The sequence below is a fragment of the Acinetobacter sp. YH12105 genome, from assembly GCF_013419095.1.
GTDB classification, from domain to species: Bacteria; Pseudomonadota; Gammaproteobacteria; order Pseudomonadales; family Moraxellaceae; genus Acinetobacter; species Acinetobacter pseudolwoffii.
This window is the reverse complement of the sequence record NZ_VPAU01000001.1, coordinates 1-57130: the sequence shown is the minus strand read 5'-3', so window position 1 is coordinate 57130 and position 57130 is coordinate 1. Positions and strand designations below refer to the sequence as shown.

The following is a 57130-nucleotide window of genomic DNA, read 5'->3' as shown; positions in this document are numbered from 1 at the left end:
GTTGGACTTTCTTCAGATGTACGTGTGGTGCGTGAAGGTGATGACCAGCTGGCTATTCTCAAATCGGCCCGTCCTTGGGATATTCGGGCTGATGTGGCGGTTTCTCTGGGTAATCAAGTGATATTCCAGGGCTTTGATAGCCGTATTCCGCTATTGGGCCGGGTCAATCTGTCACAGCGGGGTCTGGAAACTGCGATGCGTGCCAATGGTGCGATCGGGGTATCACAGCGGGTGAAAATCGAAGCTTATGGTCAGAGTCTGGATCTGAACCGTGCCATTGCCCGTTTTAATGGTGAGTTGACCAATCCGACGCTGGATGTTGATGCCAATAAGTCGGTTCAGGGAAGTACGGTCGGGGTACGGGTGACGGGCACTGCTTCAAGTCCAAATATTCAGATTTATAATGATGCTGGCTTGTCAGAGCAGGAAGCTTTAAATGCCTTGATTACTGGTCGTATCAACGAAGGTGCATCCGGTTTAAGTCAGGCTGAAGGATTCAGATCTGATGTGAATAATACCATTGCCGCAGCAGGTATCAGTCTGGGCCTGGGTGGAACCCGCGCGCTCACCAACCAGATTGGACGGACTTTTGGCTTGAGTGGTTTGGCACTAGATGCACAAGGGACAGGGGATGATACCCAGGTGTCGGTGACCGGCTATATTACCCCTGATTTATATCTTCGTTATGGTGTTGGGGTGTTTACCCCGGTGAACAAGCTGACTTTACGTTATCAGGTGAATCAGCGTCTTTACTTGGAAGCGAGTCAGTCCTTAGAACGTGCAATTGACTTGTTCTATAACTGGCGTTTCTAATCATAAGGACAGATAAATATTTTTAAATGATTGCTAGATTTCATTAGATATCTTTAATTGATCAAAAAATGTTCAATTTATTCATATTTAAATAGATGCTGAAAATACCCTCATCCTTCTGGGATGAGAAGCACTGCTTCGCAAGAGGATGAGGGTATTTTATTTATAATGATTAAAAAATGACTTATCAAAGAACGCTAGTATCTATTGATATGTATCTGGCTTGAAAACCGCAATATAGACCCGGTTACACAAATGATCATGCTTGACCCTTGAATGAAACGATCAAATGTTTGAGCATGATATTTTCTGGGTTATAGAAGTGATGGATCGCCATGATAGATGAAGAAAAGCCGTTAAACTTCGATGATGACAATGAGCCTCAAGATTTCGAAGATGAAGAGTTTATCGATGATAAGAAAGAGGATGAGCTGTACAACACGATTACCAAAGATGGTTCAAGTGTTGATCCTGCAGATGATGGCACGCGGCATATTCGCCCTGAAGATGGTAATCCCATAGAAGTTGAAGAGTAAAGAAAAAAGTCCAATTCAATATTGGGCTTTTTATGTTCGTGATTTTCTTTGTCATGAAGTACAGTGCTTTGGGTATACACCTGTAGAAGCAATGAATATCAGAATTTAAGCGCAATGGGCTGCAAAAAAGTTGTGAAATATGGCTGAAATTATGTTTCTGTTACATCCTTAAGAAAAATGAATGAAGCAATAAATCAGCGCTAAAATATAAAAAATCAATCAAATCAGATCATAATAAATTGAAAATCAATAAAGCCTTAATAAAATTAGGTGTATATTGAAAGTACAATTTCACTCATCAGAGTATGTTCGCATGGCGACTAAATTTATAATCCGTTTTGCAATGATTCTATTCGCTGTACTTATTTTGACTGCGCTTTCGATTCAATTTTTCTTTGATCCAGAAGTGACTGTGGTTTTATGGATCTTCGCTGTACCCTTTATTCTGGGGGTGCCAATTTTAGCCTCTGTCGTATTGGCAAGTAATGAGGAACTGGATATTCATAGCGTAAATTAAATTGAAAAAAGCCCTCATTTTTTGAGGGTTTTTTATGATATAAAGATGCTTAAATAGCCTAAGCTACTCAACTAGAGTTATTCAATCACTAGTCTTTAAATGTGTCATTTAGCGCACTTTGCACCGCTTCAACACGTGCCTTGCAGGCTTTATAGGCGCTCATGGATTCTTCCACGATTTTCATCAGATTATCAATGTCCGGTTCTTGCTGAGATTCGAGCAATTCCGCATTCTTTTTCAAGATGTCATAGCCTTGCTGGAAGCTTAAAGTATCATGAGTCATGGGGAAGTACCTGTATAAGTTGCGCTGAAAAAATGCCATCCTGCAGTTCTACCTGAACCGGATCGCTGGGCTGAATCTGGTTGATAGAACCCACCACATGTTCTTGCTGACGTACGATGGCATAACCTTTAGATAAAACATGTCGTGGGTTTTGCAATAGCGTTTCCCGCATCAGGGCATCTAGCTGCTGATTGATTAGTTGGGTATGTTGCTGAGCCAGACTGGAGGTATTGGCCTTGATCTGTTGCAGACGTTGCAGGGCATCCATAATTTGGCTGTTGGCCAGACTTTGAATGAGTTTTAAGAATTGATCATTCTGATTTTGGTAGGCCTGAATTTGCTGTTGAGATAAACGCTGAATCCGCTGTAAATAATTCAAGACATCTTGTGTGAGTTCGACTATATGATTGCGAATTCCGGCGATGACTTTACTCGGAGTATCAAAGGAGCAATGCGCAATCTCATCCAGAATGGTGTGGTCTTTTTCATGTCCGATGCCCACCCAAATCGGAACCGAGCGTTTACAGAGCAGGGCAGCCAGATCATAATCATTTAAATAAGCCAGATCATTGACTGCTCCGCCACCCCGAATAATGACGATTAAATCTGGCGCAGTGTCATAGGTTTTCGCCCATTGTTTCAGAGCTTGTGCCAGACTCTGCATAATGCTTTGCGGGGCAGAATTTCCCTGAAAAGTCGCAGTGTGATAGATAAACTCGCAAACTTGCGCACGATGTAGTGCATCGGCATCTTTTCTGAAATCTCCGAGACCTGCTGCGTTTTCGGGAGCAATCACTAAAATTCGGTTCAAATCAAAAGGGCTGGGCAGGTTTCTATTACGCTGAATCAGCCCTTCAGCGCTTAGCCTGTCAATAATCTGCTGATAACGCCGGGCAATATCACCCAAGGTATAACTCGAGTCAATCTCGACGATATTTAAAGAAAAACCATATTGTGGATCAAAATTGGCTTTGACTTTAATCAGAACTTTGAGATCACGACTTAATTCAATCCCGCTTTCACGTTCAAATTGAGTGACAATTTTCTGGGCGCTAAATTTCCAGATGGTGGCTCGGCAACTGGCAATGACCTGATCGCTATCAGCCTCTTTTTCTGCCAGTTCCAGATAATAATGACCTGCTTTGATACTAAGGTTACGAATCTCAGCTTTGACCCATACCGGCGTATCGAAAGTGAGTTTGACCACTTCCTGAACTGTCGCAAGATATTCCTTGAGGGAGAGTTGGAGATCGTCTGTCATGCCAGTAGAAAGTTTAAAATTCAATCAAATAGTAAATCAATCTGGCAAAGATCACAAATCTAAAAATGCAGTTATTTAAACTTTATGTAATGACATTGTGTTGATAATGGAATGAAGAATTACTTAATTGAGAACGCTAAATTAGTATTCGTCTCAATTTAAACAGATTCCACGCATCTCTAGCTTCAGCAATCAAATAGTTGGCAAGATAGCAATACTGAATTTAGCAATACTTTTATTATTAAACCTTATTGAAGGTATTTGATTAACAATGTACACAGACTTGTGCCTAGAAAAGGTATGGAAATATGCTAAATTAGTGCAGAATTATTGAAGAAGAATACACGCTCATGAAAAAAACAATGCTGTTCGGTTTGCTGGCGGTTGCTTTAAGCGCCTGTACCACTACACCACAATCAGAAACGGAAGCGCCCAAAATAGGTATGCCAAATCCGGCGAGCACTTATTGTGTCAATCAGGGTGGCAAGCTTGAAATACGTAATGAAAGTAATGGCCAGGTTGGATATTGTCATTTAAAGAATGGACAGGTGGTAGAAGAATGGGAGTTGCTGCATATGAACCAGCCTAAATGTATTGCCGATCAGGCGATGACATTGGTTGGTCAGTCCAACCTGACTGAAGCGCAAATCAAACAGAAAACCCAGGCGCAGATTGTACGTATGGTCGAGCCGGGTCAAGCAGTCACCATGGATTATCGTGAAGAGCGTGTGACAGTAACCGTAGATCCTGCTAGCAAAAAAATTATTCAGGCTTCATGCGGTTAAGTATTTAAAAAACAAAAGCCCATTGATGGGCTTTTTTAAATTTAGAGTCATACTGGCATTTTAAATGACAAATCTTCCCCGATCTTTTATATTGCCCCTCGGAAGGAGAAACTCATGAAAAAGTTATTGGCTTTATCGTTTATGCTGGCTCTGGCCGGTTGTGCCGAGAAGAAACCCTTAACCCCTGAAGAGCAGTGGCAAGGTTATTGTCGAAGTGTGGGGAATGCCGCGCGGACCATTATGCTGGATCGTCAGAATGCGATTGAGAAAGAGAAAGCAATCGAGCATGCCCTCAAGATCGATGATGAAACCACCAAAGGTTTTATTCTGAACATTATTGATGAAGTCTACGCACTTCCAGCCGAAGAGATTAAGGCAGATGTAAAAGCAGCCCGTGAAAAAGTCCGCGCTGAGTTTACTGAAAAATGTATTACCACGCCGCATGATGAATTACCAGATTACAAACCGTTCTAGGGAACGGTTTTTTTTAATGGCTGAATCGGGCATAATGCAGCATCTCTTTAAAAAAAACTATCAACCCGAATAAAAGACAAAAAAACATCTAATGAATAATAAAAATAGCCTAAGCGAAATGTACACTTTGTGACAATTTCTAAATCTAAAATATAGAAATACTTATCTTTATATTGAATAATGAATTTAACTCCAATTACCCGAGGAGTAACACAATATGCAAGTCGTCAGATATTTACATCATTCTGATCTGCTCTTAGAAGATGAACATGGTGTAGTCATTATTGCTGGTAGTCGCTATGTCCTGAGCGTAGGCGACAAAGTATTTTTAAAGAAGGTGCTAGAACAAGAAAAAAAGCTGTATCAGGTGGATATTTCCTTTGCCAGCAATAATCACAGCACGATGTGTGAAGATGAATGCGTGGTGAAATTCAAAGGCTGCCGGGATTCATATCAGCAATATTTAAACTCGACCACTGTACACTAAGGTGGAGTATCTTTTTAACTTCAAATCAGGCAACATCATGGTTGCCTTTTTTATGCATTAAATTCAGTTAAAAGGGCCTGCTCATAGGCTTGTTTCTTGAGATCTGATCTAAAAGTGATTATTGAATAATCATTAAGAGCATCATTTAGTTATAAAATAACGAGCATCACAAAGAAACACTTGAGTTGCATTAACTTTTAACTGGAAATTTAGTAAAATTTCGGAGTCCATATTATTTGTGAAGCTTGGAATAAGCAGGAATTCATAAGTAATTTTTTAAAAAAGAGGAATAACACTGTGCTAGAAGCTTACCGCCAACACGTTGAAGAACGTGCCGCACTCGGAGTCCCACCGAAGCCACTTGACGATGCCCAAACCGCTGCATTAGTTGAACTACTAGTTAACCCGCCAGCTGGTGAAGAAGCATACTTGGTAGATTTGCTTGAAAACCGTGTACCAGCAGGTGTTGACCAAGCTGCATATGTAAAAGCTGCGTTCTTGGCTGCATTGGCAAAAGGCGAAGCAACCTCTCCACTTATTTCTAAAGAACGTGCGGTTTACTTGCTAGGTACTATGCTTGGTGGTTATAACGTAGCGCCTTTAGTTGAACTTTTAGACAACGCTGAACTTTCTGAGCTTGCTGCTGAAGCGCTTAAGAAAACGCTTCTTGTATTTGATGCATTCCACGATGTCGCTGATAAAGCAAAAGCGGGTAATGCAAATGCACAAGCTGTTATGCAGTCTTGGGCTGATGCTGAATGGTTTACTTCACGTCCAGACGTTCCTGAAGAAATCAAACTGACAGTTTTCAAAGTCACTGGCGAAACCAACACTGATGACTTGTCACCTGCACAAGATGCTTGGAGCCGCCCGGACATTCCATTGCACGCAAATGCAATGTTGAAAAACGTACGTGACGGAATCAACCCGGAAGTTCCTGGTGAAGTTGGTCCATTAAACCAAATCAAAGAATTGATCGCGAAAGGCAACCAAGTTGCTTACGTAGGTGACGTTGTTGGTACAGGTTCATCTCGTAAATCTGCAACCAACTCTGTGCTTTGGTTCTTTGGTGATGACATTGCTCATATCCCGAACAAAAAAGACGGTGGTTACTGCCTAGGTTCTAAAATTGCGCCAATTTTCTTCAACACGATGGAAGATGCGGGTGCATTACCGATCGAGATCGATGTTGGCAACATGAACATGGGCGATGAAATCGTTCTTAAAATCGATCATGCTGCTGCGAAAGTTTCTGCATCTAAAGACGGTGCTGTAATTGCTGAAGCTGATCTTAAAACACCTGTACTTCTAGACGAAGTTCGTGCTGGCGGTCGTATTAACCTGATCGTTGGTCGTGGTTTGACCACTAAAGCACGTGAAGCTTTAGGTCTTCCAGTATCTACGTTGTTCCGTACTCCGGTTCAACCTGCTGCAACTGGCAAAGGCTTCACTCAAGCACAGAAAATGGTTGGTCGCGCTTGTGGTCTTCCTGAAGGTCAAGGCGTACTTCCAGGTACTTACTGTGAACCTAAGATGACCACTGTTGGTTCGCAAGATACCACTGGTCCAATGACGCGTGACGAATTGAAAGACTTGGCTTGCCTAGGTTTCTCTGCTGACCTTGTCATGCAGTCTTTCTGTCATACCGCTGCGTATCCAAAGCCAGTTGACGTTCAAATGCAACACTCGCTTCCTGATTTCATCATGAACCGTGGTGGTGTGTCTTTACGTCCAGGTGACGGTATTATCCACTCTTGGTTAAACCGTATGCTTCTTCCGGATACTGTGGGTACTGGTGGTGACTCGCATACTCGTTTCCCAATCGGTATTTCGTTCCCGGCGGGTTCTGGTCTGGTAGCGTTTGCTGCAGCAACTGGTGTTATGCCACTTGATATGCCTGAATCTGTACTTGTGAAGTTCAAAGGTAAAATGCAGCCTGGTATCACACTACGTGACCTGGTACATGCAATTCCTTACTACGCAATTCAAGCGGGTGACTTAACTGTAGAGAAGAAAGGTAAGAAAAACATCTTCTCTGGTCGTATCCTTGAGATCGATTTGACAGAAATGGAAACTGACCTGACTGTTGAGCAAGCATTCGAATTGTCTGATGCTTCTGCTGAACGTTCAGCTGCTGGTTGTTCGATCACGCTTTCTGAAGAGAAAGTTGCTGAATACCTTCGTTCAAACATCACTATGCTTAAGTGGATGATTTCTGAAGGTTATGGCGATGCGCGTACAATGGCTCGTCGTGTTGAGAACATGGAAAAATGGTTAGCGAATCCATCACTGCTTAAAGCGGATGCGGATGCTGAATACACGAAAGTGTATGAAATCGATCTAGCTGACATTAAAGAACCTGTTCTTTGCTGCCCGAACGATCCAGATGATGCAAAACTTCTTTCTGACGTTCAAGGCGTGAAAATTGACGAAGTATTCGTTGGTTCTTGTATGACAAACATTGGTCACTTCCGTGCGACTGGTAAATTGTTAGAGAAAGTTCCAGGTGGTGCATTGTCAACTCGTTTGTGGATTGCTCCGCCAACGCGTATGGACGAACATCAGTTGATGGAAGAAGGTTTCTATAATATTTATGGTAAAGCTGGCGCGCGTACTGAAATGCCAGGTTGTTCATTATGTATGGGTAACCAGGCACGTGTAGCTCCGAACACGACTTGTGTATCGACGTCTACTCGTAACTTCCCGAACCGTTTAGGTCAAGGTGCTAACGTTTACTTGGCTTCTGCTGAACTTGCTTCTGTTGCTGCTGTATTGGGTAAATTACCTTCTCCAGAAGAATACCAACAGTACGCAGCTCAAATTGACAGCATGTCAGCTGACATCTATCAATACTTAAGCTTCGACAAGATGAGCGAATATACTAACGCTGCTAAAGACGTTGATACGAAGAAAATTGCTGCTGCTCAGTTGACTTAATATTAAGTTGATTAAAAAGTAGTTTAAAATAAGGGCTGATTGATCAGCCCTTATTTTTTACGAAAAGAAGAATTAAATTCTATTTGAGCGATGTGAATGGAAAGGTTAATAGATCCAGATTATTTAAATGCTAATCAAGGTGTCTTAGCTTTACTAATATTTTTATTTGGTATGGCAGTGACAGTTGTTAGTATAGTTGTAAAATATTTTAATAATAAACCTAAATTTAAAATTACTACTATTGAAGGTCCAACTTTTACTTGTACTTTTGAAACAGGAAATGTTTTTAATGGGCATCAAGCTCATATAACAGCAGTGGCTCTTTATTTAGATATAAAGAATGTTGGTAAATTACCTTGTGGTATAGATAAGATTTTCATTGGGTATAAATGGAATATAATCCCTTTTAGTTTTAATTGGCTTAAATATCGTTTCTTGGGTTGGTTTTGGCTAAAAGAGCAGGTAATAGCTTTAGATGATTTTCAAGTCAAAATTGGTGATAAAATTAAGGTATATCCATTTTTAACTCAGTTAAATACGCTTTCTCCTGCCAAAGTAGAAAAATATATAGAAGTAGGAAAAGGTATTAGTGGTGTTGTATATTTTGAGCAGCAAGAAAGTTGGGGAGCGATGTCGCCAGTTGTACATAATAAAATCACTAAAATAAAAATCTGTATAGTTGATTCATTTGGAAAGAAGCATAAAAAAATTTTGAAAATTCCTGTGGTGCAGTTAAATGAAGCATTTAAATATAATCCGTCCTTTGGGATGACATATCACATTTTGAATGATGAAAAGAATATTTCCAAAACTTTATAAGGGACTAATCATTTAAAATGAATTTGTGCTCATTAATATTTCTCTCTTTACACCTAACTCAATACAGCGTTTAATCGCCACATTGAAAAATGATTTAAAAGTTGATATAACAATGACAAAACAATCCCGATTCCTCTGTATTGGCGGTTTCCTTAACGGAACCCAAGTCAAAGACCAAGGCGACAGCTTTGTCTGCATCGAAAAATGCAAAAATGTCACCTATACCAAAAAGGAAATATTCCATCCTGATTCATGGGATCACGACTACTATGTTTGTGAAACGACCACAGATCAGCAAGCGCGCAACTGGGTTTATGATATTCCATCACGTTAATTGCGTCTATTCGGGCTATAAATTAAACAATTATTAGAAACAATAACTTGCATTACATTTCTATGATTGATTTTTCATCTCTCTTTCCCAAAACTGTATGAAAATAAAGCCAATAGGGAATGTTATGACTTATGAAATAGATGCCTTTGGCACTCTAGTAATTGCTGTTTTTTTTCTTTTTATTGGGCGGTATCTTGTTAGTAAAATTAGCTTCTTTAGGAACTATAACTTACCTGAACCTGTAATCGGTGGTTTAGTCGCAGCGATTACGGCCTTTATTCTCTATAAATTGTTTAATATCAGTGCCACATTTGACGCACAAATTCAAACCATCCTGATGCTGATGTTCTTTACTTCTGTTGGCTTAAGTGCAGACTTTTTGAAACTGAAAGAAGGTGGAAAATCGCTCCTGACCTTCTTGGTCTGTGTCATTTTATTTGTAGTCGTGCAAAATGCTGTCGGTATGAGTTTAGCCACAGCGCTTGGACTTGATCCACTGATTGGCTTGATTGTCGGTTCCGTCACCTTAACGGGTGGTCATGGTACCGCCGGTGCCTGGGGCGAGGTTCTGGAAACTCAATATGCGATCCAGGGAGCAGTTGTCCTTGGTATGGCAAGTGCTACCTTTGGCTTGATTATTGGTGGACTTGTGGGCGGTCCAGTTGCCAAGTTCCTGATTAAACGCAACCAACTGGCTGAAACAGTAGCGCAAGAGACTAATGAACAGCAGCTCGAATCGCACATCAACACTGCGCCCTTTGAATATCCAAAGAAAACCCGATTGATTACATCCAGTAATGCCGTGTCGACTTTGGGGATGTTTGCCCTGTGTATTTTTGTCGCCAATCAGATGACAGACTTCAGTCAGGGAAGATGGTTTGAATTGCCCACTTTTGTATGGGCTTTAGGCACAGGTGTGATTGTGCGTAATGTCTTGGAGCATGTGCTGAAAGTCGATATCTTCGACCGTGCAATCGATGTATTTGGCAATGCGTCTTTATCCCTGTATTTATCTATGGCTTTACTATCACTACAACTCTGGTTACTGGCCGATTTGGCAGGTCCGCTCATTACCATTTTATTGGCGCAGACAGCGGTATTGATTTTATTTACCGCAATTGTGACCTTTAGAATTATGGGCAAAAATTACGATGCAGCAGTATTAGTGGCAGGGCATTGTGGTTTTGGTATGGGGGCAACACCGACAGCGATTGCCAATATTCAGGCGGTGACCAATAGCTATGGTCCATCACATAAAGCTTTTTTAATTGTACCGCTGTGTGGTGCATTTTTTATTGATATTGTGAATGCTGTGGTGATCCAAAGCATCATTGCATTTTTCGGCTAAATGTTAATACGTTTTTAAAATCATACATGCAATAAAAAGCCCCATGGTTAGGGGCTAGTCGTATATAGGTCAAGCCCATATACTGTAAGAGGCTCATCTCAAACTGAGTGTATTAGAACATAGCAGCTTGCAAATAACCATCTAAATCTGATTTAAACCGTCAATTGTTGTTCAATCACCGGCCATAAATTCTCATGTGATTTTTTAAACATCAGCATATGGCCAATGGCTTTATGCGCATATCTTTTAGGTTGAAGCTCAATCATCTGAGTATCTGCATTGGGGTATAAACGCAGTAAATCTTTTACATTTGCTTCTGTTGCAATTTCATCATCCGATGACCAGATCGAAATAATCGGGCAGGTGATTTGAGCATGAAAATCTGAGCGTGGCAATATGGTTTTACCCATTGCATTCATGACATAGCCCGGTTTGCTACAGAACTGTGCCCATTCACGCGCCACATCTTTAGGCAGATTTTCGCCCATGCCAATGGCTTGAGTCGGAGCATATCCTTTGCTCATACGGGCCAGTGGGAAAATGAGATTGAACATGACCGGCGCCAGCAGTTTGGTTTTACCTTTAAGTCCTTTGACATGTCCGGTTGAGCCAGCAACAGCCACCACTTTTGCAACTTTGTCATAATTCGGTACGATCCCCAGAAGCTGACCACCAGCACTATGCCCCAGCAAAATCACTTTTTCTGCATGAGTACGTGCTAATAAAGCATCAATCGCGGCGGGAATATCCAGTTGACCCCATTGCACAATGCTGGCTTTGGACTGTTTTAAAGGGCCTGCGAGTGACTCACCAATTCCCCGAAAGTCAAAGACCAGTACCGCATAGCCCTGAGCTTGCAACCAGATGCAGAAATGATGATAAAACTGTTGGGTAATACCTGTGGCAGGACAGACCAATACCGGACGTTTTTCAGATTCTGAAGAAGCCGCATAAAAGCGTGCACTTAAGTGATAGCCATCCTGGCACTGTAGAGTCAATGTTTCAAATTCAGACATACGATACACTATGATTTTAGCTTCCTGATGAAGCTTTAACTTTATACAGTTTTTGAAGGGATGCTTGCGCAAAGCATGACTTAAAAGTCAGTAAAATAATAGATATGGAATGAGCTTATGCTATCAATGGAACTTGCACTGGCCGTTAAAATCGCCATTATTTTTAGTGGAATATTCTTGTGGATTGGGATGTTTACCGGGGTCTGGAAGTATTGGCAGATCCGTCAATCACCACAGTCACGCGCACATTATTATGTCGATATTGCCCATCGTAGCAGTCTGCTATATGCACCAGCGACGCTAATTCTGGCAGTTCTGGCATATTATTCCGATTTATCCAGTGCCATGAATTTGATCTGCGTACTGGTGAATATCGTATTTTTTAGTTTTTCGATTGCAGCTTATATGCTGCATGGTTTCCTGCAAGATACCACCAATCAGTTTAAGCAACCGCATCAACTGGGTCGGTTTCATCTACCTGGCAGTCTGATGAGCTTGGCAATGCTGGGATTAATTATTGCAGAACTTGGAGGAACGGGGATTTTACTCTATGGCGCATTTGGTGGGCTATTTTAATTATTCTTAAAAGTAATATTTTGGTTTTTTTACCAGATGGATGACTGGCCACATCATCCATCTGGGCTAATTTAAAATTTGATTATCGGTATTTCTGGTCTATGGCAGCCCATAGGAAGAAAGCAGCTGAGACGATCAGCGCATAACCAAAGTATTCAAGTTTTAAATTACCTTGAATTAAGCAATGGACGGTTAAAGTCAGCATAAGTGCAAAAGTGGTGCATATAAATGTCACCAGATTGGTGTCGTTGGCTTTAAGAGCGTCAATGAAGACTTGCTTGTTGAAATGTAATGATAACATCTCCATCCCTCCCATTTATTTATGTTATTGAAGACTAAAGCAGATTAAGTTAGTCAGAATTGAACATACAGTTGTACTGTTTAATATCAGCCTTTGCAACCATCGGGCTGCACTTTCAGGGTCAAAATGGCCTTCTTTAGTCGTAAAAATACATAATCAATTGATTAGTAAAGCATTATATATTCAGATTACACCTCCATATCGTCATGAAAACAATAGCTAGCAATTGTTTGATGTGAGCAGATAGAAAATGCAAATTCTACGCCAAAGATATGTAGTGTTAATCAATAGAATGTAAGACTGTGTATAAGTCAGGGGGCAAGATGGTTTAAGTCAGCAACAACATGTATCTAAAAGCTAAAATTCAAAAAATTATTTATATTTATATTAAAAATAGGATCATTCGAGCCTAATTATGAATCACACTTTCTGGAAAAAGCACGAGTAAATAGACACACAGCGATGATTTGATATTGTCTGTAAGAAACAATAAAAGTCCGTTTGGGTAAAACCTGACAATTATTGATCACGCTAAAACCGGATTTTGGGTAAAAATACGATTTTTCAGACATCCTAGAAATTTTAGTTTCTAATACGGTCAATCACAGCTGTAATCAGCAATACAATCATGGACGGGATAAACCAGGCCAGATTCTGTTCTGATAGAGGTAAGTTTTGCAGGAATGCAGGCAATTCAAAACCAGCGACTTTTAATCCGTCAAAAATACCAAAGATCAAGGCTACCAGGGTCACTGGCGCAATCACATGAGATGGTTTCTTGAAGAAGCTTGCACAGAAGCTCAGCATAATGACGCTAATTGCAGGTGGATAAATCGCGCTCAAGACTGGAACCGAAACAGCAATCAGTTTGGTTAAACCCAGATTTGAAATCACCAGTGAGAAGCCCACCAGAATGAATACAAAAATCTTGTACGGAATCTTGGTCAAGCTGGAGAAATACTCAGCGCAGGCACAGGTCAGGCCAATCGCAGTCACCATACAGGCAATAAAAATCATGCCAGACAGGAAGTAAGCGCCCATATCGCCAAAAGCATGTTGTACATAAGCATGCAGGATAATGGCACCATTGGCTGCATTTGGTGCAATCTCATGGCTACCCAGTCCAAGTTTAAACAGACTTAAATACACTAGAGTTAAACCAATACCAGAAATAATGCCGGCATTGACCGCATATTTGGTAATCAGTTTTTTATCGGTTACACCACGTGAAGTAATGGCTTTGACAATCACAATACCGAAAACTAAAGCGCCCAAAGTATCCATGGTTAAATAACCATTTACGAAGCCTTCAGTCACTGGACTGGTAACGTAATTATCGATCGCTGCAGGCGGATTGCTGGCAGGAATCATCACGGCTGCTACACCCAAAATTATCAAAGAAATAATTTTAAGTGGCGACAGGAAATAGCCGACAGTATCCAGAATCTTGTTTGGATATAAGGACACGATGGTCACCACAGCAAAATAGATGATGCTGTAAATGAGCAGACTGCCAGATTCATTGCCAAAGTAAGATGAAAAACCGATTTCATAAGAAACGGTTGCGGTACGTGGCGTCGCAAATAAAGGGCCAACAGCTAAGTAACAGATTACAGTCAGCAAAATACTGGCTGCTTTGCCCAGAGGCGAGCTTAGTGCCTGAATGGAGCCTTCAACGCGAGACAACGCAATAATGGTAATCACGGGTAAGCCGACTGCTGTAATAAGGAAACCTAAAGCAGCGAGCCATACGTGTTCACCGGCTTGTTGAGCCACAATCGGTGGAAAGATAATGTTGCCCGCACCAATAAATAGTGCAAAGGTCATAAAACCTAGGGCGACAATATCCCGGGTACGCAGACTTGTCATAAAGGGAGATCAATAGAACAAAAGAAAGCGATTTTAGTGTATATGTCCAATTTTTTGGAGTTTATTTTAAGGCTGGAAGCCTTGATTCTAGTGAGTTTGCGGATCACATAACCGGTCATTCAAATCTTGGTAGAAATATATGTTTGATAATTCGCTGAAAAATATATTTTTCCTTATAAGCTCAAAAGATATCTACACTTGATATCAAAATATGTCAGTTATTGTTTGTATAAATAAGCAGCAGTGAAAATTCCTATTTCAAGGAAAATTGCTGTGCTGAAACTCAACAACTGCGACATATTTCGCAAAAAAGGGATTATAATTCAGGGATTCATAGTGAGGATAGGTATATGCGAGCTCCAGCGATTAGTCTTAAAACTGAGCAAGATGTTGAAAAACTGCGGATATCTGGGCGTTTGGCTGCAGAGGTTTTAGCGATGATCGGGGGGCATGTCAAGCCAGGTGTCACGACTGAATATCTGGATGATCTCTGTCATGATTTTATTGTCAATACATTAAAAGTGACGCCAGCCAATATTGGCTATTATGGCTATACCAAAACCACCTGTATTTCACCGAATGAAGTGGTTTGTCATGGCATTCCATCCTCAAAAACCGTGTTGCAGGATGGTGATATTATCAATATTGATGTGGCGATCATCAAAGATGGTTATTTCGGTGATACCAGCCGGATGTATTATGTGGGAACGCCATCTCCAGAAGCCAGACGTCTGGTCAATACCACCTATGCAGCGATGCTGGCCGGGATTCATGCAGTGAAGCCGGGAGCTACCTTAGGCGATATTGGTTATGCAATTCAAACCGTTGCACAGCGTGAAGGCTATTCGATTGTGCGTGAGTATTGCGGTCATGGCATCGGCAAGGTTTATCACGAACAACCGAATATTCTGCATTATGGACAGCCGGGTCAAGGCATCAAGCTGGTGCCGGGTATGGTCTTTACCATTGAGCCGATGGTAAATATGGGTAAAGCTCGTGTCAAAGAACTAAAAGATGGCTGGACTGTGGTTACCACGGATAAATCGTGGTCTGCACAATGGGAACATATGGTTTATGTGACCGAAACCGGATTTGAATTACTCTCTCCATGGCCTGAAGGCACGGGTGATTATCCGGAAATTTAAAATTTTGACGGGATTTCTGTTAAAAACTTTTGACTTGCCAAATTTACAAGTTCATCGTTTTTGCTGACAAAAATATACAAAACACTACAGCAAAACAATGGTTTGAAAATAGAAGTCTGGTTAGACTGAGAATCAGTTACAAAGTTTCCTTTTTTATTCACTGTGCTGTAGTGACCTGTTTCTCTAGCTCATTTTTCCCCAAGAATGAGCTATTTTTTTGTCCATATTTTTATTAGCTATGGTTTAATTCTGCGACCAGATAGTCAATAAATACCCGGACTGCAGGCAGCAGACCGCGACGTGAGGGATAAACCGCATGAAAAATACCATGCGGTGCTTTCCAGTCAGGTAAAACCCGTACCAGTTCGCCACGTGCCACATACTGCTCTACCACGTTATCTGGCAATAAGGTCACCCCGCAGCTTGAAGCCGCAAGTTGCGCCAACATATTGAGGTCTGAACCCAATACAGTTGGACTGACCCGAATTTTCTTTTGTTCTTGCTGCTCGTTTTGTAAGGTCAGAAATTGTTCGGTATGATCTTCTGCCATAGTCAGAATCTTATGTTCAGCCAGTTGCTCGGGGGTTTTTAGCTCACCAAACTGATTGAGATAACCTTGACTTGCAAACAGATGCTGTTCAATTTTTTCAAACTGACGGATGACCAGATTCGGATCGTCATCCAGACTGGAGCGTACCCGCAGTGCCAGATCACAGCCTTCATTAATGATATCGACCCGGCGATTGGTGATCATCATCTGAACTTTAATTTCTGGATATTGCTTGAGGAAGTTTGGCAGGATTTTGGCGATTTCATTCTGGGCAATTAAAACCGGCAAACTGACTTTAATCGTACCACGCGGTTCGGTACTAAGATGATCGACCAGATCATGTGCTGCCTGTGCTGCATTTAACATGACTTGTGCATGGCGGTAAACGTTCATGCCAATATCGGTGACCGCAAAATGACGCGAGCTGCGTTGAATCAGGCGGACACCTAGACGTTCTTCCAAGTTATGGACACGACGGCTAAGCTTGGATTTAGGGATGTCTGTTGCACGTTCGGCTGCGCTAAAGCCGCCATGTTCCACCACCTGTGCAAAGCAGTAAAAATCATCAAGATCAGTCAGCATTCCAAAATTCCATTTATGCAACAATCTGCTGATTAAAAATTGATTGTTACGTTCTGTCAATTAAAAAAATATTGAAGTTACTAAAATTTAAAAGCCAACACACTCGATAATGTGATACATAGGCGCTCATTTATAATGTCTGGAATCTCATTACACCACAGCTAAGTGGTGATTCATTAAAAAAATTGCCATTCAATATATAAGCTTAGATAATAAATAAATTTCGTATTAGCCGTCGATGTAAAGTTCAATCAGTTTGAATAATTATTAGGTTAAAAGATATTTATTTTCTAAGCTCTAGCACTCATTTATGATTAAAAAAATTGTCTTAAGCCTATGTCTCTGTGTTTCTCATGTGGCTTTTGCTCAACAGATCGCCCTCAGTTTCGATGATGGACTAGACCCAGCCAATAACCCAGATGCTTGTCATATCAATAATGACATTCTAAATACCCTAAAACAAAAGCGAATTTTGGCTATTGTCTATCCAAGCGTCAGTAAAATTAGCACAGAAAAAGGGTTGCAGATGATTTCAGAGTGGGGGAAACAGGGGCATCGAATAGGCAATCATGGAAATTTACATCTTAACCTAAATAAAGATGACATTAGCTTGAAAAATTATTTAAAAGACATAGAGCAAGGACATCAAATATTTTCTACATTACCCGGATTTGTACCACATTACCGATTTCCATTTCTTAAAGAGGGAAATACGCTAGAAAAAAGGGAAGGAGTACGACAATGGCTGATAACCCATCATTATCAATCGGGAACTGTTAGCATCGATGCGAGTGATTGGTATTACAATCAACTGTTTTTGCAGTATCAGCAAGCACAAGATCAAGAAAACCTGAATAAATTAAAACAAGCCTATCTGTTTCATTTGCTTGATCGAGCACAGTATTACGATAATTTAGCACAACAAACATTAGGACGTTCCCCCAAGCATGTGCTTTTACTTCATGTAAGAGCCATTAATGCGGCTTGGCTAGAAGACATTATTGATTTGTTTAAGCAACAGGGCTGGAAATTTGTTGATAGTGATAGCGCTTATCAGGATTCAATTTATAAAATTCAGCCACAAACTCTACCTGCGGGTGAAAGTATTTTATGGAATATTGCACAAATTTATGGGCTCGAGTCATTACGTTATCCAGCTGAAGATGCCCCCTATGAATATCCAAATTTGAAAAAATTTGGTTTAAGTGTGGCGCCTTAGATACGGTTATTTCACTTTAGAAAATCACGAGGTGTATGCTATAGACAGTAAGAGTTAGATGTATTTAGGCTGTAACCAATATGATTAAGTGTCGCTACGTTTTCTAAATACCTGAATAATCATCATTGAACATGACACAGCATATGTCTTGTGATGAAATTATTTTTCTAGGAGCTGGATCAACTGTTGCATACCGTGAGTGGCCGTTTGGGTGATCTTGTGAAATTGTACCGGCAATTGTTGTTGGTCTGCTTTGGGGTCAATATAATAGGCCTGGCAAGATGCCGGAATGTCATGAATCAATCCCGCCACTGGATAAACTTGCAGACTGGTGCCAATCACCACAAAAATATCGGCATCTTGTACACAACTTTGGGCTTCTGCGTAGGCAGGAACGGCTTCGCCAAACCAGACCACGTGTGGACGCAGTGGATAACCTGCTGTGCAAAAGTGCTTGTTTAAATCTAATTCAGTTTCTTCAACCGGATAGAATTGGGTCGTACTTTGTGCATCTGGACCTGAGGTTTTAGCCAGTCGGATATTGCCATGAAGATGAATCACTTTGCTGCTGCCGGCACGTTCATGCAGATCATCGATATTCTGGGTAATGACATGCACATCATAATCTTGTTGCAGTTGCGCAATCTGGAGATGTGCAGTATTTGGCTCTGCCTCCAGAATATTTTTTCGGCGTGCATTGTAAAAGCGCTGTACCAGTTGCGGATCTCTGGCCCAGGCCTGCGGAGTGGCGACATCTTCAATCCGATACTGTTCCCAAAGACCATCGCTGTCACGGAAGGTATTGATGCCACTTTCTGCGCTCATACCCGCACCTGAAAAGACCACCAGTTTTTTCATTATTTTTCTCCTGAATATTTAAACTGCCGAAGTACTCGATTGTGAATTCTCTTTCAAGAAGACACCGAGTTCTCTGGAAAATTTTAGCGGTTCAGTCAGCAAGGGCGTATGACCGGATTTTTTAAAAATCACCTGTTTGGCTTGAGGCAGGCTTTCTGCAATCAGGCGCTGTCCTTCAAAAGGATAGAGCCGGGATTGCGCGCCGCTAAAGAAAGTCACCGGACATTGAAGTTTGGTTAATGCTTCACGGTAATCTTCTCGATGATACAGATAATTGTTGATATACCACGCCATATAGTCCATACGGCTGGATGGCAGTAATAAAATTTGAAAGCGAGGTTGATGCAGTAAAAACTCAAATACTTTAAGACTATAGGGATGACTGTTTTGCAGCTGGATAAAGCGCAGCCACAATGCGCCAATCTGTTGGCGTACCGTTTGATCTAGATCGCGAATAAATTGAATTTGCGGATGTGCAGCGAGGAGAACAGACAGTTGCTGCAAAATCTCCCTAAATTCGTCATGTTTTGATCCAAACAGACCAAAAGCCCAAGTATCATCTACCGGTATTTTGGGTGTCTGATCAATATGCAAATAAGCCGTGATCCGTTTAGAAAAATGATCAGAGTGCAGACCATGCATAAGTGTGGTTGCCCCCATAGAGTAGGCAATGACTATGACTCGATCGAACTTGAGCTGATCTACCACTGAGCGCACATCCTGCCAATGACAGTTAATCGCATCCAGATTTGCTGGAATTTTACAGTCTTTGGATGCACCGAAACCACGCCATTCTGGAATAATAAAACGAAACCTGTTTTTATGCGGATATAAAAAGGCCGCCCATTGCCAGCTCAACATGCCCAGACCAGACAACACTAAAACCGGTTGACCCTGACCGTATTCACGTACAAACAGCTGTTCGCCGTCTGGCATGCGATAAAAGGGCATGAATATTCTCCTTATTTTTATCCCGATCGTTTATTTAAACTGTTTGAGTCGCGGAATAACGGTTTCCAGCCAGTGAATCCAGCCAAGTTCTTGATCAATGCCGAGTTGTAAAATCATTTTATGAATATACAGGGTGCGATCATTTTCATCAGCTTGGGCAAAGTCTTTGGCAAAAATTTGCTGATAGGTGTTGAGTTTTTCTTTGTGCAGGACTAAATGCCGTTCCAGTTCCGCTAATGTGTTGTTGCCACCAAGCTGCGCTTCGGCACGTAAGCGTACCATCAATTCTTCGCGCAACTGTGCCGGTGGACTTTGCTGTATCATCCAGTGAGCCAATTCTTCACGACCGGGCAGTTCAACCTGATAGGTTTTTTTACGTGAATGTGCATCTTCTTCTTCGAGTGTTGAAATCCAGCCCTGTTTTGACATGGCATTTAGCTCTCGATAGATTTGCTGGTGGGTCGCATTCCAGAAGAATCCCATTGAGCGGTCAAAGCGCCGCGCCAGTTCTATTCCGGTACTGGGTTTTTCAATCAGGCTGGTCAGTAGCACATGCGATAAAGACATAAACGTCTCAAAAAAATGACTCGGGATTATTATGCAACATGTTGCATAAAAATCAATTCTGATTTATATATTAGTGCAACAAGTTGCATAATTCTGATCGATAAATGCAATATCTGATCAGCTGAATAAAAATAGCCAGCACATCAGCACGCTAAGGAGTTGAAATGTCTAAATATCCGAATTTACTTGCCCCGCTTGATTTAGGGTTTACCACACTCAAAAACCGGGTGCTGATGGGGTCAATGCACGTGGGGCTTGAAGAAGCACCCGGCGGATATGAGCGGATGGCAGCTTTTTATGCAGAGCGTGCCAAAGGTGGCGTAGCCTTAATCGTGACGGGTGGTATTTCACCCAATGATCATGGGGTGACGTTTCAGGGCGGCTCCAAGCTTGACAGTGTCGAAGAAGCTGAAAAGCATAAAGTGATTACCCAAGCGGTGCATGATGCAGGCGGGAAAATTGCCCTGCAAATTTTGCACACGGGCCGTTATTCCTATCAGGCAGAAAATGTTGCACCCTCTCCGATTCAGGCACCCATTAACCCGGTCAAGCCGCATGCCTTGAGTTCAGCTGAGGTTCAGCAAACTATTGATGACTTCGCCAATTGTGCCAAGCTGGCACAGTATGCCGGTTATGATGGCGTAGAAATTATGGGGTCGGAAGGTTATTTGATTAACGAGTTTATTGCAGCGCGAACCAATCATCGTGATGATGAATGGGGCGGCAGCTATGAAAACCGCATTCGTTTCCCGATCGAGATCGTGCGCCGTACCCGTGAAATGGTCGGTGAAAACTTTATTATTATCTATCGTCTGTCTATGCTGGATCTGGTGGAAGGTGGCTCAACTTTAGATGAAGTGGTACAACTGGCTAAAGCCATTGAAAAAGCCGGTGCCACGATTATCAATACCGGCATCGGCTGGCATGAAGCACGTATTCCGACAATTGCCACCAAGGTTCCTCGTGCAGCCTTTACCTGGGTTACCCGCAAGCTCAAAGGTCTGGTAAAAGTTCCTCTCATTACTTCTAACCGCATCAATACACCTGAGATGGCTGAGTATGTACTGGCTTCTGGTGATGCCGATATGATTTCCATGGCGCGTCCAATGCTGGCTGACTCTGAGTTTGTGCTTAAAGCTGAACAGGGTCGTAGCGATGAGATCAATACGTGTATCGGTTGTAATCAGGCCTGTCTGGATCATATTTTCTCGATGAAAATTGCCACCTGTCTGGTCAATCCACGGGCCTGTTATGAAACCGAACTCATCTTCAAAGACGTTGGCGAAGCGAAAAATATTGCCGTGATTGGGGCAGGTCCTGCCGGTTTAAGTTTTGCAGTCTATGCAGCGAATCGTGGTCATCAGGTCACGGTATTTGATGCGGCTGCACAGATTGGGGGACAATTTAATATTGCCAAAACCATTCCGGGCAAGGAAGAATTTTATGAAACCTTGCGCTACTTTAAACGTCAAATCGAGTTGCAGCCACGCATCAAGTTAAAGTTAAATCATACTGCCAGTTTTGCAGAACTTGAAGCGTCAGCATTTGATGAGATTGTCGTGGCAACAGGGGTAACCCCGCGTCAACTGGATATTCCGGGGATTGATCATCCAAAAGTCTTATCTTATCTCGAGGTGTTAAAAGAGCGTAAAGCTGTGGGACAGCGTGTGGCGATTATTGGTGCGGGGGGTATTGGTTTTGATACCGCGGAACTTCTGAGCCATGAAGGGGAAAGTGGCAGTATCAATCCAGAAAAATTCTATGATGAATGGGGCATCGATACCAAATATGATCAGGTCGGTGGTTTAAAAACTCCAGTTCTGGAAAAATCATCCCGTGAAATTTACTTATTGCAACGAAAAGCTGCTTCTGTGGGTTCTAGTCTGGGTAAAACCACGGGCTGGATTCACCGCACAGGGCTTAAACATCGTGACGTGAAAATGATTGCGGGTGCCAGCTATGACAGGATTGATGATCAGGGCTTGCATATCACCGTCAATGATAAGCAAATGGTGTTGGAAGTGGATAATGTCATTATTTGTGCTGGTCAGGAATCTTATACCGCCATGTTTGATGAGTTAAAATCTGCTGGTAAAAGTGTACACCTGATTGGTGGAGCCAAAGAAGCGGGTGAGTTAGATGCTAAACGTGCCATTCGTCAGGGGGCTGAATTGGCAGCGGTGATCTAAAAATATTAAAACCTACTTTTTTTCCTCTCCTTTATTAAAGGAGAGGATTTATAAGAAAGAATCTCCCTTGTGAAGCAGTACTTCTCACCTTTAATAAAGGGGGAGCGCTCTGTATTTAAAATATCAAAACAAAAAAGGAACCTCAAATGAGCATCGAAACTACAAAAAAATCCATTGATCGTTGGCACGAGATGTTAGCAACCCGCGATATGTCGATCTTGAATGAGTTACTTGCTGAGGATGTTGTATTTCGCTCACCTGTGGCTTTTCATCCTTATCCTGGCAAACAGGTGGTCTTTTTTATTCTGAGCAATGTGATCCAAGTCTTTGAAAACTTCACTTATCACCGTGAATTTATAAGTGAAGATGGTAACAATGTCGTACTTGAGTTTTCTGCTCAGGTAAGCGATAAAAAACTCAAGGGAGTTGACATGATTCAGTTTAATGAAGAAGGTCAGATCATTGATTTTGAAGTGATGATCCGGCCTAAGTCTGGACTTGAAGCCTTAGCGGTACAAATGGGCCAACGGATGCAGTCATTCCAAGTTAAAACTTAATTCGAATTATTGATTCAAGTCGGCATGAAGTTTGTAAATCACAGCTAGTCGAACTAGAGAGGATGACAGATGAAAATGTTGCTTAAAAAATTGGGTCAGCTGTCCAGTGAATATCTGGATCGCTTCAGTGGCGCAGATGAACCGACCCTGTATTACCATCCAAATGGTGTTTTTTCAGGACTCATTGAACGCTTACCGCAGCTGCAACAAAAATATCGTCCTACGCCGTGGTTAGCCAATGCACACGCACATATTCTATATTTGGATCTTATTAAAAAACATACGATTAAACTTAAATATGATGTACTTGAACAGCTAAAAATGTCGGATGGCGGGATTACCGGTATTGCCTGGTATGGGCTGGATTTGCCAGCAAATACACCGACCATTGTCTTATTACATACCATCACCGGCTCTCCAGAGTCGATGCGTGAACTGGTACAGGATCTGCATAAACATACCGGTTGGCGAGTGGCCTTGTGTTTGCGCCGTGGGCATGCAGACCTGCCCATGCCTGTAGCTAAAATGAACCTGTTCGGCTCGACCCAAGATCTACGTGAACAGCTGCTGTATATACAGGATAGATTTCCTCAGTCTGAGCTGTATGGGGTCGGATCTTCTGCGGGTACAGGCTTGCTGGTGCGTTATCTCGGAGAAGAGGGATCACAAACACCGTTAAAAGCGGCTTTTGCCTTATGTCCAGGCTATAACACCGAAACTGGATTTGCCCATGTACATCCGTTTTATAGCAAAGTCATGGCCAAAAAATTAATCAAACGCTTTATTCATCCTTATCAGGAAACCTGGCAAATTTATCCTTCCTGGAAGCAATTGCTGGAGGTAAAAGACTTATCGGAGTTTGAACAGCGTTATTATCAACTGGCCGGTTTTTCAGACTATGAGAGTTATAGTAAGGCCACGAATCCAATTTATGTATTTGAAAACATTAAAGTTCCATTAATGATTTTAAATGCGGAAGATGATCCGGTGTGTCATATCCAGAATCTGGAACCTTATAAAGAAAAAATTCGGGCAATGTCGAATATCATGGTGATTACCACCAAAAAAGGCAGTCATTGCGGATTTTATCAAGGTCTGATGCAAACAGAATCGTGGGCTACGCGATTAATGGCAGACTATTTGATGCACTTGTCTCGTAATTCTGCACCGACATCTGCTTAAAAAAGAGTAATAAAAAAACCCAGCAAAAGCTGGGTTTTTTTGATGAATTCTCTTGATTAATCAAGCGCTGGCATCGCTGCTGCAATGGCATCAGCCACAGCGTCTTCTTCAGATTTGTTTGAATCAGAGTTTGATTTAGGCGTTGCTGCAGGTTTTGAAGGCTCTGGAGCTGGATTGTTTTCTGACGGCGTTCTTGTTGGAGCTGGTGTAGCTTCAACAGGTTCAGGCTTCTTCACTTCACGACGAATTTCAGTCGTCGTGTTAGCTGTCTGTTCACGTTGAATTTCCACAGTTGTCTCTGGAACTTCTTCAATTACCGCTTCTTCTACCGGCTCAAGCGGTTCAAATTGTGCTGGTTCAGGCGTTACAACTTCAGGTGCTGGATTAACCTCAACTTGTTCTTCTTCTTTAGGTGCTTCTTTTTTTACACACGCAGTCAAGCTCAGGCCAGTCAGGATTACGGTACAGAGTAAAAATTTCTTCATCATCATTGCATCAAACAGAAAAGTGTGGAGGGGATTACACTATTATAGCAGCAAATTACAAGATAGAAATCATATGAACTTACAGTAATTTTTTATTGGAATTGCTGTTAGAATAGTCAATTGTTTATTGTTCTTTGAATTGATGCGGATTGACTTTGCTTTCTAGGTACAAGGTAAAGTAAAATTGCGCAACATTGCAGGCCGATTTAGGCTCGATTGTACGAGAAACCCAATGACCCATTTTATTTTCGTTACTGGTGGTGTAGTTTCATCACTAGGTAAAGGTATTTCAGCTGCTTCTGTTGCTGCACTTTTAGAAGCTCGTGGTTTAAAAGTGACCATGGTAAAAATGGATCCATACATTAATGTCGATCCAGGGACGATGAGCCCATTCCAACATGGTGAAGTTTTTGTTACAGAAGACGGTGCTGAAACAGACTTAGATTTGGGTTACTACGAACGTTTCTTGCGTCGTGCGAAAATGACCAAACTGAATAACTTCACATCAGGTCGTGTTTACCAAGATGTTCTGAACAAAGAACGCCGTGGTGACTATCTGGGTGGTACTGTGCAAGTTATTCCACACATTACTGACAATATCAAAGAGCGTGTCCTGCGTGCAGGCGAAGGCTATGATGTTGCGATTGTAGAGATCGGCGGTACAGTAGGTGACATTGAATCTCTCCCATTCATGGAATCTGTACGTCAGCTAATGGTTGAACTTGGTCATAAACGTACCATGTTAATGCACTTAACGTTACTCCCATACATTAAGTCTGCAGCAGAATTAAAAACCAAACCAACACAGCACTCTGTTAAAGAACTTCTGTCGATTGGTATTCAGCCAGACATTCTCATCTGCCGTACCGAGTACGATGTAGATGCAGATACTATCCGTAAAATTGCATTATTTACCAACGTTGAAGCACGTGCCGTTGTGGTATGTAAAGATGCACGTTCGATCTATCAGATTCCACGTACTTTCTACGAACAGAATGTTGATGATTTAATCTGCGAACGTTTTGGTTATAACGACCTTCCTGAAGCGGATTTAACCGATTGGGATAACGTGGTAGAAGCATTATTGAACCCAGAATACACCGTTCGTGTAGCGATGGTCGGTAAATATGTAGAACTTCCAGATGCGTATAAATCTGTGAACGAAGCACTTTTACATGCCGGGGTGAAAAACCGCGTTAAAGTTCAAATTGATTATGTCAATGCAGAAGAACTTGAAAGCCAGGACGTGAACGAAGTATTGAAAGATGCCGATGCGATTCTGGTTCCAGGTGGTTTTGGTGAACGTGGTACTGAAGGCAAAATGCAGGCGATTCAATTCGCACGTGAAAACGGTGTACCTTTCCTTGGTATTTGCTTAGGTATGCAGTTGGCTGTAATCGAATATGCACGTAATGTTGTGGGTATTAGTGATGCAACGTCGACTGAATTTAACCGTTCGACCAAATCTCCATTGATTGGCTTGATCACTGAATGGTTAGATGAGCGCGGTGAAGTTCAGCAACGTTCTGCTGACTCTGATTTGGGTGGCACCATGCGTCTAGGTGCTCAAAAATCTGAACTGGTTGCAGGCACAAAAACAGCTGAAATCTATGGTTCTGAAGAAATCATTGAGCGTCACCGTCACCGTTACGAAATGAACAACCGTTATATCCCATTGCTTGAAGAAAAAGGCATGAAGATTTCTGGTTATTCACCGGTACAGCATCTGGTAGAAACAGTTGAAATTCCTCAACATCCTTGGTTTATTGCGGTACAATTCCACCCGGAATTTACCAGCTCACCACGTGAAGGTCATCCATTATTTGCCGGTTTCATTGATGCTGCGAAAAAGCAGTACCAAAAAACTCAATAATCGGTGTGTAGGACACAACTAGGAAGTTTAAATGTCGCAATTAAAACCACAAGAAATTGTACGTTTGGGCGATATACAAATGGCAAATCATTTGCCATTTGTATTATTCGGCGGAATGAATGTACTTGAATCTAAAGACTTGGCTTTTGAGATCGCTGAGACTTATGTCGATATTTGTACACGTTTGGGTATTCCCTATGTGTTCAAGGCCAGCTTTGATAAAGCCAACCGTTCAAGCTTGAATTCGTTCCGTGGCCCAGGCCTCGACAAAGGTCTCGAGTGGTTAGCTGACATTAAAAAACACTTTAATGTGCCAATCATCACTGATGTACACGAGCCGTACCAGGCGGCGCCTGTTGCAGAAGTGGCGGACATTATCCAGTTGCCGGCTTTCTTGAGTCGTCAGACGGATCTGGTGGAAGCCATGGCAAAAACCGATGCCATCATCAACATCAAAAAAGCACAATTCCTTGCACCACACGAAATGCGTCATATTTTGCATAAGTGTCTGGAAGCAGGAAATGACAAACTGATCATTTGTGAGCGTGGTTCAGCATTTGGCTATAACAATCTGGTTGTAGACATGCTGGGCTTCGATATCATGAAAGAAATGAATGTGCCTGTGTTCTTTGATGTGACGCATGCCTTGCAAACTCCAGGTGGCCGTGCCGATTCTGCTGGCGGACGCCGCGCCCAGATTACCACATTGGCGCGTGCAGGTATGGCAACCGGTCTTGCAGGTTTGTTCCTGGAAGCACATCCTGATCCAGAGAAAGCCAAGTGTGATGGCCCATGTGCATTGCGCATGTCTCAACTTGAGCCTTTCTTGGCACAGCTAAAAGAATTGGATACCTTGGTCAAAGGTTTCGAAAAGTTAGATACACACTGAGTTTATCACTCTTGCGCTGCCCTAAAGGCAGCTCATATTAATCAACTGAGGAATAGTTCATGAGCCAAATCGTTGACATTCGTGCACGTGAAATTTTGGACTCTCGTGGTAACCCTACCATCGAAGCAGACGTAATCTTAGCATCTGGCGTAGTTGGCCGTGCATGTGCACCATCTGGTGCTTCAACTGGTTCTCGTGAAGCTTTAGAACTTCGTGATGGCGATAAAGCACGTTACTTAGGTAAAGGTGTTAAAACTGCGGTAAATAATGTAAACACCTTAATCCGTGATGCTTTGCTTGGTAAATCTGTATTCGAACAAAAAGACATCGATAACACGATGATTGCTTTAGACGGTACTGAAAACAAAGAAAAACTGGGTGCAAACGCAACTTTAGCTGTATCTTTGGCTGCTGCACGCGCTGCTGCTGATGAAAAGAAAATTCCTCTTTTTCAATATATTGCAGACCTTCGCAACAACTCGATTTTGACCATGCCTGTACCAATGATGAACATCATCAATGGTGGTTCACATGCAGACAATAACGTTGATATTCAAGAATTCATGATTGAGCCAGTGGGCTTCACTTCATTCTCTGAAGCTTTACGCGCTGGCGCTGAAATCTTCCATTCTTTAAAATCAGTTTTAAACAAAAAAGGTTTAAACACTGCTGTGGGTGATGAAGGTGGTTTCGCACCAAACCTTCGTTCTAACGAAGAAGCAATCACGGTTATTCTTGAAGCAATTGGTCAAACTGGCTACAAAGCAGGTTCTGACATTATGCTGGCGCTGGATTGTGCATCTTCAGAATTCTACAAAAATGGTCAGTACATTCTTGCGGGCGAAGGCAACAAAGCGTTCACCAGCAACCAGTTCTCTGACTATTTGGCTGGCCTTGTAAACCAATACCCAATTATTTCAATTGAAGATGGTTTGGATGAGTCGGATTGGGAAGGCTGGTCTTACCTGACTTCGATTCTTGGCGACAAGATCCAGTTGGTAGGTGATGACCTGTTCGTAACGAATCCTAAAATCCTGCAACGTGGTATCAACGAAAAAGTAGGTAACTCGATCCTGATCAAATATAACCAGATCGGTACCTTGACTGAAACTTTAGATGCGATCTATCTTGCCAAAGAAAATGGTTACTCTACTGTGATTTCACACCGTTCAGGTGAAACTGAAGATTCAACCATTGCGGATCTTGCAGTAGGTACAGCAGCAGGTCAAATCAAAACCGGTTCACTTTGCCGTTCTGACCGTGTAGCGAAATATAATCAGTTACTTCGTATTGAAGAATTGACTAATGCTGCATATCGCGGTAAAGCTGAGTTTAAAGGTTTGAACTAAGCGACTTATGTCAATGTTAAATGTATTCGACTCGACTGCGAGTAAAGTACTGTTGGGCCTTGCGATCATTTTGATCGCAGGGTTTCAATATTTATACTGGTTTGGTGAAGGTGGTTATCATGATCATCAGCAGCTGACCCAGAAAATCCAGCAGCAAATGGAATTGAATGATGAGCTGAAAGAACGTAATCGCGTTCTGGCGGCAGAAGTCTACGATTTAAAGAATGGTATTGAAGCCATCGAAGAACATGCGCGTTTAGATCTTGGCCTGATTAAGCCACGTGAAACTTTTATTCAAATGAGCACGATCAGTACTCAATATAAACCCATCTATCTTAATCCAAATTCTAAAGTAGATCTGCGAACCAATGAGTCACCTGAGCCAACAAATACCCCGTAAATTATGGGTCATTCTTCCTGCTGCAGGTTCAGGTAGCCGTTTTTCTAAAACAGAACTCAAGCAATATCAGACGCTTCAACAACGAACTGTTCTTGAACATACCGTTGCACGTCTGAATCAATTGCCTTTGACTGGTTATGTATTGGCGATTGGTACACAGGACAATGTCGCAAAAACTCTGCCATTTTCCGATCTGGAAAAAGCACATTTTTGTTTGGGCGGCGCAGAGCGAGTGAATTCGGTGCTGAATGCATTAAATTATTTATCTGCAATGGCCTCTGAAGATGACTGGATCATGGTGCATGATGCGGCACGCCCTTGTGTCAGTCTGGATTGTCTTCAACAGTTGGTCAATACGGCAATTGCACAGGATCGGGCTGCGATTCTGGCGATTCCGGTACGAGATACACTTAAGCGTGTAGTCACCGGTTCTGATATTGAGGAAACGGTGGATCGCTCCATGCTCTGGCAGGCACAAACGCCGCAAATGGCCAAGCTGGGCACATTAAAACGGGCGATTGAACAGGCTTTGCAGGATGGTGCTAACATTACCGATGAAGCCAGCGCACTGGAACATATCGGTGAGCAGGTGAGTGTGGTGCAAGGACGTTCCGATAATATTAAAATTACCTATCCAGATGATCTGGAACTGGCCAAGCTGATTTTACAAGCTCAGGCTTAAAAATATATTCGATAAAATTTGAATAAAAGCAGAATAAATCTGGCTATAGCGATCTATTCCCTATAGCTTTCACTTATAATTTTGCCATCATTCTTTTTCACCTTTTGGCCAATGATACCTTCACAGCAGTATCGGTTTTTACGTCATTCTTTGCGTGATGGACGTAGTATTAACCCGCAAGATTCCTCCCGGTGGACCAAGTTGCACCTTGATCCCTGGTTGTTGTGCTTTCTGGTTCTCAATGCAATCCTGGGTTTGATGGTGGTGTATAGCGCGACCTCTGAAGACTCCGGGATGGTTGTTCGTCAGGCAATCAGTTTCGGGATTGGTTTTGTGCTGCTGTTTATCTGTGCGCAGATTCCACCGAAAGTCTATCAGGCGATCAGTCCCTACCTGTATGCCTTTGGCATATTCATGCTGCTCTTGGTGTTTGTGATTGGTGAAAAACGCCTGGGTGCAACGCGTTGGATTACTTTGCCTGGTATTGGGAGTATGCAACCGAGTGAGGTGATGAAATTTGCCATGCCTTTGATGATGGCCTGGTATTTTGCACGTAAGCCATTTCCTCCCAAATTTGTACATATTGTCGGTGCATTAATTTTACTGGCTATACCATTTGTTTTGGTTGCACTCCAACCTGACTTGAATATTGGTTTGGTGATTCCGGGTGTTTTTGTCTTGTTTTTAAGTGGGATGTCGTGGCGTCTGATTGTTGGTGCGGCCGCAGCACTGGCTGTAGCAGCACCGGTTTTATGGATGTTCGTACTACAAGAGTATCAAAAGAAACGTATCACCACGATGTTTGATCCGGAGTCGGATGCATTGGGTGCAGGCTGGAATATCATTCAGTCCAAAATCGCGATTGGTTCAGGTGGTTCCACAGGCAAAGGCTATACTGAGGGGACCCAATCGCATTTGGGTTATCTGCCCGAGCATCATACCGACTTTATTATGTCGACCTATGCCGAAGAATTCGGTTTTATTGGTGTGTTTCTGCTGTTCAGTTTATTTACTGCGATTATTATTCGTTGTTTGATGATTGGCTTAAACAGTTTTCATAATTTTGGACGTTTATATGCCGGAGCTATTGGACTGACCTTTTTCTTCTTTGTATTTTTAAACTCGGGCATGGTGAGTGGTATCTTACCGGTGACTGGAGACCCATTGCCGCTCATGAGTTATGGCGGAACGGCGGTGATCTCAATGCTCGCAGGTATGGGAATTGTGATGTCGATTCATACCCATCGATAAATTATTCTAAAAGTCGGATGTGTTCCGGTTTTACAAATATTGTTAAGACATGCGGGTAAAGAAAAGTATCTTCATTATATTCATGCTCAATGTGGAAATTGCTTCCAAATGCAGAGTGATATAACCATACAACAAAAAGCAGAAATGGATAAACGATATAAAGAAGCCCTCAATCGAGGGCCTCTTTAGTCTTAAAACTTAACTGAAAAACCAGGTGTAATAGCCCCAGATCATCAAAGGCCAAGCCAAAAATGGACTAAATAGCCATTTCCAGAACCAGTGGCGAGGTACGAAACCGACACCATGTACAAAGCCTCCAGAAATACCAATCATGATATACATCATGGCACTATGGCTATATTCACCGTTGGCATCCAGCATTGCAGAGGGATGAACCAATAACACTGCGGCGAGAGGAAAAGCCAGCAGGCAGGAAATCATCATCGCAAATTTGTTTGGTTTCTTGTCTACAACGGTTTTCTCAAGCGCAGCTTCGGTCATATTTTATTCCTCATCCAGGTCTTGGTGTTGTTCCATATAAATTGCAGCAATCACACTGGCAAAACACGCCATCAGTACACCCAGAATCCAGGCAAAATACCACATAATTTTGTCTCCTTAGTGCACAGCCTTAATACAGGCTGTGTGAATTGTCTTCAATATGTTTGTTGGTAATCACGCCCCACATCTTGTAATAACACCAAGTGGTATAGATCAGGATCAATGGAACAAAAATACAAGCTGCAACTGTCATGACAGTTAAGGTGTTTTTACTGGATACCGCATCCCACATCGTCAGACTGACAGTCGGATTTAAGCTGGATGGCATCAGGAACGGGAACAGGGCAAAACCGGCAGTCAAGATTGCACCGACGACTGCCAGAGAAGAACCCAGGAAGCTCAAGCCAGCCTTGTTTTTACCTGCAGCCAGTACAATGATTAATCCCCCTAGAATGCCGGCAATTGGAGCTGCCATTGTAATTGGATAAGTTGAATAGTTGTTCATCCAGCCCGGATTGGCATTGGTCAGTACTTCTTTTGCTAATGGGTTGGCAACACCATTGGTGTCAAAAGGCATCACCAGGCTATAACCCTGGATGTTTCCAAAATACAACCATGCACCCGCAGCAAGGAAAGTCGCCAAGTAGACCAGACCCATGATTTGTGTCGCTTTGGCAGAACGTTGACGCAGGTCGCCATCAGTACGCAGCATCAGCCATGCACCACCATGTGCGCATAACATCGATAAACTGACCAGACCACACACAATCGCAAATGGATTCAGCAGGGCAAAGAAACTTCCTGTGTAGGTAGAACGTACGGTTTCATCCAGGGTAAAAGGCACACCGAGGAACATATTACCAAACGCTACACCAAAGACTAATGCCGGAACTGCACCACCAATCGCCAAGCCCCAGTCCCAGGAAGTACGCCATTTGGTATTTTCCAGTTTAGAGCGGTAATCGAAGCCGACCGGACGTAAGAATAAGGCAAACAGTACCAGTAATAATGCCCAGTACATGCCAGAGAAGGCTGTTGCATAAACCATTGGCCAGGCAGCAAATAAAGCCCCCCCGGCAGTAATGAACCAGACCTGGTTACCATCCCAATGCGGGGCAATGGTATTGATTGCAGCACGGCGCTCGTTATCATTTTTGCCCACAAATGGCATGATCGCCATAGAGCCCATATCGAAGCCATCGGTGAGGGCGAAGCCAATCAGCAATACGCCGACCAGCACCCACCAAATTATTTTGAGTAATTCATATTCGATCATGCTTGAGTCTCCCCATTTGCCTTTTCTGCTGCAAGCTTTTCAAAGTGGTATTTACCGGTATGCAGGGAACTTGGACCAAGGCGTGAGAATTTGATCATCAGATACATCTCGATAATCAATAACACCGTGTAGAAGGCTGCCAATGCCAGGATTGAACCCCATACATCGCCAGTACTTAAGCTGGAGGCTGAAAGATGAGTTGGTAAGACTTCACCAATCGTCCAAGGCTGACGACCGACTTCTGCTACATACCAGCCAGTTTGTGCAGCCACCCAAGGTAAAGGCAGTGCAAATAAGGCAAATTTTAATAACCAAGGTTTGTTTTCAGCATTGCGTTTCGCAACCGCAAAGGTAGCCAGAACAAAGAGAAGCAGCATCAAGAAGCCAGAACCGACCATGGCACGGAAGGCCCAGAACAGACTTGGTACGTGTGGAATAGTGTCTTTAGCCGCTGCTTTGATTTGCTCATCAGAGGCATCAACAACATTTGGTGTGTATTTTTTCAGCAGCAAGCCATAACCGAGGTCTTTTTGTGATTCATCAAAAGCTGCTTTAAGCTCAGGTGATTTATCTCCTGCACGGAGCAGCTCTAACTGTTCATACGCCACCATACCGTTACGGATCCGCTGTTCGTGCTGAGCAATCAGATCTTTAATTCCAGTCACTTGTTCAGTGGTGGAGCGGGTTGCAATCAGACCCATCACATAAGGAATCTTGATCGCATAGTCAGTGGTTTGGGTTTCTGCATTTGGAATCCCAAATAAGGTGAATGCTGCTGGTGCAGGATGCGTATCCCATTCTGCTTCAATCGCCGCAAGTTTGGTTTTTTGGACATCGCCCAGCTCATAACCTGATTCATCACCCAGTAAAATCACTGAAAGTGTAGACGCAAGCCCGAAGATGGCTGCAATGGCAAAAGAACGGCGTGCAAACGGCAAGTCACGTTTTTTCAGCATGTAATAACTTGAAATGGCCAGTACAAAAATAGCACCTGTGACATAACCTGCAGACACTGTATGTACGAATTTTACCTGAGCAACCGGGTTAAAGATCAGTGCGGCAAAGTCCACCATTTCCATACGCATGGTTTCGTAGTTGAATACAGAACCAACCGGGTTTTGCATCCAGCCATTGGCGATCAGAATCCACAGCGCAGACATGTTCGAACCTAAAGCTACCAGCCAGGTAACTGCCAGATGTTGCACTTTGGACAGGCGATCCCAGCCAAAGAAGAACAAGCCAATAAAGGTCGATTCAAGGAAGAAGGCCATCAAACCTTCAATCGCCAGCGGTGCACCAAAAATATCACCGACATAATGCGAGTAATAAGCCCAGTTGGTTCCGAACTGGAACTCCATGGTCAGGCCTGTGGTTACCCCTAAGGCAAAGTTAATACCAAACAGTTTTCCCCAGAACTTGGTCATGTCTTTATAGATTTCTTTGCCGGAAATCACATAGGTGGTTTCCATAATGGCAAGCAGAAAAGCCAGGCCTAAAGTCAGTGGAACAAAAATAAAGTGATACATCGCGGTCATGGCGAACTGGAACCGCGAGAGATCGACCACGCTTTCAGAAATCATCAACGTGTCTCCTGGATTTGGGAAGGATTGCCGGCGATACGCTCGGCGACTTGGTTATCAAAATTTTTAGGAATCGTAGGCGCATCAAACCAGATATTTTTAATGATCATCAGTAAAATAACCTTGATAATTAAAATAGCGGTTATTTCTCTAACCACTCTCTGGTTTAGATTTTTGGGAACTAAGCTCATTCGACTAAGCCTGTCTGTGACTTGTTGTATATTATTAATCTATTGTAACTAAAAAATAAATAGACGATACAATTTAAATAAATATATATTTTTAAATGTATGATAATAAAAGGTATATATTTTTATTAGTTAAAATTTATTCTAAATATTTTTTATTATTTTATGTAATTTTATTGTTTTTTTAAATCCGACTAAAATGCTTATATTTATATATTTGAATGTAGATTGTTTTAGTTGGATTAATGCTTTTTAATCTGATTAAAATGCTTGGTTTTAAAATAAAGAATAAAATTAATCAAACTATTTTGGTTGGTTTTATAAGGGTTGAATATCAGTGTCACAATCTTTCTCATCATTTTATATTGATAAAAAACACGCCAAAAAAAGAACATGCTGGAAACATGTTCTTTTTAAGCTTGGTGAGGGTGGCTAGACTTAGAAGTCGTAACGCATGCCTAGAGATAGACCAGTTGCATCTTCACCGCGTGTACCACCTACGTTATTTGTACGTGCTTGTGCCCATGGTGTAACATTTGAATTTTCATCATTTAGGACAGTTGCCAGGTTTGCATATACACGTACTGTTTTGTCTAAACGATGTTCTACACCCAGTGCCAATAATGTTGCATTCGCATCATCTGCATCTACATCACGATGGAACACTTGACCACGTAGATAGGTTTTTGGTGCAAATTTATAATCAGCTGCTACACCAAAAACATGTGTATCTTGTTTTGAAATCAATTTATCTAAATCGCTACCTTCGGCTGCCGCCAAGTCTGCTGCAGTACCTTGTTCATTAAATGTAGTGTATTGGTATAAAGCACCTAAATTAAATTCTGGTGTAATTTTGTAGGCTGCTGCGATACGGAAGCCATCACGTTCATTTTTTGAAGCTTCTTCTTCATAGTGTTCGTAAGCTGTAGCAAAATCAATAGCACCTTCTTTATAAGTTAAAGCAAGATCATATGCTTTATCTTTGTCTTTTGCGCCATCTTTAGATGCATCTGGGCTATTTGCTTCATGAAGTGACATTGCACCTAATACATTGAAACCACCGCCAAATTTTGGAGATTTATATTCAATGGTGTTGGCATTACGTTCATCAAAGCGCTGTTCACTCACACGTGTGACGTTACGAAGGTCGCCAACTTGGTCACCAAAGAAATTCACTGGACCACGCGCGACTTTAAACGGGCTGTCAAAGCGACCTACACGTGCTTGACCAAAGTCACCTTTTAAACCGACAAAGGTATCGCGAGTTGCGAAGTCAACACCACTATTATTAGCAGATCCACTAGCAAAGTTAATTTCTTGTTCAATTTGACCAAAAACAGTCATGCCATTTTCTAATTTTTGTTCAGCTTTAAAGCCTAGGCGTGAAGAGTTTGAAGAAAGACCTACTTCGTTATAATCCTGGCCATCATCCAGATAATCTAAAGAAACGTGTGCACGACCATAAATTTTAACGTCAGCAGCAGCTGCCATGACTGGTGTTAAAATTGTTGCCCCAATTGCTAATGCAGATAACGTTTTTTTCATGTGTTGCTCCAATAAAGACTTTTTATTCATCGTCTTAAAACAAGTTTCAGTCATGTGTTAAAACATGTACCGCTCTATTGGTGCCAAGTATCGATTACAAATAAGACAGTAAGATTAAGGAAATATTTCAAATCTGTTAAATGTTGTATTTTGTAAGTTTTGTAATATTACACATTCAATTTTTTGTATTTAAAGATAATTTGGTTGCTATTATCTTAATGATTCGCTTTTTTTTCTAAAGTTTTATGCTTTAAGTAGAATAAAAAAATGGAGCCGAAGCTCCATTTTTTTTATTCAGTTAAACTTAAAGTGCAGCTTTGATTTTTTCAGCCAGCGCTTTAATTTTTTCCTGATCACCCATCTGGGCAGCATGTTTACCCAAGTTGTGCAGAGAAGTCGGCACTAGATGAAAATGAATATGCGGTACAGTCTGGCCAGCAGCAGCACCTGATAATTGCATCAGGACAATGCCGTCAACGCCCAAACCTTTTTCAATTGCTTTCGCAACCTTCTGTACAATTTGAATCGTATAGGCCGCAGCTTCAGGATCTAGATCCAGTAAAGTGATGGCTGGTGCTTTCGGAACGACCAGAGTATGACCATCTGCTTGCGGCATGATGTCCATAAATGCAAGAACCTGGTCATCTTCATACACTTTAATCGCAGGAAGTTCACCGCGTAGAATTCGTGCAAAAATATTCTGATCATCATAAGTCATAAGTACATTCCTTGAGCGTTATTGAATTGAATTATTTACAGTTCAATTCTTTCTGACGATCTTTGATCACGTCAAGACGCTGTTGCTCTTTTTCCGAGAATTTTGGCTTGGTTGTATAGCAATTGTCATTGCCGAACTTCGCTTTTGCTTCTGGATCTTTAAAACAGAATCCTTTAGACGCATAAATCACGTCATGATCATTTTTCAATTTTTTGCATTCCTGTTCAGATGCAAGAACCGATGTTGAAGCCCCGAACAAAGTTGCTAAGCCAATTAATGCTGCAACAGAAAATTTCTTCATGCGAGTTTCCTCTGGGTTATCCACTATATGTGCCTGCCTACTAGTCACAATATGAGGTTTTGTTATCATTATTCAATGGCGAGATATTACTCGATGGTAATATTACTCCATGATTCATACATTTTCACGGCACTGGAAAAATCACTGTTTTTATCCGATAGATCACTGGCCGCCTGAATTAGATTCTGGGTTAATGATAGCACAGGCGCAGACAGTTTAGCCTCACGCGCCAGATCGATTGCGATGCCGGTATCTTTGGCCAAGAGTGGCAGGGCAAAGGTTACAGGAAAACTGCGATTTAAAATACGCTGTGGTAATACGGTTTCGGTCACCATGCTTTTACCACTTGAAGCATTAATACAATCCAGTGCTTCATTCAGGTTGACTCCATGTGCTTTCAGCGTAGTAAAGCCTTCTGCGACCGCACACAGGTTTACAGCCATTAACATATTATTCACGGCTTTCACTGCAAAACCTGCGCCAGATTCACCAACATGCTTAATCAGTGTGCCAAAAGCCTGCATCGCAGGAAGGGCTTTTTCAAAACCTTGGACATCGCCGCCTACCATCACTGTCAAGGTGCCATTTTCAGCACCAATGGTTTGACCGCTGACCGGTGCATCCAGAAAGATAGCACCACGTTCAGCCAGTTGTGCTGCCAGTGTTTGCGCGGAATCCGGTACACCACTGGTACAGTCGACCCAGACTGAGCCGGATTTAAGCGACAAATTTTCCAGAAGTTGTGCTACATCGGCACTGGTCGGCAAACATGAAAAGATAATATCTGCCTGAACGGCCTGTTCTAGCGTAACGGCTTGGGTGCCATATTCAGCAGCATGTTGCTCTGCTTTGTCAAAATTGCGGTTCCAGACATAGACGGTATCAAACTGCTTGGGTAAATGTGCTGCCATACGATAACCCATGGCACCTAAGCCGATAAATGCTACTGACTGAATCATGCTGTATCCTCTGAATATGTAAATAAATTTTAATGTTTTTTGGCGATGCTGACGCAGATGCGCTAAGCATCAAGACGTGTAGAGCGCTGCGCCAGCCAGGTCGTCATTTTGGGCCAGAACGTATTGGCTGTTTTCTGGTTGGACATCAGGCCCAGATGACCACCCGGAATCAGAGTAAACGTCTTATCCTGGCTACTTGTCAATTCTATCAAAGGCTTAGCTGACTGTTCTGTGACAATCTGATCGGTTTGGCCGGCACCGACCAACAGCGAGCAGCTGATATTCTTAAGGTCAACAGTACGACCATTTAAGGTGATTGAACCTTGTTTTAAAGGATTTTGCAGCCACAGATGTAAGACCATGTCCTGATTAATCCCGCCCGGATAATCAATCATCTTATTCAGAAAATTTCCCATGGTGGCATGTTCATAGACATTTTCGACATGATCCAGATTCAGCAAAAACTGCTTCTGGCTTTTCAGCCAGCCGATCGGATCCAGTAACTTAAAGCCCAAGGCATTTACAATGCCGGGCGTATGAATATATTGCTTTGGAATATGACCCTGATGAATGGCCTGTTGCAGATTTTTATTTTTAGAAATCAGTTTATTGGTGGTCGAAAACAGTTTGCCGACCCGTCCTGATGCATAACTGTCGATTGGGCTGCCAACGACCATCAAATTTTTGACATGTTCAGGCGAATGCAAGGCGGTATAAAGCGTGACAAATACCCCAGCCATACTCCAGCCGTGTAGGGAAATGAACTGACTGTCCGAATGCTTGCAGATGGTTTCAATAGATTGAGGAATGGCTGCATCAATAAAAGACAAAAAGTTTAAATGACGATGTCTAAAGTTAAAACGTTTCCATTCCACCAGATAGACATCAAAACCGCTATGCTGAAAATGCTTGACCAGCGAACGATAGGGATACAGATCATAGATATCCATATTGATGGCGAGAGGGGCGACAAATACCAATGGCTCCTTGTATTTCTTCTCGGGTGAGGCGTAATAGCGAATCTTGCAAAACTCGGTGCTGGCAATATATTCAAAAGGCGTTTTTTGCGACAGAATCAGAGAGGAGGCATTAAACATCCGGGCACTGAAATGTTTCAATTTTTTTTGCTGGCGCTGAAAGTTTTGTTTTAACTGAATCATGTAAATAAAATATCCGTATCCGGGGAAGGATTGATCGAAGTCTAAGCAATAATTGCTTATTATGCCTTGACCTGAAATAGCATAGGCGCTCAAAATGTTGGCAATTTTTTACAAAAGGCAGCCTTAGGGCTGAGGTAGAGCGATGAGCCAGCAAGACGATATTTCATATCAATTAGAAACTTTAGCCATCCGTACAGGTCATACCCGTAGCTTTGAGGGTGAGCATGCTGAACCCATTTTTCTAACATCGTCATTTGTTTATGAAAATGCCGCCGAAGCTGCTGCGAAATTTTCAGGTCAGGAACCGGGCAATATCTATTCTCGCTTTACCAACCCAACCGTTGCCATGTTTGAAAAACGTCTGGCGGCACTCGAAGGTGCAGAGCGCGCCGTTGCTACCAGTTCAGGTATGGCTGCCATTATGGCAGTGACCATGGCTTTTTTGAAAGCAGGTGATCACGTCATCTGCTCACGTGCAGTCTTTGGTTCGACTGTTTCGCTATTTGAAAAATATGTCGCAAAATTTGGGGTTAGTGTCGATTTTGTAGATTTGACCGATCTTGATGCATGGAAAAATGCCATCCAGCCTGAAACCAAATTACTGTTTGTTGAATCTCCATCAAACCCGCTTGCAGAAGTGGCTGACATTCAGGCATTGGCTGATATTGCCCATGCCAATGATGCTTTACTGGCAATCGACAATAGCTTCTGTACACCAGTGTTACAACAACCCCTCAAATTTGGTGCAGACCTGGTGGTGTATTCTGCGACTAAATATCTGGATGGTCAGGGCCGTGCCTTAGGTGGAGCTGTGGTTGGAAACCATAAACTGCTGGAAGAAATCTTTGGTTATGTGCGTACCACAGGTCCTTCAATGAGTCCGTTTAATGCATGGGTATTCCTGAAAGGCTTGGAAACGTTACGTTTACGTATGCGTGAGCATTCAGCAAGTGCGCAGCAACTGGCTGAATTTCTGGATCAGCATCCAAAGGTAGAGAAGGTTTATTATGCCGGTCTGCCTGCGCATATCGGTCATGCGCTGGCAGTGAAACAGCAGACGGGTTTTGGTGGCATTGTGTCTTTTGAGGTGAAAGGCGGTCGTGAAGCCGCTTGGACAGTCATTGACAATACCCGGTTTATCTCGATCACCGGTAACCTGGGGGATGCGAAATCAACCATTACCCATCCGGCAACCACCACACACGGTAAATTATCGCCTGAAGCCAAAGAAGCAGCAGGTATTCGCGAAGGTTTAATTCGTGTTTCTGTTGGTTTAGAAGAGATTGGTGATATTATTCGTGATATTACTCGTGGTTTAGATCTTATCTAATTTTATAAATTTATGTTCGGAGATATTTATGAACATTAATATGTTGATGCAGCAAGCTCAGCGCATGCAAAAAGAAGTTGAAAACAATGTAAAAAAAGCCAAAGAAGAGCTGGCACAAACTGAAGTGCATGCCGAAGCGGGCGGTGGTTTGGTCAAAGTCACCATGACTTGCCGCAATGTGGTGAAGCGTATCGAAATCAACCCTGAATTACTTCAGGATGATCCAGACATGATCGAAGATCTGATTGCTGCTGCAATGAATGATGCTGCGCGTCAGGCAGAATTGGTCTCTGATGAAAGAATGAAAGCAGCAAACTCGGGTATGGGTTTACCACCGGGTCTGGCAGGTATGTTCTAAGGAAGAATGCGCAATGTTTAGTGATCGTTTTGATCAACTGGTTCAAGCATTACGCATTTTGCCAAGCGTTGGGCCGAAATCGGCTCAACGTATGGCATTGCATATGATCATGAAAAATCGTGAAGGTGCAATTGGTCTGGCGCATGCGTTGACTGAGGCGACCAACTACATTCATGAATGCTCAGTCTGTCATTCATTGACTGAAGATGAAGTGTGCAATATCTGTACGTCGCTAGATCGTGATGATGAATTGCTCTGTGTGGTGGAATCACCTGCAGATGTTATGGCGATTGAGCAAAGTGGCAGCTTTAGAGGGAAATACCATGTACTGGGCGGGCATTTGTCACCGCTCGATGGGATTGGTCCTGAAGAAATTGGCATTCCGTATTTGTTGCACCGTTTGGCCAATGGTCAGGTGAAGGAAGTCATTCTCGCTACTAATGCGACGGTAGAAGGTCAGGCCACGGCACATTATCTGGTGGAAGCCAGCAAGCATTTGCCGATCCAGATGACTCGAATTGCCCAAGGTGTACCACAGGGTGGTGAACTGGAATATGTCGATAGTCATACCTTGAGTCAGGCCGTACATAACCGGATGCGCATGAAGTAAGATAGACTTAAAAATCTTGTTAGTTTTAATATAAAAAAGATATTATTTAAAATCCAGAGCCTAATAAATAAGGGGTATTTTTGCTAGATAGAGCAGAATTAGCGTTATTTTTTATACAAAAATTCTATAGATCAGTTAATATGGATCTATCGAGAATCTAATTTTAGACTCAGTCTTTATGTTTCAATTTATTCAACATCAAAACGATTTATACCCTGTGCTGAACCTGATGGATCAGAGTTCTGTTTACGGGCTGGATACCGAATTTATCAAGGTCGATACTTTGTGGCCGAAACTGGGTGTGTTTCAGATCAATGTAGACAACAAGGTCTATTTGCTGGATGGAACCACCCTGGATCTGACTGAGTTCTTCAATAAAGTTTTTAACGCCCAGCAGAATATTTTTCATGCTTGTAGCGAAGATATAGATCTGCTTTATCACTATACCCAAAAGAAATCACTGACCAATGTGTTTGATACCCAGGTCGGTATGTCTTTTCTGGGGCATGGTCTGCAAGTCAGCTATCAGAATGCGCTCAAACAGATGCTGGAAGTCGATATCGAAAAAGACCAGACCCGTTCTAACTGGCTGGCACGTCCTTTAAGTTCAGAACAATTACTTTATGCGGCCAATGATGTGCATTATCTGGTCAAGCTGTCTGACAAAATCAAACAAGAGCTGGATACGAAATACCTACTGGATTTTGCCTTGCAAGACTGTCGTTTCTTGACTCAGGAAATTGGTGAAGATACACCAACGGCCTTGTTATATCAGGATGTGGGGAATTATCGCCATTCACGCCGTCAGCTGATGCAATTACAGCAATTGATGGTCTGGCGCGATCAGATTGCCAAAGCACTGAATCAGCCACGTAGTTTTATCTTAAAGAATGTCAGTATGATTGATCTGGTCGAGAAGTTCCCGCGCAATAACTTCCAGTTGAGTCAAGTCAAAGATATCCGTTCAAATGTGGTTCGTGAACATGGTAAAACTATTTTAGATTTATTGAAATTCTTGCCGGAACCGGAAAGCTGGCCGTTACGTCTGGCGCGTCCAATCCGTCATTCCTCCAAAGATATCGGCGAAAAGATCGATAACATCATTCAAAATGTAGTCGATGAAACTTCAATTCCAAAAGAAGTGCTGATGCGTAAAAAATGGCTGAATGCCTTGTATCAGCATGTGGTCTTTCAGAAGGATGAGCAGGATCTGCCGGATTATCTGCTGGGCTGGCGCTATGAACTGTTAACCCAGCCACTGATTCAGGTGCTGCATCAAGATGAATCTTATTTATCGACCCAGATGAAAGTCAGCGAGTGATCGCTTGCAGGATTGGTTAAAGATAGAGCAATTATACAAAATCACGACTGATGCATGAGACGTGGCTAATGTTTCTGTCTTTTTTTTGATGTATCCTTGCGGATGTTTTTCCAGAAAAGTCGTTTGAAACATGCAAGTGTCTATCTACAAATCCAGCAAAAAAAGTGAAATGTATCTGTATGTGGCGCGTCCTGCGGATGAAAGCGAAGCTGAAACATTCGAGCCACTCAGCGTATTGTCTGAGCCCGTACAAGCCGCATTTGGACGTGCGACTTTTGTCATGCATCTTGAACTGAGCGAATCGCGTAAACTGGCACGTGCCAATGTATTGCATGTGATGGATTCTATTGCTACACGTGGTTTCTTTTTGCAAATGCCGCCAGAAGGCTTGATTGATCCGAATGCAGTCGCTCCAGAAGGATTGCGTGGCGCTTAATGTTAATTCAGGAGTTGTGAAATGAATGGTTATGTTGCTGTCTTAGACTCAATTCCTGAACAGAGCATTGCTGTTGCGGTTTATCTGCTGGGCAGCCTGATTGCTTTATGGTGCTGGTATGGCGTAACCAGGCGCCTGCCTAAGCCACTGGGTGGTTTTTTGTGGATTTTAGGCTTTGCCATTCTATTGACACCGACGGTATCCGAGGGGCCGAATGCCTCTATCGCACCTGCAATCTTTGGCTTGCTGTTTGGTGTGTTGACCAAACAGCAAGCTCTGATTTGGATTAATGCGTCACTTATTTTATTTGTCATTGGGATTGGATCTGTGATTGGCTATTGCTGGTCGACCTATGTGTCGAACAAGGGCAATCTTCGTGTTCACAAGAAAAGTTCACCGTTGTAAGTAAAAAAATAAGGTTAAATCATGTCTGCTGATCATCAACAATTTTCAGGTACAGCTCAGTACATTGCGACTGACAGTTTAAAGTTGGCGGTTAAAGCTGCCCGTAGTTTACAAAAGCCGTTATTGGTCAAAGGTGAGCCTGGTACAGGGAAAACTTTATTGGCTGAGCAGGTAGCAGAAAGCCTGGGCCTAAAACTGATCACCTGGCATATCAAGTCCACCACCAAAGCACAGCAAGGCCTGTATGAATACGATGCGGTGTCGCGCCTGCGTGATAGTCAGCTTGGTGATGACCGTGTCTATGACATCAAGAACTACATCAAGCCGGGTAAACTGTGGGAAGCATTTACCAGCGAAGAACGTTGTGTCTTGCTGATTGATGAAATTGATAAGGCAGACATCGAGTTTCCGAATGACTTGCTACATGAACTCGATAAAATGTCGTTCTATGTGTACGAGACCGGGGAAACCATTACCGCAACCCAGCGTCCAATCGTCATCATTACCTCAAATAATGAAAAAGAATTGCCCGATGCATTCCTGCGCCGTTGTTTCTTCCACTATATCGAATTTCCGGATGAAGCGACCATGCGCGAAATCATCGATGTACATTTCGAGAATATCTCTGCCACATTGGTCAATGAAGCCTTGCAGGTTTTCTTTAAATTGCGCCAGATTCCGGGCTTAAAGAAACCCCCATCAACGTCTGAGCTGATTGACTGGCTCAGCCTGCTTATGGCTGACGACATGCCGGAAGATATTTTGCGCAATACCGATAAATCCAAAGCGATTCCACCCTTGTACGGCGCCTTGATCAAAAATGAGCAAGATGTACAGTTGCTTGAACGTCTAGCCTTTATGTCACGTCGTTAAGGGAGAAACACGCATGTTTGTGCGACTGTTTTATACCTTACGCAAATATGGCGTACCGGTCTCAACCCGTGAGCTGATCGATTTGAATCAGGCGGTTGCGGCTGGACTGGTCTTTGCCGATCAGGATGAGTTCTATCAGCTGGCCAAAACTGTAATGGTTAAGGATGAGCGCTATTTCGACAAATTCGATCGCGCCATGAAAGACTATTTTGATGGTATTCAGAGCTTTGATATTGATGAACTGCTGAATCAGGTGCATAAGCTGCCCAAAGACTGGTTCGATCTTGAACTGCTTGAAAAGCATTTGACTCCTGAACAGCGCGAAGAGCTGAAAAAAGCCGGATCATTAGAAGAACTGATGAAAATGCTGGAAGAGCGCTTGCGCGAACAGCATAAAAAACATCAGGGTGGCAACAAGATGATTGGTACCGGCGGCACTTCGCCTTTCGGTGCTTATGGCGATCATCCGGAAGGGGTGCGTATTGGTGGACCGGGACGGAAACGCTCTGCGGTAAAAGTCTGGGAGCAGCGTCAATATCGCAACCTCGATGATGAGCAGATTCTGGGAAGTCGCCAGATGCAAATGGCACTGCGCCGTTTGCGTAAATTCGCGCGTCAAGGAGCAGCCGAAGAGCTGGATATCGATGGCACGATTCGTGAAACCGCCAAGCAGGGTATTTTAGACGTACAGCTGGTGCCTGAACGCCGTAACCGCATTAAAGTCTTGATGCTGTTTGATGTCGGCGGTTCGATGGACTCGCATATTGCCCAGTGTGAAAAGCTGTTTAGCGCAGCCAAAACCGAATTTAAAACCCTGGACTATTTTTATTTCCATAACTGCCTGTATGACTATGTCTGGAAAGACAATATCCGCCGTTCCAGCTCGCGCATGAATACCTGGGATTTATTCAATACCTATGGCCGTGATTACCGGGTGATTGTGGTTGGTGATGCCAGTATGGCGCCTTATGAAATCACCTCGGTCGGTGGTTCGGTTGAATATATGAATGATGAAGCAGGACAGGTCTGGTTGCAGCGTCTACGTCAGCATTTTGATAAAACCGCATGGCTCAATCCCGAAGAAGAAAATTATTGGCATTACACGCATAGCATTGGTTTGATTAAGCAAATCTTTGAGAACCATATGTTTCCAATGACCTTAAAAGGCATAGAGGATATGACCAAATATTTGGCACGTTAATTCCATTTTTCTATCAGTGACTTTATCTATTGTTATTAGTGCTTTAATGAAAATCGCTTTAAGATGAAGTCACAATTTCTATTTTAAATCCAGTTTTCAGGGATCGCTATGGATCATCAAATTAATGGTATTGCATTACCGAATGAAGCAGGTTTCTTTGGTAATTATGGCGGTCAGTTCATTCCGCCTGATCTTAAACAGGCGATGGATGATATTAATGTTGCATATCAGGAAATTCGCCATACTCCGGAATTTCAAAACGAGCTGAAAGACTTGTTTGCCCACTATGTCGGTCGCCCGAGTCCACTATTTCATGCCAAACGTCTGTCTGAAAAATTGGGCGGCGCACAGATTTACTTAAAACGTGAAGATCTGAACCATACCGGTGCACACAAGATCAATCACTGTCTCGGTGAAGCTTTGCTGGCCAAATACATGGGCAAAACCAAAGTCATTGCAGAAACGGGTGCGGGGCAGCATGGAGTAGCATTGGCAACGGCCTGTGCCTTGGTTGGTATTCCCTGTGAAATTCATATGGGCCAGGTGGATATCGAAAAAGAACATCCAAATGTCGTGAAAATGAAGATTCTGGGTGCTAAGCTGATTTCCGTTACGCGTGGAACGGCAACGTTGAAAGATGCAGTTGACAGTGCCTTCGAAGAATATTTAAAAGATCCAAAAAACTTTATCTATGCGATTGGTTCAGTGGTCGGTCCACATCCATTTCCAATGATGGTGCGTGATTTCCAGTCCATTATTGGTGATGAAATCAAGGTTCAAACCAATGAGCGTTTTGGTGCAAATCCTGACTATGTCGTTGCCTGTGTGGGTGGTGGTTCAAATGCAGTGGGGGCATTCACGGCATTTTTGAATGAACCAGATGTGAAATTGGTCGGTGTAGAGCCGGCAGGTCATGGTTTGGACACTGATATGCATTCGGCGACTTTAACTTTGGGTAAACCAAGTCAATTACATGGTATGGCCTGTTATGTTCTGGAAGATGAACAGGGCGAACCTTTGCCGGTTCATTCGATCGCATCAGGTCTGGATTATCCAGGGGTGGGTCCGCAGCATAGTTTGCTTAAAGACTTAGGTCGGGTTGAATACACCACAGCGACCGATCAGGAATGTCTGGATGCTTTCATGACCTTGTCACGTGTCGAAGGTATTGTGCCGGCATTAGAAAGTTCACATGCAGTCGCTTGGGCGATTCGTGAGGCGGGTAAGTTGCCAAAAGAAGTCAAAATCGTGGTCAATCTTTCTGGGCGTGGTGATAAAGACTCAGATTATGTGGCAGAGAAGCTGGGTTTAAATTAAGTTCGCTGACAATATTGATATAAAAATCCCGGTCATGTACCGGGATTTTTTATAGGTGAAATCTGCGTCTTTGTCATGACTTTATTATTTAAATTAAGGGCCTTTAAACTTGATTTTTGCCATGTTTCAGATCTTTTAAAAACACTAAACTGCTTTTAACCTGAAATATATTGCTGTAATTGATCAATCAGTTTGCGTTGGTCATCCATTGCTGCTTTGACCAAATCTCCGATTGAAATCAGACCAAGCAGTTTTTCATCTTCTACCACTGGCAGATGCCGTAGATGGCGCTCAGTCATTAAGGCTAAACAGTCTTCTACAGTCGTCGAGGTATTTACGGTAATCACTTTAGAGGTCATGATTTCATTGACTGTGGTATCGAAAGAGGTTCTTTGCATCAGGGCGATTTTACGGGTGTAATCCCGCTCCGACAAAATCCCTACCACGTTATCTTCATGCGTTACCACAAGTGCCCCGATTCCTTTATCAGCCATCAAGGTGATGGCCTCTAAAACAGTAGAATCTGGACGGATGGTATAAATAGCTTGATGCATTTTTTCATTCAGCACCTGTGCCACATTGGTCATGCTTCATCATCCTTACTGGTCAATTTATTATTAATCCTAGAGTATGCCTTCAACCTGAACATCTCTAAGTGTTTAGGTTTTAGTCTTTATAAATAGCATGTTATTTACGCAATGTGCAGTCTTTGTTGTGAAAAAAATAGATGACGCATCTGTGCAGTGCTCAGTTTAAGTCTGGTGCCATTGGTATTGCACAGGGCTGGGGTGACATTCAGGCGCGACAAGGTCGGCAATAATGCATTTTCAAAATCTTCAGAATTGATTTTACGCGGAGCATAATCAGGCCAATGTTGCTGGGCATAATTTTTGGCATCGAGAGGATTTAGCCAAAACGGGAAAATACAGTCTTCCTGATCACGCATCATTGCCCAGCCTTTATGATATGCGCCCCATAGCTCGCCACAATTCCTTAAAGATTTCAGCATGGTGATCTTGAAAAGGGATTCTTTACAGATCGGATCAATTTGAATAATTTTTCGTGGTTTCATTAGAATAAAGTGCTATTGGATGTCAGACCCTATTCTAGGAACTTTATAAGTAATTACTGTTTCAGCTTTGCAAGGATTGGTAAGAAAATATGTATTTATTGCTATTTATCGAAAAAAAGGGCTGAAAAAAACGCCACCTAGGTGACGTTTCATTATGCTTGCAGGGTGGCCATGTTCTGCCAGTACTGCGCTTTGAGTGAATCCCGTTCTACACGGAAACCTTGATAATAAAGTTCTGCTAAAAAAAGTGCTGCTTTACCATGACCTGCACGAGCTGCATCTTCAAGCTGTTTTACCGCATCCACAAAGTTCATTTGGGATTGGATGGTATTCACGGCATCTGCATACAGATGTTCCAGATCGTGTTGAGAGAGTTGTTGTATCATATAAAAACTCCTTAATTTTAATTATGATTACAGGACAGACTAATCAGTCTAAATACAAATATAACTTAGTATTGTTAAACTAATATTACAAAATAATGGAAAAGTCAACCATTCGATTTTATTCGTTTACTTTAGTTATAGTTTACATGACTAAACTATACACACTTATAAATATTATTAAGATAAATTGTAAATAGAGATCAAACAATAAGGAGAAAGCCATGATGACAAGAACTTTAGATGGTGTAAATTTTGATATGCCACCAACTGCTGGGCAAATCCTTGAACTTGCACATTTGCATCGCAAGAAACTGGATGACGCTATATTTAGTAAATATACGCATCTAGGTAATTATGGACTGGCACAACGTAAAGAGGTGTATGACTTTACCCGTGCTCTGGACGTCAATCAGCGTGAGCAGTTCTATAAACTCTATAATGGCGAGTTGGTTCGAATTGCAGATGAAGATCGCCTGCATCCCCCTGAAGCAGAAGCGGGGTTAAGTAAATTTGCTGTTGCACTGGTATTGGTGATTGTAGCATTGGTGCTCTATTCCACTATTCTGAGCAGAATGATGAGCTAATCCGCAGAGTCGTGGATTTTAGCCCTGCTAAATATGGCGCTACTGACTTGAACTTATATAAGCCTAACCATACACTACCTTTAACTTGAGGTAGTGTATGTCTATAGATACAGAAAAGTTAATTCAATGGTTCAGCAGAATCAAGCTGGAACAGATTTATAATATTGTTGTCATTTTTATGGTTGTGGTAATTTTATTTTTAGCCGCATTGGCTCTCTATCGTCCGCTTAACATCTCTCAAATCACCCAGATTCGGCAACTTTCTGAACAGCAAAATTTGCCCCAAACTCAGGATCTGGCACTGGCTCTGTTAGAGCAGCAGCACATCCGTCGTGGGCAGTATCTTAAATTGATGCAGGCCTATCAGCAGGAGTCTCTGCGGGCGCGTCAGCTGCCACCGCTCTCGGTGGAGATGCCTTAGGCACAGGGTTTGCTGGCAAATTGAAATTGGCATCCATTAAATTCTGCTCCAAGCGCATTTTCAAGGCATCTTTATCCAGTTCTTTATTGACCACGACCAGCGTTAGGCGGTCTGGATGTAAATGTTTGCGTATTGCATTTTGCACATCCTTTGCGCTAATTCTGGCCAGACGTTCCGGATAACTAGATAAATAATCATTTTGCTCACTATAAAAGCCCATATTGCCTAACTGGGCATTAATGGTGGCATTGCTGCTGTAATTGTTAGGGAAGGCGCGCAGCATGCCTGCTTTGGTTTCTTCCAGACGTTGAGTGTCAATCGGTTGGCTGACAAAATTGATAAATGCCTGATGTGCAACCTGAATACTTTCTAGTAGCTGATCCTGCCGTGTAGAATATTTAAAGCTGAATACTCCGGGTGCCTGACTAAAGCTGAATGAGCTATAAGCGCCGTAGCTAAAACCACGTTTGACCCGCAGTTCCTGCATCAGTACTGCATTAAATCCACTCCCGCCAAACATGCGGTTGGCGACTTCTAGGGCCAGTCGATCTTCAGTAAAGCGTGATGGCCCTATATGTCCAAAAGTGATATGCGCCTGAGACGAGTTATAGGGTAAATGCACCACTTCAAAACCAGATTTAATTTCAGGCTGTGGTAATGCAGCTGCTTTTTGACCTTGAGTTAAATTGCCGGCAATCCGTTCTGACAGTTCCAGCGCCTGTTTGGGGCTGAGTTTACCGGTAATAGCAATATTCATATTTTGCGCCACCAGAAACTGATCACGGAATTGTTTTAATAATTCGGCATTAATTTTCTTGGTACTGCCTTGGGTGCCACTGATTGGTTCTGCATAAGGATGCTGACCATATAGAGTACGATAAAAACGAATATCCATCAGCCGGCTTGGATTTTCCTGTAATTGCTTTTGTCCCACTTGGGTATTGCTTAAAGCCAGATTAATACTGGCGGGTTTAAATGACGCATTCTTTAGAACTTCCATCATCATTCCGAGTGCCGGTTCCAATTTATTTGGATCTGAAAGCGTACGCAGCCGAACCACAAACATGTCTCGATAGGCCTGTACGCTAAATTGTGCGCCGGCTTGGTCAAAAATTGCCGCCACCTGATTCGCACTATATCTGTCTGTGCCTTCACGCATCAGCCTGGCTGCCATGCTGGACAGGCCATAGAGTCCTTTAGTAATTTCTTGATCACGCGCCGAGCCGGCATTAAAGGTCAGCTGGATATCCACCATTGGAAGATCTTGGGTTTCAACAAATAGCGTACGTACCTGATAGCGATTGTTCAGGTCGTGAATATACGGTGCCTGAAATTCACGCTGCGGATTGAGATTTTTCAGGCTTTGCAACAGAGGGATAGACTGTAACTGACTCGGATTATCGTTTTGATCGGGTTGAGGGTCCAGATAATTTTCTGCATGAACAGCAGAAGCAAAACTTAAAATAAAAATAAGTAAAAAAGGGCGAAGATGATGACGCATTGCAATCCCCATTATTGGGCTTTTTGTTCAGGTGAGAGATAAAGTGTGCTGAGATTGTCTCGGACGAAATAGGCATTGGCGACACGCTGGATATCCTGAACGCTGACACTTTCAAAATGCTTGGGTAGTTGATCCATCAGCCGATAACTCAGTCCATTGACTTCCAGATTGCCAATCATTTTGGCCTGGCCGGCAATATCATCCTGACTATAAATCAAACTGGAGATAAAGCGGGTACTGATACGATCTACTTCCTGTTGGGTCATGGCGGTGGTTTTGAGTACATCCACTTCATCCTGAATCGCTTGTTGTGCCTCTTGCAAAGATACGCCTGGCGCAGGTAAGGCAGAAATGCCAAACAGGCTGTCACCACGATTATAAGGATCATAAGAAACGCTGACAGAGGTCAGAATTTTACGATCACGCACCAGACGGTCTTGCAGGCGTGAAGAAATGCCGCTGTCCAAAAGGCTACGAATAATGGTCAAGGCATACGCATCTTGGGGGTTTTTGGCAGTGCCGAGGGATTTCACATTCCAGGTCATGTACAGATTGGGCACCTGAACATTACTGTTAATTTCCATATGTCGATAGCCTAAGCGTTCAAACTCCAGCACATCATTACGTGGCGGTGTTGGACGCGCAGGAATATCTCCAAAATATTTTTGCACTTGCGCTAAAGCCGCTTCCGATTCCACATTTCCGACAATTACCAGAATGGCATTATTCGGGCTATACCAGTCCCGATACCATTTTTTGATATCATTTAACTGAATATTATTTAGAGTTTTCATATGTCCAATCACCGGTTGGCGATAATGGCTGGTCGGATAACTGATCCATTTAAAGCGTTCAAAGGCCTGAGCGCGCGGGTTGTCATCGGTACGCTGGCGCCGTTCTTCCATCACCACTTTAATTTCTGGCGCAAAGTCCTGCTGCCGCAGTAATAAATTGCTCATGCGGTCAGATTCAAGTTCCAGTGCCATGGGGAAATAGGCTTTAGGATAGAGCTGATAATAATTGGTGTAATTGGTAAAGGTGGCGGCGTTGATGCTGCCGCCATAAATCCGGCTCAGACGGTTAAATTCGTCATTTGGAACTTTATGCGTACCTTTGAACATCATATGTTCAAGTGCATGCGATACCCCCAGAATATTGCCAGATTCATCACTGCTGCCGACTTTATACCAGATCTGGGTCATCACCATGGGCGCACGATGGTCTTCCCGAATAATGACTTTTAATCCATTGCTTAAAGTCGTTTCAAAAGTGGTGCGTGATAATTCACTGCGAGTCTGGGCTTGGGCCTGATTAATACTTAATCCCAGCAATAAGGCACCAAGTGGATAAAGTGTTTGTTTAATCATTCTGGAAAAAGAGGAGACAGTCAAAAAGGTGGCGGACACTAGATCTCCCAAAAATAGGCATTTGTATTTAGGGTTATTTTTAATAAATGCGGAGATGAAAGCAACCAAGAGCTGTAGCTTTTTGGTATGTTTGTCCAGCATTTGCATTGCTAGCTGCAAAGCAGGCAAGTTATGGTAGAATCTGGGTTTTTAACGCAATGCTTTTCAAGGATTCGGCATGCAACAGCAATCTAATGGGCAAAACAAATTTTTGATTGATGCTGATATCGGAGATGATGATGTCACATTACCGAGCTTACCTGCGGTCAATGTGCCTATCGTAGAAACGCCAAGCGAAGCAGCTGTAGTTTCTGCACCTGTCGTAACAGAAACTGAAAATGAAGATTCTGCGGCGAAAGGTGGCTTCTTTAGCCGTATGAAAGAGGGTTTAACCAAAACCCGTAAAAACCTTGCCGATGGGATGGTCAATATCCTGATCGGTGGTAAAGAAATTGATGATGAATTATTAGAAGAAGTCGAAGAGCAGCTGCTGGTGGCCGATATTGGTGTGGAAGCCACCAAGACCATCATTGCTAACCTGACCGAGCGTACCGAACGTGGTGACTTGATCTACTCGCATTCACTGTATAAGGCGCTTCAGGAAGAACTGGTGGCTTTATTGGCACCCCGGGTAAAACCGCTACACATTGATCCGAATAAATCGCCTTATGTGATTTTAGTGGTCGGTGTAAATGGTGTAGGTAAAACCACCACGATTGGTAAACTGGCCAAACGTCTGCAAGGTGAAGGCAAGACTGTCATGCTGGCGGCAGGTGATACTTTCCGTGCAGCTGCAACGGAGCAGCTGCAAATCTGGGGTGAGCGTAATAATATTGCGGTCGTGGCTCAAGGCAATGGTGCAGACTCGGCTTCAGTCATTTTCGATGCTTTTGAAAGTGCGCGTGCCAAAGGCGTAGATGTATTAATTGCTGATACAGCTGGTCGTTTGCATAACAAAGGTCATTTGATGCAAGAGTTGACCAAAGTAAAACGTGTCATGCAGAAAATTGATGCGACTGCACCACATGAAGTGATGTTGGTTGTCGATGCCGGAACAGGTCAGAATGCCATTAACCAGGTCGAAATGTTTGATGAGGCGGTAGGCCTAACCGGTTTGACCATTACCAAGCTCGATGGGACTGCCAAAGGTGGCGTACTGTTTAATATTGCCAGTCGTACTCATGTGCCGATTCGCTTTATTGGTGTGGGTGAGAAAATTGATGACTTGCGTCCTTTCTCTGCCAAATCTTTTGTTGCTGCATTGTTTGAAACTGAAAATAAATAATGCGTGATAATTCACACAAACTCCGCTAAGTGCGGAGTTTGTTGTTTTTGAGGGGTTTGAATGCTTTAAAAATCAGCTAGAAAATATGAACCAGATCTATCTACCGTAATAAAGCCATTATACTTGTATGGGATTATTCGAGCTGTTTTAGCTGGGTTTTGTGGGGGGAAGAAATGGCATTGCTAAATAAAATTGGTCAGGTATTAACAAGTGATATAACCAAGGACTTTAAATTTTCGAAAAAAAACAAACCTGATGATGATTTGAAACTGACTTTTGTTGATCAGTTGAAAAAGCGCCGTAGTATTTATGAACTTGGCAAGCGGGTACATTATAGTCAGGCGTATCTGAGTGAAATGCTTCAGGCAGCAGTTCGCAGTTGTCCTTCAGCCTATAATTCCCAAAGTACGCGGATTGTAGTGTTATTTGCGGATTCTCATTATAAGTTTTGGGAACTTGTCAAACAGGTTCAGCGCCAGCATGTGCCCACACATATTTACGAAGGTGCAGAGATCAAGTTAAATCAGTGTGCCGCGGCATATGGCACGATTTTATTTTACGAAGATCAAGCCGTGATTCAGCAACTACAAAAGAAAATGCCGCTCAATGCAGAAGATTTCCCGATCTGGTCTGAACAGACATCAGGAATGGCGCAATTTGCCGTGTGGACTGCATTGGCAGATTCGGGTTTAGGTGCATCTTTACAGCATTATAATCCGCAGATCGACACTTTAGTCGCCGAGCATTTTGACATTGAAAAGAGCTGGTTGTTACGTGCCCAACTTTGCTTTGGCTCGATTGAGCAGGCAGCAAAAGAAAAATTAGAACAGCAAGATCAGCACTTTTTTAAAGTATTGGGTTAAAAACCGATGAAGGACGGTATAGCAGCATGGATGCTGCGAATGAAATCTAATACAAATATTCTATTCAGATCTAAGTCTGATTGTTCTATAAATAAAACACATTGTTATGGGAATGCACCTGTTTTAAGTGCTCAAAACACGTAGTATGACTTTATCAGTTTTTAATAATCAAAATACATAGAGGTGAATTTATGGCATTTTTAGATCAAATCAAACAGCGCCGAAGCATTTATACCATTGGGAAAAATGTGAGCCTGGAGCAGGCTGAAATTGAAAATCTCATTAAAGATGCAGTTAAACATAGCCCATCATCTTTTAACTCGCAAACTTCTCGTGTGGTAATTTTATTTGGTCAATCACATGATACTTTCTGGCATATTGTGCGTGAAACCTTGCGTGATCTTGTTTCGACAGATGCATTTGAAGCAACCAATAATAAAATTAATGGTTTTGCAGCAGGTTATGGCACCGCATTGTTTTATGAAGACCAGAATGTGGTGAAATCGATGCAAGAACAGTTTGCACTCTATGCCGATAACTTCCCGGTCTGGTCAGAGCATTCTTCAGCCATTGCGCAGTTTGCAACCTGGACAGCTTTGGCAGAGAAAAATATCGGTGCCTCGTTGCAGCATTACAATCCAATTATTGATGAAGAAGTTGCACAAACTTTTGAAGTCCCATCGCACTGGAAGCTTCGCGCGCAATTGGTCTTTGGTTCTATTGAAGCACCTGCAGGCGAAAAAACCTTTATGGATGATGCGGAGCGTTTTAAAACCTTTGCATAAATCGGGTTTCAGCTAAAAGAAGTGCTTTTGTGCTTCTTTTTTTATTTGTACTGGCTAATAGCAGATAATTTAAAATTGCTAGTCAAATAAATGCTAAAAGTTCAGGTGAAATAAGAGAAGTTTTTGTCATAAAATTGTCATTTCGACGCGGCATAGTGCAGCTCAACTTTAATAATTAACTTGAAATGAGTAGATGATATGGATTTTCGTATTGCGGCAACTGTAGCGGCACTGTTGTTTAGTACCTCGGTTTTTTCAGCGGTGACTATTACAGTACCTGAAGAAATTAAGATCGTTGCGGTAAATAATCAGGAAATAAAATCAAGTCTATTACGTTCTAATTCAACTTATAAACTGGATGCTGGAATGAATAATATCAGCGTCCGCTATAATGAGTTTTTTCAGCACTCTGATAATTCACATGACATTTTAAAGTCGGGAGTGCTTACTGTAAAAACTCCAGAGCTTAAAGATGGTGAAACCTATCGTTTAGCGTTAATTAATGCACCTCAGAATTTTGACGAAGCTAAAAAGTACCAGGATCAGCCCATCATTGGCTTATATGATGCAAAAAATCAGCTGCTTGTTCAGCAAGCGGGCGCTAAAGATGCAGCGAGAACATGGTTTGCAAATAATGTATTGACCAAAACAGTCGAGATGAGTAGCAAGTCAGCAACATCACTTAATCAACCAGCACCTGTATATGCTCAGGCAGCTAGTGTAGCTACGGTCGCCACTCCTCAAACTCAATTCATCGGGCAGAATGATCAACAACTCATTCAATTATGGCAAAAGGCCTCCAAAGCTGAACGTCAAAAATTTATGACTTGGTTGGCTGAACAGACGAATTAAAAGATAAAGTATGAAGGATCAAATGGTATTGATGCTTTTTTAATAGGTAGAGTGCAGAGATTTATATTTGGTTATACTTTTAATGCAAAAAATCTGGAAAACCTCTCAGAAAAGGCTAAAAATAACATTTTAGATTAAAAAATAAACGTACACGTCACTTTTTTGAATCTTTTTGAGAAAAGCCCTTGCGCTTGTTTTTAAAGTGTATAGAATACGCTGCATCAAGGCGATACAGCAAAACGAACTTAGCTGATTAAGTTGGGTTGTTGTGTGAGTTGCCTAGTAACTTGTTTCTGACGAAGAGCAAGAAGATCATTAAGAGCTTATGAAGAACAACTTGTGTGGATTTTTACTGGTTGATCGATCGAAATTATTTTCATTGATTGATGGTAGAAATGACTCGAAGTTTATTTGAGAAATATTTGTCAGGAAATTGATGAGCCAAGATTGGTGCCCTTTAAGGCACTACATAGTATTAAACTGAAGAGTTTGATCATGGCTCAGATTGAACGCTGGCGGCAGGCTTAACACATGCAAGTCGAGCGGGGAAAGGTAGCTTGCTACCTGGCCTAGCGGCGGACGGGTGAGTAATGCTTAGGAATCTGCCTATTAGTGGGGGACAACATCTCGAAAGGGATGCTAATACCGCATACGTCCTACGGGAGAAAGCAGGGGACCTTCGGGCCTTGCGCTAATAGATGAGCCTAAGTCGGATTAGCTAGTTGGTGGGGTAAAGGCCTACCAAGGCGACGATCTGTAGCGGGTCTGAGAGGATGATCCGCCACACTGGGACTGAGACACGGCCCAGACT

General features: G+C 42.5%; 62 protein-coding genes and 1 rRNA gene (1 of these 63 cut by a window edge). 38 read left to right on the top strand and 25 right to left on the bottom strand.

Annotated features, from left to right (window positions below):
- The 3 genes from FTU44_RS00315 to FTU44_RS00305 all read left to right on the top strand — a co-directional run.
- Positions 1-813, top strand: partial view of a translocation/assembly module TamB domain-containing protein gene (locus tag FTU44_RS00315; RefSeq protein ID WP_180049052.1) — the final stretch only. Its footprint begins 3711 nt before the window's first position; the window shows 813 of its 4524 coding nt (coding positions 3712-4524); its start codon lies off the left edge, out of view; it ends in the stop codon at positions 811-813.
- A 335-nt stretch (positions 814-1148) separates the two neighbouring features.
- Positions 1149-1349 carry a hypothetical protein gene (locus FTU44_RS00310; protein WP_005097200.1) on the top strand — a complete coding sequence of 67 codons (201 nt, stop codon included), beginning with the start codon at positions 1149-1151 and terminating at the stop codon, positions 1347-1349.
- Positions 1350-1662: 313 nt separating this feature from the next.
- Positions 1663-1866 (top strand): hypothetical protein, encoded by a 204-nt coding sequence (locus FTU44_RS00305; RefSeq protein ID WP_005097198.1) that lies wholly within the window; start codon positions 1663-1665, stop codon positions 1864-1866.
- A gap of 88 nt (positions 1867-1954) precedes the next feature.
- Here the strand turns inward: FTU44_RS00305 and xseB are convergent, their stop codons facing one another.
- Both xseB and xseA read right to left on the bottom strand, forming a co-directional pair.
- Positions 1955-2149: an exodeoxyribonuclease VII small subunit gene (gene xseB / locus FTU44_RS00300; RefSeq protein WP_005170556.1), complete on the bottom strand. Its 195-nt coding sequence runs from the start codon at positions 2147-2149 to the stop codon at positions 1955-1957.
- Positions 2139-3410 (bottom strand): exodeoxyribonuclease VII large subunit, encoded by a 1272-nt coding sequence (gene xseA, locus FTU44_RS00295; RefSeq protein ID WP_180049049.1) that lies wholly within the window; start codon positions 3408-3410, stop codon positions 2139-2141. Before xseA ends, xseB begins: the two co-directional genes overlap by 11 nt.
- Positions 3411-3760: 350 nt before the next feature.
- Between xseA and FTU44_RS00290 the strand changes: the two genes are divergently transcribed.
- The 7 genes from FTU44_RS00290 to gltS all read left to right on the top strand — a co-directional run bounded on the left by FTU44_RS00290 (position 3761) and on the right by gltS (position 10594).
- A complete protein-coding gene (locus FTU44_RS00290; RefSeq protein ID WP_074383210.1) occupies positions 3761-4195 on the top strand; it encodes an I78 family peptidase inhibitor in 435 nt (144 codons plus the stop codon).
- Between the two features lie 114 nt (positions 4196-4309).
- Positions 4310-4669, top strand: a complete 360-nt coding sequence (locus tag FTU44_RS00285; protein WP_180049047.1) for a hypothetical protein — start codon at positions 4310-4312, stop codon at positions 4667-4669.
- Positions 4670-4886: 217 nt separating this feature from the next.
- Entirely contained in the window at positions 4887-5156 is a 270-nt protein-coding gene (locus FTU44_RS00280; RefSeq protein ID WP_005097192.1) for a hypothetical protein, read from the top strand.
- A 297-nt stretch (positions 5157-5453) separates the two neighbouring features.
- A complete protein-coding gene (locus FTU44_RS00275; RefSeq protein ID WP_005097191.1) occupies positions 5454-8093 on the top strand; it encodes a bifunctional aconitate hydratase 2/2-methylisocitrate dehydratase in 2640 nt (879 codons plus the stop codon).
- 96 nt (positions 8094-8189) lie between these two features.
- Positions 8190-8912, top strand: a complete 723-nt coding sequence (locus FTU44_RS00270; protein ID WP_005097190.1) for a hypothetical protein — start codon at positions 8190-8192, stop codon at positions 8910-8912.
- Between the two features lie 112 nt (positions 8913-9024).
- Positions 9025-9246: a hypothetical protein gene (locus tag FTU44_RS00265; protein WP_080633091.1), complete on the top strand. Its 222-nt coding sequence runs from the start codon at positions 9025-9027 to the stop codon at positions 9244-9246.
- Between the two features lie 124 nt (positions 9247-9370).
- Complete coding sequence (gene gltS / locus FTU44_RS00260; protein ID WP_005097189.1) at positions 9371-10594, top strand: sodium/glutamate symporter; 1224 nt, start codon at positions 9371-9373, stop codon at positions 10592-10594.
- Positions 10595-10746: 152 nt separating this feature from the next.
- Here gltS and FTU44_RS00255 read toward each other — a convergent pair whose 3' ends face one another.
- On the bottom strand, positions 10747-11610 hold the full coding sequence (locus tag FTU44_RS00255; protein WP_005170572.1) for an alpha/beta fold hydrolase: 864 nt from the start codon (positions 11608-11610) through the stop codon (positions 10747-10749).
- A gap of 117 nt (positions 11611-11727) precedes the next feature.
- Between FTU44_RS00255 and FTU44_RS00250 the strand changes: the two genes are divergently transcribed.
- Positions 11728-12186 (top strand): hypothetical protein, encoded by a 459-nt coding sequence (locus FTU44_RS00250; RefSeq protein ID WP_005097113.1) that lies wholly within the window; start codon positions 11728-11730, stop codon positions 12184-12186.
- 82 nt (positions 12187-12268) lie between these two features.
- Here the strand turns inward: FTU44_RS00250 and FTU44_RS00245 are convergent, their stop codons facing one another.
- Together FTU44_RS00245 and brnQ are read right to left on the bottom strand one after the other, a co-directional pair.
- Positions 12269-12487 carry a hypothetical protein gene (locus FTU44_RS00245; RefSeq protein WP_005097112.1) on the bottom strand — a complete coding sequence of 73 codons (219 nt, stop codon included), beginning with the start codon at positions 12485-12487 and terminating at the stop codon, positions 12269-12271.
- Between the two features lie 582 nt (positions 12488-13069).
- Complete coding sequence (gene brnQ, locus FTU44_RS00240) at positions 13070-14356, bottom strand: branched-chain amino acid transport system II carrier protein (protein ID WP_180049045.1); 1287 nt, start codon at positions 14354-14356, stop codon at positions 13070-13072.
- Between the two features lie 350 nt (positions 14357-14706).
- Between brnQ and map the strand changes: the two genes are divergently transcribed.
- Positions 14707-15501 (top strand): type I methionyl aminopeptidase, encoded by a 795-nt coding sequence (gene map / locus FTU44_RS00235; protein ID WP_180049043.1) that lies wholly within the window; start codon positions 14707-14709, stop codon positions 15499-15501.
- Positions 15502-15733: 232 nt separating this feature from the next.
- On the opposite strand, the gene FTU44_RS00230 is transcribed toward map, so the two are convergent.
- Positions 15734-16633 carry a LysR substrate-binding domain-containing protein gene (locus FTU44_RS00230; RefSeq protein ID WP_159138302.1) on the bottom strand — a complete coding sequence of 300 codons (900 nt, stop codon included), beginning with the start codon at positions 16631-16633 and terminating at the stop codon, positions 15734-15736.
- A 310-nt stretch (positions 16634-16943) separates the two neighbouring features.
- Between FTU44_RS00230 and FTU44_RS00225 the strand changes: the two genes are divergently transcribed.
- Positions 16944-17852, top strand: a complete 909-nt coding sequence (locus FTU44_RS00225; RefSeq protein ID WP_180049041.1) for a polysaccharide deacetylase family protein — start codon at positions 16944-16946, stop codon at positions 17850-17852.
- Positions 17853-18011: 159 nt separating this feature from the next.
- On the opposite strand, the gene FTU44_RS00220 is transcribed toward FTU44_RS00225, so the two are convergent.
- From FTU44_RS00220 to FTU44_RS00210, 3 genes are read right to left on the bottom strand one after another with little or no spacing between them, the layout of a single operon-like run.
- Entirely contained in the window at positions 18012-18710 is a 699-nt protein-coding gene (locus FTU44_RS00220; protein ID WP_180049039.1) for an NAD-dependent deacylase, read from the bottom strand.
- A gap of 18 nt (positions 18711-18728) precedes the next feature.
- On the bottom strand, positions 18729-19661 hold the full coding sequence (locus tag FTU44_RS00215) for an alpha/beta fold hydrolase (protein WP_180049037.1): 933 nt from the start codon (positions 19659-19661) through the stop codon (positions 18729-18731).
- 30 nt (positions 19662-19691) lie between these two features.
- Positions 19692-20228, bottom strand: coding sequence for a PadR family transcriptional regulator (locus FTU44_RS00210; protein WP_100329579.1), 537 nt, complete (start codon positions 20226-20228; stop codon positions 19692-19694).
- Between the two features lie 164 nt (positions 20229-20392).
- Between FTU44_RS00210 and FTU44_RS00205 the strand changes: the two genes are divergently transcribed.
- From FTU44_RS00205 to FTU44_RS00195, 3 genes are all read left to right on the top strand, one after another.
- Complete coding sequence (locus FTU44_RS00205; RefSeq protein WP_005097099.1) at positions 20393-22417, top strand: NADPH-dependent 2,4-dienoyl-CoA reductase; 2025 nt, start codon at positions 20393-20395, stop codon at positions 22415-22417.
- A gap of 146 nt (positions 22418-22563) precedes the next feature.
- On the top strand, positions 22564-22974 hold the full coding sequence (locus tag FTU44_RS00200; protein WP_005097098.1) for a nuclear transport factor 2 family protein: 411 nt from the start codon (positions 22564-22566) through the stop codon (positions 22972-22974).
- Positions 22975-23043: 69 nt separating this feature from the next.
- On the top strand, positions 23044-24156 hold the full coding sequence (locus tag FTU44_RS00195; RefSeq protein WP_005097097.1) for a YheT family hydrolase: 1113 nt from the start codon (positions 23044-23046) through the stop codon (positions 24154-24156).
- 56 nt (positions 24157-24212) lie between these two features.
- On the opposite strand, the gene FTU44_RS00190 is transcribed toward FTU44_RS00195, so the two are convergent.
- Positions 24213-24647, bottom strand: a complete 435-nt coding sequence (locus FTU44_RS00190) for a hypothetical protein (RefSeq protein ID WP_005097096.1) — start codon at positions 24645-24647, stop codon at positions 24213-24215.
- A 226-nt stretch (positions 24648-24873) separates the two neighbouring features.
- Here FTU44_RS00190 and FTU44_RS00185 point away from each other — a divergent pair, with 226 nt between their 5' ends.
- From FTU44_RS00185 to rodA, 6 genes are all read left to right on the top strand, one after another.
- Positions 24874-26514: a CTP synthase gene (locus FTU44_RS00185; RefSeq protein WP_005097095.1), complete on the top strand. Its 1641-nt coding sequence runs from the start codon at positions 24874-24876 to the stop codon at positions 26512-26514.
- 31 nt (positions 26515-26545) lie between these two features.
- Positions 26546-27403 (top strand): 3-deoxy-8-phosphooctulonate synthase, encoded by an 858-nt coding sequence (kdsA, locus tag FTU44_RS00180; protein ID WP_005106657.1) that lies wholly within the window; start codon positions 26546-26548, stop codon positions 27401-27403.
- Positions 27404-27462: 59 nt separating this feature from the next.
- A complete protein-coding gene (gene eno, locus FTU44_RS00175) occupies positions 27463-28752 on the top strand; it encodes a phosphopyruvate hydratase (protein ID WP_005097093.1) in 1290 nt (429 codons plus the stop codon).
- 7 nt (positions 28753-28759) lie between these two features.
- Positions 28760-29152, top strand: coding sequence for a septum formation initiator family protein (locus tag FTU44_RS00170; RefSeq protein ID WP_005097092.1), 393 nt, complete (start codon positions 28760-28762; stop codon positions 29150-29152).
- A complete protein-coding gene (gene ispD, locus FTU44_RS00165) occupies positions 29121-29834 on the top strand; it encodes a 2-C-methyl-D-erythritol 4-phosphate cytidylyltransferase (RefSeq protein ID WP_005097091.1) in 714 nt (237 codons plus the stop codon). The genes FTU44_RS00170 and ispD overlap by 32 nt, the downstream gene beginning before the upstream one ends.
- Positions 29835-29945: 111 nt before the next feature.
- A complete protein-coding gene (gene rodA, locus FTU44_RS00160) occupies positions 29946-31085 on the top strand; it encodes a rod shape-determining protein RodA (RefSeq protein WP_005170604.1) in 1140 nt (379 codons plus the stop codon).
- A 198-nt stretch (positions 31086-31283) separates the two neighbouring features.
- On the opposite strand, the gene FTU44_RS00155 is transcribed toward rodA, so the two are convergent.
- The 10 genes from FTU44_RS00155 to FTU44_RS00110 all read right to left on the bottom strand — a co-directional run bounded on the left by FTU44_RS00155 (position 31284) and on the right by FTU44_RS00110 (position 39313).
- On the bottom strand, positions 31284-31586 hold the full coding sequence (locus FTU44_RS00155; RefSeq protein WP_005170606.1) for a cyd operon YbgE family protein: 303 nt from the start codon (positions 31584-31586) through the stop codon (positions 31284-31286).
- Between the two features lie 3 nt (positions 31587-31589).
- A complete protein-coding gene (gene cydX, locus FTU44_RS00150; protein WP_004278713.1) occupies positions 31590-31691 on the bottom strand; it encodes a cytochrome bd-I oxidase subunit CydX in 102 nt (33 codons plus the stop codon).
- Between the two features lie 25 nt (positions 31692-31716).
- Positions 31717-32862 (bottom strand): cytochrome d ubiquinol oxidase subunit II, encoded by a 1146-nt coding sequence (gene cydB / locus FTU44_RS00145; protein ID WP_074383199.1) that lies wholly within the window; start codon positions 32860-32862, stop codon positions 31717-31719.
- A complete protein-coding gene (locus tag FTU44_RS00140; protein ID WP_074383198.1) occupies positions 32859-34442 on the bottom strand; it encodes a cytochrome ubiquinol oxidase subunit I in 1584 nt (527 codons plus the stop codon). Before FTU44_RS00140 ends, cydB begins: the two co-directional genes overlap by 4 nt.
- A complete protein-coding gene (gene cydP, locus FTU44_RS00135; RefSeq protein ID WP_004645265.1) occupies positions 34442-34633 on the bottom strand; it encodes a cytochrome oxidase putative small subunit CydP in 192 nt (63 codons plus the stop codon). The genes FTU44_RS00140 and cydP overlap by 1 nt, the downstream gene beginning before the upstream one ends.
- 435 nt (positions 34634-35068) lie before the next feature.
- Positions 35069-36175 carry a porin gene (locus tag FTU44_RS00130; protein WP_180049035.1) on the bottom strand — a complete coding sequence of 369 codons (1107 nt, stop codon included), beginning with the start codon at positions 36173-36175 and terminating at the stop codon, positions 35069-35071.
- Positions 36176-36479: 304 nt separating this feature from the next.
- Positions 36480-36893, bottom strand: coding sequence for an HIT family protein (locus FTU44_RS00125; RefSeq protein WP_005170623.1), 414 nt, complete (start codon positions 36891-36893; stop codon positions 36480-36482).
- Positions 36894-36924: 31 nt separating this feature from the next.
- Positions 36925-37194, bottom strand: a complete 270-nt coding sequence (locus tag FTU44_RS00120) for a YARHG domain-containing protein (protein WP_005170626.1) — start codon at positions 37192-37194, stop codon at positions 36925-36927.
- Between the two features lie 86 nt (positions 37195-37280).
- Positions 37281-38153: an NAD(P)-dependent oxidoreductase gene (locus tag FTU44_RS00115; RefSeq protein WP_005097081.1), complete on the bottom strand. Its 873-nt coding sequence runs from the start codon at positions 38151-38153 to the stop codon at positions 37281-37283.
- Positions 38154-38215: 62 nt separating this feature from the next.
- Complete coding sequence (locus FTU44_RS00110; protein WP_180001731.1) at positions 38216-39313, bottom strand: alpha/beta fold hydrolase; 1098 nt, start codon at positions 39311-39313, stop codon at positions 38216-38218.
- 142 nt (positions 39314-39455) lie between these two features.
- On the opposite strand from FTU44_RS00110, the gene FTU44_RS00105 reads away from it, so the two are divergent.
- The 9 genes from FTU44_RS00105 (at position 39456) to trpB (ending at position 47164) form a co-directional block, all read left to right on the top strand.
- Positions 39456-40643 carry an O-succinylhomoserine sulfhydrylase gene (locus tag FTU44_RS00105; RefSeq protein ID WP_074383193.1) on the top strand — a complete coding sequence of 396 codons (1188 nt, stop codon included), beginning with the start codon at positions 39456-39458 and terminating at the stop codon, positions 40641-40643.
- A gap of 28 nt (positions 40644-40671) precedes the next feature.
- Positions 40672-41001, top strand: a complete 330-nt coding sequence (locus FTU44_RS00100; protein WP_004731251.1) for a YbaB/EbfC family nucleoid-associated protein — start codon at positions 40672-40674, stop codon at positions 40999-41001.
- Between the two features lie 13 nt (positions 41002-41014).
- Complete coding sequence (recR, locus tag FTU44_RS00095) at positions 41015-41611, top strand: recombination mediator RecR (RefSeq protein WP_004278698.1); 597 nt, start codon at positions 41015-41017, stop codon at positions 41609-41611.
- A gap of 178 nt (positions 41612-41789) precedes the next feature.
- The gene (locus tag FTU44_RS00090; protein ID WP_074383191.1) at positions 41790-42932 is read left to right on the top strand and encodes an HRDC domain-containing protein; all 1143 of its coding nucleotides are present in this window, start codon (positions 41790-41792) and stop codon (positions 42930-42932) included.
- Between the two features lie 130 nt (positions 42933-43062).
- Positions 43063-43368: a YcgL domain-containing protein gene (locus tag FTU44_RS00085; protein WP_005097076.1), complete on the top strand. Its 306-nt coding sequence runs from the start codon at positions 43063-43065 to the stop codon at positions 43366-43368.
- Between the two features lie 21 nt (positions 43369-43389).
- Entirely contained in the window at positions 43390-43773 is a 384-nt protein-coding gene (locus FTU44_RS00080; protein WP_180049033.1) for a hypothetical protein, read from the top strand.
- A 21-nt stretch (positions 43774-43794) separates the two neighbouring features.
- A complete protein-coding gene (locus tag FTU44_RS00075; protein WP_005097074.1) occupies positions 43795-44646 on the top strand; it encodes a MoxR family ATPase in 852 nt (283 codons plus the stop codon).
- A gap of 13 nt (positions 44647-44659) precedes the next feature.
- The gene (locus FTU44_RS00070) at positions 44660-45847 is read left to right on the top strand and encodes a VWA domain-containing protein (protein WP_159138293.1); all 1188 of its coding nucleotides are present in this window, start codon (positions 44660-44662) and stop codon (positions 45845-45847) included.
- 108 nt (positions 45848-45955) lie between these two features.
- The gene (trpB, locus tag FTU44_RS00065; protein ID WP_180049031.1) at positions 45956-47164 is read left to right on the top strand and encodes a tryptophan synthase subunit beta; all 1209 of its coding nucleotides are present in this window, start codon (positions 45956-45958) and stop codon (positions 47162-47164) included.
- 155 nt (positions 47165-47319) lie between these two features.
- Here the strand turns inward: trpB and FTU44_RS00060 are convergent, their stop codons facing one another.
- From FTU44_RS00060 to FTU44_RS00050, 3 genes are all read right to left on the bottom strand, one after another.
- Positions 47320-47751 carry a CBS domain-containing protein gene (locus FTU44_RS00060; protein WP_005097071.1) on the bottom strand — a complete coding sequence of 144 codons (432 nt, stop codon included), beginning with the start codon at positions 47749-47751 and terminating at the stop codon, positions 47320-47322.
- A gap of 104 nt (positions 47752-47855) precedes the next feature.
- A complete protein-coding gene (locus tag FTU44_RS00055) occupies positions 47856-48236 on the bottom strand; it encodes a DUF2750 domain-containing protein (protein WP_005097070.1) in 381 nt (126 codons plus the stop codon).
- A 152-nt stretch (positions 48237-48388) separates the two neighbouring features.
- Complete coding sequence (locus tag FTU44_RS00050) at positions 48389-48622, bottom strand: hypothetical protein (protein ID WP_005097069.1); 234 nt, start codon at positions 48620-48622, stop codon at positions 48389-48391.
- A gap of 224 nt (positions 48623-48846) precedes the next feature.
- Between FTU44_RS00050 and FTU44_RS00045 the strand changes: the two genes are divergently transcribed.
- Entirely contained in the window at positions 48847-49206 is a 360-nt protein-coding gene (locus FTU44_RS00045) for a hypothetical protein (protein WP_035337940.1), read from the top strand.
- A 97-nt stretch (positions 49207-49303) separates the two neighbouring features.
- Entirely contained in the window at positions 49304-49627 is a 324-nt protein-coding gene (locus tag FTU44_RS00040) for a hypothetical protein (protein WP_005170656.1), read from the top strand.
- Here the strand turns inward: FTU44_RS00040 and FTU44_RS00035 are convergent.
- Together FTU44_RS00035 and FTU44_RS00030 are read right to left on the bottom strand one after the other, a co-directional pair.
- On the bottom strand, positions 49551-51128 hold the full coding sequence (locus tag FTU44_RS00035; RefSeq protein ID WP_179999497.1) for a pitrilysin family protein: 1578 nt from the start codon (positions 51126-51128) through the stop codon (positions 49551-49553). The genes FTU44_RS00040 and FTU44_RS00035 overlap by 77 nt on opposite strands.
- An 11-nt stretch (positions 51129-51139) precedes the next feature.
- Positions 51140-52534, bottom strand: coding sequence for a pitrilysin family protein (locus tag FTU44_RS00030; RefSeq protein ID WP_180049030.1), 1395 nt, complete (start codon positions 52532-52534; stop codon positions 51140-51142).
- 178 nt (positions 52535-52712) lie between these two features.
- On the opposite strand from FTU44_RS00030, the gene ftsY reads away from it, so the two are divergent.
- The 5 genes from ftsY to FTU44_RS00005 all read left to right on the top strand — a co-directional run.
- Positions 52713-53819: a signal recognition particle-docking protein FtsY gene (ftsY, locus tag FTU44_RS00025; protein WP_005097061.1), complete on the top strand. Its 1107-nt coding sequence runs from the start codon at positions 52713-52715 to the stop codon at positions 53817-53819.
- A 173-nt stretch (positions 53820-53992) separates the two neighbouring features.
- Positions 53993-54682 carry a nitroreductase family protein gene (locus FTU44_RS00020; protein ID WP_005097060.1) on the top strand — a complete coding sequence of 230 codons (690 nt, stop codon included), beginning with the start codon at positions 53993-53995 and terminating at the stop codon, positions 54680-54682.
- Positions 54683-54873: 191 nt separating this feature from the next.
- Positions 54874-55467, top strand: coding sequence for a nitroreductase family protein (locus tag FTU44_RS00015; protein WP_005097059.1), 594 nt, complete (start codon positions 54874-54876; stop codon positions 55465-55467).
- A gap of 198 nt (positions 55468-55665) precedes the next feature.
- The gene (locus FTU44_RS00010) at positions 55666-56319 is read left to right on the top strand and encodes a DUF2057 domain-containing protein (protein WP_100357024.1); all 654 of its coding nucleotides are present in this window, start codon (positions 55666-55668) and stop codon (positions 56317-56319) included.
- A gap of 477 nt (positions 56320-56796) precedes the next feature.
- Positions 56797-57130: ribosomal RNA gene (locus FTU44_RS00005) — 16S ribosomal RNA — on the top strand; the annotation flags it as partial.

Coding starts and splice junctions, on each gene's coding strand:
- FTU44_RS00055 (WP_005097070.1), bottom strand. CDS start 48,236: ATGAAACCACGAAAAATTATTCAAATTGATCCGATCTGTAAAGAATCC.
- brnQ (WP_180049045.1), bottom strand. CDS start 14,356: ATGACAAGTCTGCGTACCCGGGATATTGTCGCCCTAGGTTTTATGACC.
- FTU44_RS00020 (WP_005097060.1), top strand. CDS start 53,993: ATGGCATTGCTAAATAAAATTGGTCAGGTATTAACAAGTGATATAACC.
- FTU44_RS00205 (WP_005097099.1), top strand. CDS start 20,393: ATGTCTAAATATCCGAATTTACTTGCCCCGCTTGATTTAGGGTTTACC.
- FTU44_RS00270 (WP_005097190.1), top strand. CDS start 8,190: ATGGAAAGGTTAATAGATCCAGATTATTTAAATGCTAATCAAGGTGTC.
- FTU44_RS00305 (WP_005097198.1), top strand. CDS start 1,663: ATGGCGACTAAATTTATAATCCGTTTTGCAATGATTCTATTCGCTGTA.
- FTU44_RS00075 (WP_005097074.1), top strand. CDS start 43,795: ATGTCTGCTGATCATCAACAATTTTCAGGTACAGCTCAGTACATTGCG.
- ftsY (WP_005097061.1), top strand. CDS start 52,713: ATGCAACAGCAATCTAATGGGCAAAACAAATTTTTGATTGATGCTGAT.
- FTU44_RS00155 (WP_005170606.1), bottom strand. CDS start 31,586: ATGACCGAAGCTGCGCTTGAGAAAACCGTTGTAGACAAGAAACCAAAC.
- FTU44_RS00215 (WP_180049037.1), bottom strand. CDS start 19,661: ATGCCCTTTTATCGCATGCCAGACGGCGAACAGCTGTTTGTACGTGAA.
- FTU44_RS00170 (WP_005097092.1), top strand. CDS start 28,760: ATGTCAATGTTAAATGTATTCGACTCGACTGCGAGTAAAGTACTGTTG.
- FTU44_RS00310 (WP_005097200.1), top strand. CDS start 1,149: ATGATAGATGAAGAAAAGCCGTTAAACTTCGATGATGACAATGAGCCT.
- FTU44_RS00125 (WP_005170623.1), bottom strand. CDS start 36,893: ATGACTTATGATGATCAGAATATTTTTGCACGAATTCTACGCGGTGAA.
- gltS (WP_005097189.1), top strand. CDS start 9,371: ATGACTTATGAAATAGATGCCTTTGGCACTCTAGTAATTGCTGTTTTT.
- ispD (WP_005097091.1), top strand. CDS start 29,121: ATGAGTCACCTGAGCCAACAAATACCCCGTAAATTATGGGTCATTCTT.
- FTU44_RS00200 (WP_005097098.1), top strand. CDS start 22,564: ATGAGCATCGAAACTACAAAAAAATCCATTGATCGTTGGCACGAGATG.
- cydX (WP_004278713.1), bottom strand. CDS start 31,691: ATGTGGTATTTTGCCTGGATTCTGGGTGTACTGATGGCGTGTTTTGCC.
- FTU44_RS00010 (WP_100357024.1), top strand. CDS start 55,666: ATGGATTTTCGTATTGCGGCAACTGTAGCGGCACTGTTGTTTAGTACC.
- FTU44_RS00070 (WP_159138293.1), top strand. CDS start 44,660: ATGTTTGTGCGACTGTTTTATACCTTACGCAAATATGGCGTACCGGTC.
- FTU44_RS00080 (WP_180049033.1), top strand. CDS start 43,390: ATGAATGGTTATGTTGCTGTCTTAGACTCAATTCCTGAACAGAGCATT.
- FTU44_RS00045 (WP_035337940.1), top strand. CDS start 48,847: ATGACAAGAACTTTAGATGGTGTAAATTTTGATATGCCACCAACTGCT.
- FTU44_RS00230 (WP_159138302.1), bottom strand. CDS start 16,633: ATGCTGACTGATCTTGATGATTTTTACTGCTTTGCACAGGTGGTGGAA.
- recR (WP_004278698.1), top strand. CDS start 41,015: ATGTTTAGTGATCGTTTTGATCAACTGGTTCAAGCATTACGCATTTTG.
- FTU44_RS00015 (WP_005097059.1), top strand. CDS start 54,874: ATGGCATTTTTAGATCAAATCAAACAGCGCCGAAGCATTTATACCATT.
- FTU44_RS00100 (WP_004731251.1), top strand. CDS start 40,672: ATGAACATTAATATGTTGATGCAGCAAGCTCAGCGCATGCAAAAAGAA.
- map (WP_180049043.1), top strand. CDS start 14,707: ATGCGAGCTCCAGCGATTAGTCTTAAAACTGAGCAAGATGTTGAAAAA.
- FTU44_RS00280 (WP_005097192.1), top strand. CDS start 4,887: ATGCAAGTCGTCAGATATTTACATCATTCTGATCTGCTCTTAGAAGAT.
- FTU44_RS00245 (WP_005097112.1), bottom strand. CDS start 12,487: ATGTTATCATTACATTTCAACAAGCAAGTCTTCATTGACGCTCTTAAA.
- FTU44_RS00250 (WP_005097113.1), top strand. CDS start 11,728: ATGCTATCAATGGAACTTGCACTGGCCGTTAAAATCGCCATTATTTTT.
- kdsA (WP_005106657.1), top strand. CDS start 26,546: ATGTCGCAATTAAAACCACAAGAAATTGTACGTTTGGGCGATATACAA.
- xseA (WP_180049049.1), bottom strand. CDS start 3,410: ATGACAGACGATCTCCAACTCTCCCTCAAGGAATATCTTGCGACAGTT.
- FTU44_RS00115 (WP_005097081.1), bottom strand. CDS start 38,153: ATGATTCAGTCAGTAGCATTTATCGGCTTAGGTGCCATGGGTTATCGT.
- trpB (WP_180049031.1), top strand. CDS start 45,956: ATGGATCATCAAATTAATGGTATTGCATTACCGAATGAAGCAGGTTTC.
- FTU44_RS00185 (WP_005097095.1), top strand. CDS start 24,874: ATGACCCATTTTATTTTCGTTACTGGTGGTGTAGTTTCATCACTAGGT.
- FTU44_RS00035 (WP_179999497.1), bottom strand. CDS start 51,128: ATGCGTCATCATCTTCGCCCTTTTTTACTTATTTTTATTTTAAGTTTT.
- FTU44_RS00090 (WP_074383191.1), top strand. CDS start 41,790: ATGTTTCAATTTATTCAACATCAAAACGATTTATACCCTGTGCTGAAC.
- eno (WP_005097093.1), top strand. CDS start 27,463: ATGAGCCAAATCGTTGACATTCGTGCACGTGAAATTTTGGACTCTCGT.
- FTU44_RS00120 (WP_005170626.1), bottom strand. CDS start 37,194: ATGAAGAAATTTTCTGTTGCAGCATTAATTGGCTTAGCAACTTTGTTC.
- FTU44_RS00290 (WP_074383210.1), top strand. CDS start 3,761: ATGAAAAAAACAATGCTGTTCGGTTTGCTGGCGGTTGCTTTAAGCGCC.
- FTU44_RS00195 (WP_005097097.1), top strand. CDS start 23,044: ATGAAAATGTTGCTTAAAAAATTGGGTCAGCTGTCCAGTGAATATCTG.
- FTU44_RS00255 (WP_005170572.1), bottom strand. CDS start 11,610: ATGTCTGAATTTGAAACATTGACTCTACAGTGCCAGGATGGCTATCAC.
- FTU44_RS00110 (WP_180001731.1), bottom strand. CDS start 39,313: ATGATTCAGTTAAAACAAAACTTTCAGCGCCAGCAAAAAAAATTGAAA.
- FTU44_RS00130 (WP_180049035.1), bottom strand. CDS start 36,175: ATGAAAAAAACGTTATCTGCATTAGCAATTGGGGCAACAATTTTAACA.
- FTU44_RS00225 (WP_180049041.1), top strand. CDS start 16,944: ATGATTAAAAAAATTGTCTTAAGCCTATGTCTCTGTGTTTCTCATGTG.
- FTU44_RS00140 (WP_074383198.1), bottom strand. CDS start 34,442: ATGATTTCTGAAAGCGTGGTCGATCTCTCGCGGTTCCAGTTCGCCATG.
- xseB (WP_005170556.1), bottom strand. CDS start 2,149: ATGACTCATGATACTTTAAGCTTCCAGCAAGGCTATGACATCTTGAAA.
- FTU44_RS00040 (WP_005170656.1), top strand. CDS start 49,304: ATGTCTATAGATACAGAAAAGTTAATTCAATGGTTCAGCAGAATCAAG.
- FTU44_RS00190 (WP_005097096.1), bottom strand. CDS start 24,647: ATGATGATGAAGAAATTTTTACTCTGTACCGTAATCCTGACTGGCCTG.
- FTU44_RS00210 (WP_100329579.1), bottom strand. CDS start 20,228: ATGTCTTTATCGCATGTGCTACTGACCAGCCTGATTGAAAAACCCAGT.
- FTU44_RS00265 (WP_080633091.1), top strand. CDS start 9,025: ATGACAAAACAATCCCGATTCCTCTGTATTGGCGGTTTCCTTAACGGA.
- FTU44_RS00285 (WP_180049047.1), top strand. CDS start 4,310: ATGAAAAAGTTATTGGCTTTATCGTTTATGCTGGCTCTGGCCGGTTGT.
- FTU44_RS00060 (WP_005097071.1), bottom strand. CDS start 47,751: ATGACCAATGTGGCACAGGTGCTGAATGAAAAAATGCATCAAGCTATT.
- cydB (WP_074383199.1), bottom strand. CDS start 32,862: ATGATCGAATATGAATTACTCAAAATAATTTGGTGGGTGCTGGTCGGC.
- FTU44_RS00085 (WP_005097076.1), top strand. CDS start 43,063: ATGCAAGTGTCTATCTACAAATCCAGCAAAAAAAGTGAAATGTATCTG.
- FTU44_RS00105 (WP_074383193.1), top strand. CDS start 39,456: ATGAGCCAGCAAGACGATATTTCATATCAATTAGAAACTTTAGCCATC.
- FTU44_RS00220 (WP_180049039.1), bottom strand. CDS start 18,710: ATGAAAAAACTGGTGGTCTTTTCAGGTGCGGGTATGAGCGCAGAAAGT.
- cydP (WP_004645265.1), bottom strand. CDS start 34,633: ATGAGCTTAGTTCCCAAAAATCTAAACCAGAGAGTGGTTAGAGAAATA.
- FTU44_RS00050 (WP_005097069.1), bottom strand. CDS start 48,622: ATGATACAACAACTCTCTCAACACGATCTGGAACATCTGTATGCAGAT.
- rodA (WP_005170604.1), top strand. CDS start 29,946: ATGATACCTTCACAGCAGTATCGGTTTTTACGTCATTCTTTGCGTGAT.